Annotated in this window: 52 protein-coding genes and 1 pseudogene (2 of these 53 cut by a window edge); 29 read left to right on the forward strand and 24 right to left on the reverse strand. The window is 67.4% G+C overall.

What is annotated here, in order from left to right; all coding sequences use genetic code 11:
* The 3 genes and pseudogenes from gpmI to OVA13_RS14565 form a co-directional block, all read left to right on the forward strand.
* Positions 1 to 1,132 carry the 3' portion of a 2,3-bisphosphoglycerate-independent phosphoglycerate mutase gene (gene gpmI / locus OVA13_RS14555; RefSeq protein WP_267791182.1) on the forward strand. The gene continues 410 nt to the left of window position 1, outside the view, so the window shows 1,132 of its 1,542 coding nt (coding positions 411-1,542); its start codon lies beyond the left edge, outside the window; the stop codon is at positions 1,130 to 1,132.
* Positions 1,132 to 2,379: a murein hydrolase activator EnvC family protein gene (locus OVA13_RS14560; RefSeq protein ID WP_267791183.1), complete on the forward strand. Its 1,248-nt coding sequence runs from the start codon at positions 1,132 to 1,134 to the stop codon at positions 2,377 to 2,379. Before gpmI ends, OVA13_RS14560 begins: the two co-directional genes overlap by 1 nt.
* Before the next feature lie 118 nt (positions 2,380 to 2,497).
* Positions 2,498 to 3,823, forward strand: a pseudogene (locus tag OVA13_RS14565) (S41 family peptidase); the annotation flags it as partial.
* Positions 3,824 to 3,991: 168 nt separating this feature from the next.
* On the opposite strand, the gene OVA13_RS14570 reads toward OVA13_RS14565, so the two are convergent.
* The 3 genes from OVA13_RS14570 to OVA13_RS14580 are packed head-to-tail and all read right to left on the reverse strand — an operon-like array spanning position 3,992 to position 5,411.
* Positions 3,992 to 4,369, reverse strand: a complete 378-nt coding sequence (locus OVA13_RS14570) for a hypothetical protein (RefSeq protein WP_267791184.1) — start codon at positions 4,367 to 4,369, stop codon at positions 3,992 to 3,994.
* Between the two features lie 7 nt (positions 4,370 to 4,376).
* Positions 4,377 to 4,697 (reverse strand): DUF1820 family protein, encoded by a 321-nt coding sequence (locus tag OVA13_RS14575; protein ID WP_267791185.1) that lies wholly within the window; start codon positions 4,695 to 4,697, stop codon positions 4,377 to 4,379.
* A gap of 21 nt (positions 4,698 to 4,718) precedes the next feature.
* Complete coding sequence (locus tag OVA13_RS14580) at positions 4,719 to 5,411, reverse strand: rhomboid family intramembrane serine protease (protein ID WP_267793544.1); 693 nt, start codon at positions 5,409 to 5,411, stop codon at positions 4,719 to 4,721.
* A 225-nt stretch (positions 5,412 to 5,636) separates the two neighbouring features.
* Between OVA13_RS14580 and OVA13_RS14585 the strand changes: the two genes are divergently transcribed.
* Entirely contained in the window at positions 5,637 to 7,028 is a 1,392-nt protein-coding gene (locus OVA13_RS14585; RefSeq protein ID WP_267791186.1) for an OmpP1/FadL family transporter, read from the forward strand.
* Between the two features lie 73 nt (positions 7,029 to 7,101).
* Here the strand turns inward: OVA13_RS14585 and OVA13_RS14590 are convergent, their stop codons facing one another.
* The 3 genes from OVA13_RS14590 to putA all read right to left on the reverse strand — a co-directional run bounded on the left by OVA13_RS14590 (position 7,102) and on the right by putA (position 12,652).
* The gene (locus OVA13_RS14590; RefSeq protein WP_267791187.1) at positions 7,102 to 8,055 is read right to left on the reverse strand and encodes an SMP-30/gluconolactonase/LRE family protein; all 954 of its coding nucleotides are present in this window, start codon (positions 8,053 to 8,055) and stop codon (positions 7,102 to 7,104) included.
* A 13-nt stretch (positions 8,056 to 8,068) separates the two neighbouring features.
* Positions 8,069 to 9,229: a GGDEF domain-containing protein gene (locus tag OVA13_RS14595; protein WP_267791188.1), complete on the reverse strand. Its 1,161-nt coding sequence runs from the start codon at positions 9,227 to 9,229 to the stop codon at positions 8,069 to 8,071.
* A gap of 201 nt (positions 9,230 to 9,430) precedes the next feature.
* A complete protein-coding gene (putA, locus tag OVA13_RS14600; protein ID WP_267791189.1) occupies positions 9,431 to 12,652 on the reverse strand; it encodes a bifunctional proline dehydrogenase/L-glutamate gamma-semialdehyde dehydrogenase PutA in 3,222 nt (1,073 codons plus the stop codon).
* A 135-nt stretch (positions 12,653 to 12,787) separates the two neighbouring features.
* Here putA and OVA13_RS14605 point away from each other — a divergent pair, with 135 nt between their 5' ends.
* Genes OVA13_RS14605 through OVA13_RS14630 form a run of 6 tightly spaced genes read left to right on the forward strand, consistent with a single transcriptional unit; the run spans position 12,788 to position 17,503 of the window.
* On the forward strand, positions 12,788 to 13,264 hold the full coding sequence (locus tag OVA13_RS14605) for a DUF2244 domain-containing protein (RefSeq protein ID WP_267791190.1): 477 nt from the start codon (positions 12,788 to 12,790) through the stop codon (positions 13,262 to 13,264).
* A gap of 18 nt (positions 13,265 to 13,282) precedes the next feature.
* Positions 13,283 to 14,221 (forward strand): cytochrome c oxidase subunit II, encoded by a 939-nt coding sequence (coxB, locus tag OVA13_RS14610; protein WP_267791191.1) that lies wholly within the window; start codon positions 13,283 to 13,285, stop codon positions 14,219 to 14,221.
* A 35-nt stretch (positions 14,222 to 14,256) separates the two neighbouring features.
* Positions 14,257 to 15,870 (forward strand): cytochrome c oxidase subunit I, encoded by a 1,614-nt coding sequence (gene ctaD / locus OVA13_RS14615; RefSeq protein WP_267791192.1) that lies wholly within the window; start codon positions 14,257 to 14,259, stop codon positions 15,868 to 15,870.
* Between the two features lie 19 nt (positions 15,871 to 15,889).
* A complete protein-coding gene (locus OVA13_RS14620; RefSeq protein ID WP_267791193.1) occupies positions 15,890 to 16,024 on the forward strand; it encodes a hypothetical protein in 135 nt (44 codons plus the stop codon).
* A complete protein-coding gene (locus tag OVA13_RS14625) occupies positions 16,021 to 16,596 on the forward strand; it encodes a cytochrome c oxidase assembly protein (protein WP_267791194.1) in 576 nt (191 codons plus the stop codon). Before OVA13_RS14620 ends, OVA13_RS14625 begins: the two co-directional genes overlap by 4 nt.
* Positions 16,597 to 16,624: 28 nt before the next feature.
* The gene (locus tag OVA13_RS14630; protein WP_267791195.1) at positions 16,625 to 17,503 is read left to right on the forward strand and encodes a cytochrome c oxidase subunit 3; all 879 of its coding nucleotides are present in this window, start codon (positions 16,625 to 16,627) and stop codon (positions 17,501 to 17,503) included.
* 105 nt (positions 17,504 to 17,608) lie between these two features.
* Here the strand turns inward: OVA13_RS14630 and OVA13_RS14635 are convergent, their stop codons facing one another.
* A complete protein-coding gene (locus tag OVA13_RS14635; protein ID WP_267791196.1) occupies positions 17,609 to 17,830 on the reverse strand; it encodes a twin transmembrane helix small protein in 222 nt (73 codons plus the stop codon).
* Between the two features lie 93 nt (positions 17,831 to 17,923).
* On the opposite strand from OVA13_RS14635, the gene OVA13_RS14640 reads away from it, so the two are divergent.
* Genes OVA13_RS14640 through cyoE form a run of 4 tightly spaced genes read left to right on the forward strand, consistent with a single transcriptional unit; the run spans position 17,924 to position 21,384 of the window.
* On the forward strand, positions 17,924 to 18,661 hold the full coding sequence (locus tag OVA13_RS14640) for an SURF1 family protein (protein ID WP_267791197.1): 738 nt from the start codon (positions 17,924 to 17,926) through the stop codon (positions 18,659 to 18,661).
* 26 nt (positions 18,662 to 18,687) lie between these two features.
* Positions 18,688 to 19,260: a redox-active disulfide-containing membrane protein gene (locus OVA13_RS14645; RefSeq protein ID WP_267791198.1), complete on the forward strand. Its 573-nt coding sequence runs from the start codon at positions 18,688 to 18,690 to the stop codon at positions 19,258 to 19,260.
* A 22-nt stretch (positions 19,261 to 19,282) separates the two neighbouring features.
* The gene (locus OVA13_RS14650; protein ID WP_267791199.1) at positions 19,283 to 20,443 is read left to right on the forward strand and encodes a COX15/CtaA family protein; all 1,161 of its coding nucleotides are present in this window, start codon (positions 19,283 to 19,285) and stop codon (positions 20,441 to 20,443) included.
* Positions 20,444 to 20,445: 2 nt separating this feature from the next.
* The gene (gene cyoE / locus OVA13_RS14655; protein ID WP_267791200.1) at positions 20,446 to 21,384 is read left to right on the forward strand and encodes a heme o synthase; all 939 of its coding nucleotides are present in this window, start codon (positions 20,446 to 20,448) and stop codon (positions 21,382 to 21,384) included.
* Between the two features lie 144 nt (positions 21,385 to 21,528).
* On the opposite strand, the gene OVA13_RS14660 is transcribed toward cyoE, so the two are convergent.
* The 6 genes from OVA13_RS14660 to rpsU all read right to left on the reverse strand — a co-directional run bounded on the left by OVA13_RS14660 (position 21,529) and on the right by rpsU (position 26,063).
* Positions 21,529 to 22,029, reverse strand: coding sequence for a protein tyrosine phosphatase family protein (locus OVA13_RS14660; protein ID WP_267791201.1), 501 nt, complete (start codon positions 22,027 to 22,029; stop codon positions 21,529 to 21,531).
* Positions 22,030 to 22,040: 11 nt separating this feature from the next.
* The gene (dnaG, locus tag OVA13_RS14665; RefSeq protein ID WP_267791202.1) at positions 22,041 to 23,774 is read right to left on the reverse strand and encodes a DNA primase; all 1,734 of its coding nucleotides are present in this window, start codon (positions 23,772 to 23,774) and stop codon (positions 22,041 to 22,043) included.
* A 30-nt stretch (positions 23,775 to 23,804) separates the two neighbouring features.
* The gene (locus tag OVA13_RS14670; protein WP_267791203.1) at positions 23,805 to 24,698 is read right to left on the reverse strand and encodes a YihY/virulence factor BrkB family protein; all 894 of its coding nucleotides are present in this window, start codon (positions 24,696 to 24,698) and stop codon (positions 23,805 to 23,807) included.
* 58 nt (positions 24,699 to 24,756) lie between these two features.
* On the reverse strand, positions 24,757 to 25,251 hold the full coding sequence (locus OVA13_RS14675) for a GNAT family N-acetyltransferase (protein ID WP_267791204.1): 495 nt from the start codon (positions 25,249 to 25,251) through the stop codon (positions 24,757 to 24,759).
* A gap of 64 nt (positions 25,252 to 25,315) precedes the next feature.
* A complete protein-coding gene (locus OVA13_RS14680) occupies positions 25,316 to 25,762 on the reverse strand; it encodes a GatB/YqeY domain-containing protein (protein WP_267791205.1) in 447 nt (148 codons plus the stop codon).
* An 85-nt stretch (positions 25,763 to 25,847) separates the two neighbouring features.
* Entirely contained in the window at positions 25,848 to 26,063 is a 216-nt protein-coding gene (gene rpsU / locus OVA13_RS14685; RefSeq protein WP_002808376.1) for a 30S ribosomal protein S21, read from the reverse strand.
* A 119-nt stretch (positions 26,064 to 26,182) separates the two neighbouring features.
* On the opposite strand from rpsU, the gene tsaD reads away from it, so the two are divergent.
* From tsaD to OVA13_RS14700, 3 genes are all read left to right on the forward strand, one after another.
* Positions 26,183 to 27,220, forward strand: coding sequence for a tRNA (adenosine(37)-N6)-threonylcarbamoyltransferase complex transferase subunit TsaD (gene tsaD / locus OVA13_RS14690; RefSeq protein WP_267791207.1), 1,038 nt, complete (start codon positions 26,183 to 26,185; stop codon positions 27,218 to 27,220).
* 87 nt (positions 27,221 to 27,307) lie between these two features.
* A complete protein-coding gene (gene folB / locus OVA13_RS14695) occupies positions 27,308 to 27,664 on the forward strand; it encodes a dihydroneopterin aldolase (protein WP_267791208.1) in 357 nt (118 codons plus the stop codon).
* 55 nt (positions 27,665 to 27,719) lie between these two features.
* Entirely contained in the window at positions 27,720 to 28,106 is a 387-nt protein-coding gene (locus tag OVA13_RS14700) for a 2-amino-4-hydroxy-6-hydroxymethyldihydropteridine diphosphokinase (protein ID WP_267791209.1), read from the forward strand.
* A 46-nt stretch (positions 28,107 to 28,152) separates the two neighbouring features.
* Here the strand turns inward: OVA13_RS14700 and OVA13_RS14705 are convergent, their stop codons facing one another.
* Positions 28,153 to 28,893, reverse strand: coding sequence for a pteridine reductase (locus OVA13_RS14705; protein WP_267791210.1), 741 nt, complete (start codon positions 28,891 to 28,893; stop codon positions 28,153 to 28,155).
* 186 nt (positions 28,894 to 29,079) lie between these two features.
* On the opposite strand from OVA13_RS14705, the gene OVA13_RS14710 reads away from it, so the two are divergent.
* The gene (locus tag OVA13_RS14710; protein ID WP_267791211.1) at positions 29,080 to 30,540 is read left to right on the forward strand and encodes a circularly permuted type 2 ATP-grasp protein; all 1,461 of its coding nucleotides are present in this window, start codon (positions 29,080 to 29,082) and stop codon (positions 30,538 to 30,540) included.
* Positions 30,540 to 31,481, forward strand: coding sequence for an alpha-E domain-containing protein (locus OVA13_RS14715; protein ID WP_267791212.1), 942 nt, complete (start codon positions 30,540 to 30,542; stop codon positions 31,479 to 31,481). Before OVA13_RS14710 ends, OVA13_RS14715 begins: the two co-directional genes overlap by 1 nt.
* A 21-nt stretch (positions 31,482 to 31,502) precedes the next feature.
* Here OVA13_RS14715 and OVA13_RS14720 read toward each other — a convergent pair whose 3' ends face one another.
* Both OVA13_RS14720 and OVA13_RS14725 read right to left on the reverse strand, forming a co-directional pair.
* Complete coding sequence (locus OVA13_RS14720; protein WP_267791213.1) at positions 31,503 to 31,694, reverse strand: hypothetical protein; 192 nt, start codon at positions 31,692 to 31,694, stop codon at positions 31,503 to 31,505.
* 35 nt (positions 31,695 to 31,729) lie between these two features.
* Positions 31,730 to 32,560: a proteasome-type protease gene (locus OVA13_RS14725; protein ID WP_267791214.1), complete on the reverse strand. Its 831-nt coding sequence runs from the start codon at positions 32,558 to 32,560 to the stop codon at positions 31,730 to 31,732.
* A 121-nt stretch (positions 32,561 to 32,681) separates the two neighbouring features.
* Here OVA13_RS14725 and OVA13_RS14730 point away from each other — a divergent pair, with 121 nt between their 5' ends.
* Both OVA13_RS14730 and OVA13_RS14735 read left to right on the forward strand, forming a co-directional pair.
* Positions 32,682 to 33,866, forward strand: coding sequence for a class I SAM-dependent methyltransferase (locus OVA13_RS14730; protein ID WP_324288291.1), 1,185 nt, complete (start codon positions 32,682 to 32,684; stop codon positions 33,864 to 33,866).
* Positions 33,863 to 34,276 carry a VanZ family protein gene (locus OVA13_RS14735; RefSeq protein ID WP_267791216.1) on the forward strand — a complete coding sequence of 138 codons (414 nt, stop codon included), beginning with the start codon at positions 33,863 to 33,865 and terminating at the stop codon, positions 34,274 to 34,276. Before OVA13_RS14730 ends, OVA13_RS14735 begins: the two co-directional genes overlap by 4 nt.
* Positions 34,277 to 34,329: 53 nt before the next feature.
* On the opposite strand, the gene OVA13_RS14740 is transcribed toward OVA13_RS14735, so the two are convergent.
* The 3 genes from OVA13_RS14740 to OVA13_RS14750 form a co-directional block, all read right to left on the reverse strand.
* Positions 34,330 to 36,672: a beta-N-acetylhexosaminidase gene (locus tag OVA13_RS14740; protein WP_267791217.1), complete on the reverse strand. Its 2,343-nt coding sequence runs from the start codon at positions 36,670 to 36,672 to the stop codon at positions 34,330 to 34,332.
* Positions 36,673 to 36,770: 98 nt separating this feature from the next.
* Entirely contained in the window at positions 36,771 to 39,470 is a 2,700-nt protein-coding gene (locus OVA13_RS14745) for a TonB-dependent receptor (RefSeq protein ID WP_267791218.1), read from the reverse strand.
* 140 nt (positions 39,471 to 39,610) lie between these two features.
* On the reverse strand, positions 39,611 to 40,606 hold the full coding sequence (locus tag OVA13_RS14750) for a glucokinase family protein (protein WP_267791219.1): 996 nt from the start codon (positions 40,604 to 40,606) through the stop codon (positions 39,611 to 39,613).
* A gap of 446 nt (positions 40,607 to 41,052) precedes the next feature.
* Between OVA13_RS14750 and OVA13_RS14755 the strand changes: the two genes are divergently transcribed.
* The 6 genes from OVA13_RS14755 to OVA13_RS14780 all read left to right on the forward strand — a co-directional run bounded on the left by OVA13_RS14755 (position 41,053) and on the right by OVA13_RS14780 (position 48,155).
* Positions 41,053 to 42,357 (forward strand): sugar MFS transporter, encoded by a 1,305-nt coding sequence (locus OVA13_RS14755; protein WP_267791220.1) that lies wholly within the window; start codon positions 41,053 to 41,055, stop codon positions 42,355 to 42,357.
* A gap of 56 nt (positions 42,358 to 42,413) precedes the next feature.
* Positions 42,414 to 43,484 (forward strand): LacI family DNA-binding transcriptional regulator, encoded by a 1,071-nt coding sequence (locus OVA13_RS14760; RefSeq protein WP_267791221.1) that lies wholly within the window; start codon positions 42,414 to 42,416, stop codon positions 43,482 to 43,484.
* Positions 43,477 to 44,541, forward strand: a complete 1,065-nt coding sequence (locus OVA13_RS14765) for an SIS domain-containing protein (protein ID WP_267791222.1) — start codon at positions 43,477 to 43,479, stop codon at positions 44,539 to 44,541. The genes OVA13_RS14760 and OVA13_RS14765 overlap by 8 nt, the downstream gene beginning before the upstream one ends.
* Entirely contained in the window at positions 44,538 to 45,674 is a 1,137-nt protein-coding gene (gene nagA, locus OVA13_RS14770) for an N-acetylglucosamine-6-phosphate deacetylase (RefSeq protein WP_267791223.1), read from the forward strand. Before OVA13_RS14765 ends, nagA begins: the two co-directional genes overlap by 4 nt.
* Before the next feature lie 19 nt (positions 45,675 to 45,693).
* Positions 45,694 to 46,764 carry an acyltransferase family protein gene (locus OVA13_RS14775; protein WP_267791224.1) on the forward strand — a complete coding sequence of 357 codons (1,071 nt, stop codon included), beginning with the start codon at positions 45,694 to 45,696 and terminating at the stop codon, positions 46,762 to 46,764.
* 311 nt (positions 46,765 to 47,075) lie between these two features.
* Entirely contained in the window at positions 47,076 to 48,155 is a 1,080-nt protein-coding gene (locus OVA13_RS14780; protein ID WP_267793545.1) for a PQQ-dependent sugar dehydrogenase, read from the forward strand.
* Between the two features lie 2 nt (positions 48,156 to 48,157).
* On the opposite strand, the gene OVA13_RS14785 is transcribed toward OVA13_RS14780, so the two are convergent.
* The 5 genes from OVA13_RS14785 to OVA13_RS14805 form a co-directional block, all read right to left on the reverse strand.
* Complete coding sequence (locus OVA13_RS14785) at positions 48,158 to 48,526, reverse strand: lipid-A-disaccharide synthase N-terminal domain-containing protein (RefSeq protein ID WP_267791225.1); 369 nt, start codon at positions 48,524 to 48,526, stop codon at positions 48,158 to 48,160.
* The gene (locus tag OVA13_RS14790; RefSeq protein WP_267791226.1) at positions 48,523 to 49,257 is read right to left on the reverse strand and encodes a glycosyltransferase family 2 protein; all 735 of its coding nucleotides are present in this window, start codon (positions 49,255 to 49,257) and stop codon (positions 48,523 to 48,525) included. The genes OVA13_RS14785 and OVA13_RS14790 overlap by 4 nt, the downstream gene beginning before the upstream one ends.
* On the reverse strand, positions 49,254 to 50,951 hold the full coding sequence (locus OVA13_RS14795; RefSeq protein WP_267791227.1) for a phosphoethanolamine transferase: 1,698 nt from the start codon (positions 50,949 to 50,951) through the stop codon (positions 49,254 to 49,256). Before OVA13_RS14795 ends, OVA13_RS14790 begins: the two co-directional genes overlap by 4 nt.
* Positions 50,951 to 51,613, reverse strand: coding sequence for a phosphatase PAP2 family protein (locus OVA13_RS14800; protein ID WP_267791228.1), 663 nt, complete (start codon positions 51,611 to 51,613; stop codon positions 50,951 to 50,953). Before OVA13_RS14800 ends, OVA13_RS14795 begins: the two co-directional genes overlap by 1 nt.
* Positions 51,614 to 51,825: 212 nt before the next feature.
* Positions 51,826 to 53,556 (reverse strand): ArnT family glycosyltransferase, encoded by a 1,731-nt coding sequence (locus OVA13_RS14805; protein WP_267791229.1) that lies wholly within the window; start codon positions 53,554 to 53,556, stop codon positions 51,826 to 51,828.
* 145 nt (positions 53,557 to 53,701) lie between these two features.
* Here OVA13_RS14805 and OVA13_RS14810 point away from each other — a divergent pair, with 145 nt between their 5' ends.
* The gene (locus OVA13_RS14810) at positions 53,702 to 54,400 is read left to right on the forward strand and encodes a response regulator transcription factor (protein ID WP_267791230.1); all 699 of its coding nucleotides are present in this window, start codon (positions 53,702 to 53,704) and stop codon (positions 54,398 to 54,400) included.
* Positions 54,390 to 54,945, forward strand: partial view of an ATP-binding protein gene (locus tag OVA13_RS14815; RefSeq protein WP_267791231.1) — the start only. It continues 713 nt past the right edge of the window; only the first 556 of its 1,269 coding nucleotides appear in the window; the start codon lies at positions 54,390 to 54,392; the stop codon falls past the right edge of the window. The genes OVA13_RS14810 and OVA13_RS14815 overlap by 11 nt, the downstream gene beginning before the upstream one ends.

Consider the following 54,945-nt stretch of genomic DNA (forward strand, 5'->3'; position numbering starts at 1 on the left):
CAAGCGCCAGGGCGTGCCACGCGTCGCCGTGCATGCCTTCCTGGACGGCCGCGACACGCCGCCGAAGTCGGCCGAGCCCAGCCTGCGCGCGCTGCAGGACCTGTGCACGAAGCTCGGCAACGCGCACATCGTCTCGGTCAGCGGCCGCTACTACGCCATGGACCGCGACAAGCGCTGGGACCGCCTGCGCCTGGCGTGGGACGCGATGGTGGAGGCACGCAGCGACCACCATGCCGTCAGCGGCGTGGCCGCGCTGGAAGCCGCGTACGCGCGCGGCGAGAACGACGAGTTCGTGCTGCCGACCGTGATCGATGGCGCGCAGGCGATGGCCGATGGCGACGCGGTGGTGTTCATGAACTTCCGTGCCGACCGCGCGCGCCAGCTGACGGCGGCGTTCGTGTCGCCCGCGTTCGACGGCTTCGACGCACGCAGGCCGGCGCTGGCCCGCTTCGTCTGCCTGACCGAATACGACGCCAGGCTGCCGGCGCCGGTGGCGTTCGCGCCGGACGACCTGCGCGAGACCTTCGGCGAGCTGTTGGCGGAGCATGGCCTGACCCAGCTGCGCATCGCCGAGACGGAGAAGTACGCGCACGTGACGTTCTTCTTCAGCGGCGGCCGCGAGGACGTGTTCGCCGGCGAGGAACGCATCCTGATCCCCAGCCCGAAGGTCGCCACCTACGACCTGCAGCCGGAAATGAGCTGCCCCGAACTGACGGCGAAGCTGGTGGACGCTATCGGCTCGGGCCGTTTCGACGCGATCATCTGCAACATCGCCAATCCCGACATGGTCGGCCACAGCGGCGACCTGCAGGCCGCCATCCTCGCCGCACAGGCGGTCGACGTGGCCATCGGCGCGGTGGATGCCGCGGTGCGCGCGGCCGGTGGCGCCCTCATCATCACCGCCGACCACGGCAACCTGGAGATGATGCGCGATCCGGACACCGGGCAACCGCACACCGCGCACACGGTCGGGCCGGTGCCGCTGGTCCTCGTGCTGCCCGACAGCGCCGGCGAACGTGCGGCCACGCTGCGCAGCGGCGGTGCATTGCGCGATGTCGCACCGACGCTGCTCGACCTGCTGGGCCTGCCCCAGCCGGCCGACATGACCGGCCGCAGCCTGATCGACGCCTGATGTCGAACCGCCGGCGCGCCGCGTTCACCGCGATCCTCATCGCCGGGTTGTCCGTCATCGCGGCGGTGCCAGCGCAGAATTCGCGCGAGACCGAACGCAAGCTGGAGCGCGTGCGCGGCGAACTGAAATCGATCGCGCAGGAGCGCCGCCGCTTGGAAGGCGAACGCGGTGCCGCTTCGCGCAAGCTGCGCGAGGCCGACGAGCAGGTCGGCCGCACCACGCGCTCGCTGGCAGAAACCGAAGCCGCGCTCCGTCGCGAGGAAGCCGCGCTGGCCGACCTGCAGGGCAAGCGCGATGCGATGCGCGCCCAGCTCGGCACGCAGCGCCGGCAGCTGTCGGGCCTGGTGCGTGCGGCGTACCTGCTCGGCGACGATGCGCCGCTGAAGGTATTGCTGTCGCAGGACCATGTGGCCGATGCCAACCGGCTGCTGGCATACCACCGCTACGTGCAGCGCGACCAGGCGCGGCGCATCGACATGCTGTCGACCGAACTGGCCACGCTGGACCAGGTGGAACAGGACATCGCCGCGCGGCGCGCGCAGCTGGATGCCGCGCGCCAGCAGCAGCGCTCGCAGGTCGCGCAGCTGGAGAAGGATCGCCGGGCGCGCGCGGGGCTGGTTGCCGACCTGGACGAGCGCTACCAGGACCGCGCCGCCAAGGAAAAAGCACTGGGCCAGGATGCGCGTTCGCTGGAGCGCCTGCTGGCCAGCCTGCGTGCGGCCGCCGCGCGCGCCGAGGCCGAACGCCGCGCTGCCGCGCAACGCGAAGCCGCCGCCAGGAAGCGCGAAGCACAGGGCGCCACGGCCAACCGGCCGGTGCGCAATGCACCCCCGCGCCCGAGCGTCGCATCCGCGCCGGCGCTGAAGGTGGGCGGCCTGGGCTGGCCGGTGTCCGGCAGCCTGCTGGCGCGCTACGGCGGACGCCTGCCGGATGGCCGCGCAAGCACGGGCGTGCTGATCGGTGCACCGGCCGGTACCCCGGTCACCGCGGTGGCCGACGGCACCGTGGTGTTCTCCGAGTGGATGACGGGGTATGGCCTGATCCTGATCGTCGACCACGGCAACGGCTACATGAGCCTGTACGCGCACAACGACAGCCTGCTGAAGGACAGCGGCGACCGGGTGAAGCGCGGCGACAACGTCGCGCGCGTCGGCACCTCCGGCGGCCAGGGCACGCCGGCGCTGTACTTCGAACTGCGCCGCAACGGCCAGCCAGTCGATCCCTCGTCGTGGCTGCAGCGCCGATGAACGGTCGTGCCGGCCGTAACCCGGCTTGAACAAACGGCTTTCACCGCTTCGCGCATAATCCGGTGAACTCCGCGCCCGTGCGTGGAGTCCCTACAGTGGTTCCCCACGGAGTTCCTGCATGCGTTCGCGTCTTTTCCTGGCCTTGACCTTCGCCCTGCTGGGCACGCCCGCGCTGGCCCAGCAGCAGGCGCCTACGCCTGCGCAGGATGGGCCGCCGGTGGTGGCGCCCAGCGACGATCCGGATGCCGCCGAGACAGCGCCAGCCAAGGTGCCGCTGGACGAGATCCGCCGCTACGTGGCGGTGTTCAATGCGGTGAAGGATGCGTACGTCGAGCCGGTGGAGGACCGTAAGCTGATGCAGTCCGCCATCCGCGGGCTGCTGCTGGACCTGGACCCGCACAGCACCTACTTCAACAAGGAAGACGCCGACGCCTTCGACGAACAGGCCAACGGTGCCTACGAGGGCATCGGTGTGGAACTGCTGCAGCAACCGGACAACACGCTGCGCGTCATCGCGCCGATCGACGACACGCCCGCGGCGAAGGCGGGCATCAGGTCCGGCGACATCATCACCGCGATCGATGGCAAGCCGATCAGTGCGGAAGACGGCATGGAACCGCTGCGCGGCCTGCCCGGCAGCAAGATCACGCTGACCCTCCTGCGCGAAGGCACGCCCAAGGCCTTCGACGTGACCCTGGTGCGCGACACCATCCGCATCACCAGCGTGCGCAGCCGCGTGCTGGAACCGGGCTACGGCTATCTGCGCATCAGCGCCTTCCAGACCGATACCGCCGCCGATTTCCAGAAGCAGTTGGAACAGCTGCAGGCCAAGGGTCCGTTGCGCGGCATCGTGCTGGATCTGCGCAGCAACCCGGGTGGCCTGCTGCTGGCCGCCGTGCAGGTGGCCGACGAACTGCTGGACAGCGGCAACATCGTCAGCACGCGCGGGCGCCTGTCGATCAGCGATTCCAAGTTCGACGCCACGCCCGGTGATCGCCTGAACGGTGCGCCGGTCGTGGTGCTGGTGGATGCGGGCTCGGCCAGTGCGTCCGAAGTGCTGGCCGGCGCGTTGCGCGACAACAATCGCGCGCGGGTGGTGGGCAGCCGTACGTTCGGCAAGGGCTCGGTGCAGACCGTGCTGCCGCTGGACAATGGCGATTCGGTCAAGCTGACCACGGCGCGCTATTACACGCCCAGCGGCAAGTCGATCCAGGCCAGCGGCATCGTGCCGGATGTCGTGGTGAAGCCCGAGCCCGGCGCGGGCGCTATCGGCTCGGTCGTCGAGAAGGACGGCCAGCTGTACATCACCGAGGCCACGCTGCCCGGCCACCTGGTCGGCGACGACGAGGGCAAGGTGCCCTACCAGCCGGGCGACGTCCTGGAAGGCGACAAGCCGATCACCGCCGCACTGGCGGAACTGAAGAAGAGCGTCACCGCCGCGCGCACCGCCTCCACCGGCAAGCAGGTGCGCTGAGTCGCGGTCTGGTGCGTGTGGGAGCGACGTGAGTCGCGACACCTCATCGGTGCTCGAAGGCGTACCGCTTCCACAAGACGATGTGCCTCGATGCCGGATCCAGGCTGGTCCTTGAAGTGACGTCGGCTTGACGAACTGCTAGATCGCCAACCCAAGCGACCACGCGACCACGGCCAGTATCACCAACGCGATGGCACCGAGCCAGCGTGGGTGGAAGGCCAAGGTTCGCGAGGTTGGCTCCGGAACGATCCCCCGCTCCAGGCTGGCGATGATCTCGTCCAGCGCATCATCCTGATCCTTGCGATAGGCCGGATCTTTGACCCGGATGTCAGCTTCGTGCAGGTAGAACATGACCTGGGGAGGGAGCTGCACTTCCGGGAACGTGGCGTGTTGCCAGCTGACGAACCGCCGCCCAGCCGCGTACCAGCTGTCCAGACCGTCGCGTGAATCCGGCGAGGAGTGCTGCAGTCGCCGCAGCGCTTGGGCAATCTCTCCGAGTTGCGACGGATCTGCCATCAACGGCTCAACGCGGCTTCGCCGGCAACGGGAACGGCGTGACGACCTTCTCGCCGGTCGCCGCGTCGCGGATCGCCGACTGGCCTTTGCGCTCGACTTCCTCGATGCGGATGATGCTCTGCATGGGCAGGTGCAGCACCTGCGTGCCGCCGAACTCGTCGCGCAGCCGTTCCTCGGTCGGATCGACGACCAGTCCCTCGTGCACGTCGAACACCAGCTCGGCGACCTCGGTGAACCCCCACAGGCCGCTGGCCGCGACCTTGCGCGCGTACAGCTCGTAGACCTTGCTGTGGTTGAGGAAGGTGATCTTGTAGAGCTTGTTCTTCATGGCGCGGATTATAGGCGCGCGTCAGTAGCCCTGGCGCTTGCGCATGCGCCGCGCGATGGCGGCGCGCACGAACAGGGCGAACACCACGCCGAACAGGAAACCGGCGATGTGCGCCGACCACGCCACCGCGCCGAAGGCGGGGCCGATGTAGGCGAACACCACCTGCAGCAGTGCCCAGATGCCGATCAGCACCGACGCGGGCGCCTTCACGAATTCCAGGAACAGGCCCAGCGGCACCACCACGCCCAGCTTGGCAGTCGGGAACAGCGCCAGGTACGCGCCGATCACCGCCGACACCGCACCGCTTGCGCCGATGATCACGCGGTCGGGCGTGCCGATGGTCAGCACGGCCGCCACGTTGGCCACGGCGCCACCCAGCAGGAACAGCAGCAGGAATCGCCACGGCCCCATCGCCCGTTCCGCCGGCAGCCCGAAGATCAGCAGGAACACCAGGTTGCCCAGCAGGTGGGCCCAGTCCGCATGCAGGAACAGCGCGGTGAACAGCCGCAGCACGGTGCCGCGCTGCAGCGACGCCAGCCAGACCTCGGGCGCCATCATTCCGCCCGTCAGCGCGCCCCATTCCGTCACCAGGCTGCGGTGGGCCGCGTCACCCAGCGTCAGCACCCAGCAGAACGCCGCCGACAGCAGCACCACCAGGACCGGCGTGGCCCAGCGCAGCGGCGACTTCTTGCGCGAGGGAATGGAGACGAACATGCAGCGGAAGGGTAGCCGGTCCATGCGGCACTGCCCATGGTGCGATGCAACGAAACTGAATAGGGGCAATGACTTACGACGGATTGTTAGAGTTTAGTTAGCAGGTATACTGCATACGGCGTCGTATGTCGGGAGGGGCTTCCGGCAGGCCGAACGGGTGGACAACACACCCGCGGTCGTTCGCGGCGCCGGCGGTTTTTACCCACGTCTCCGGAGAGATCATTCATGGAATTTGCTAAGAACATCACCCGCGTTTCTGCGCTGGCCCTCGGTATCGCAGGCGTGCTGGCGTACGGCGACGTGCATGCCGCCGCCTTCCAGCTGAAGGAAAACAGCGTCAAGGCCCAGGGCCGTGCGATGGCCGGTGCGGCCTCCGCCAAGGGCGACGCCTCGGTCGTGGTCAACAACCCGGCCGTCATGTCCACCTTCACCGAGCGCACCCTGCAGGCCGACGTCACCGCGATCGACCTGTCCTACGAATTCGAAGGCAGCGGCACCGCCGCGACCGGCACCCCGTTCCAGCAGCCGCTGACCGGCGGCAACGGTGGCGACGCCGGTGACGTGGCCGCCGTGCCGGCCGCGTCCTTCATCCTGCCGCTGAGCGGCGATTTCGAATACCTGACGCTGGGCATGATGATCAGCGCGCCGTTCGGCCTGAAGACCGAATACGACGATGGCTGGAAGGGCCGTTACCACGCGCTGGAATCCGACGTGAAGATCGTCGACCTGACGCTGGCCGCCTCGCTGGAACTGAGCGACCGCTTCTCGGTCGGTGCCGGTTTCATCTACGAGCACGCCGACGTCACCCTGTCCAACGCCGTCGACTTCGGCACCATCATCTGCAGCCAGAACCCGGCCGCCTGCGTCACCCCGAGCCCGGCCGCCGCGCCGTTCGGCCCGCAGCGCAACGACGGTTTCGCCAGCATCAACGGCACCAGCAACAGCTTCGGCTGGATCGTCGGCCTGAACTGGCGCCCGACCGACAAGCTGTCGCTGGGCTACTCGCACCGCTCCGAGATCGACCATGAACTCGAGGGCGATTCGGTGTTCGTCGTGCCGGGCAACGTGCGTGCCGCCTTCGATGCCAATCCGCTCACGCGTCCGCTGTTCCGCAATGGCGGCGGCGGTGCCGACCTGACCACCCCGGCCATCGATGCCTTCAGCGCCACCTACTACGCCACCGACCGCTTCACCGTCATGGCCGAAGTGACGCGCACCGACTGGTCGTCGCTGCAGGAAATCCGCATCGAGTTCGACAACCCGGCGCAGCCTGATTCGGCCGAGGAGTACAACTGGGACGAGAACTTCTTCTACTCGCTCGGTGGCGAGTACAAGTTCAGCGATGCCTTCACCTTCCGCGCCGGCGTGGCCCGCGACGACTCCCCGGTGAGCCGTCCGTACCGCACCCCGCGCCTGCCCGACCAGGACCGCATGTGGTACTCGCTGGGCCTGACCTGGACGGTGTCCGAGCACTTCGAACTGAGCGCCAGCTACGTGAAGATCGACATCGTCGATACGCCCGAAGTGGACCTGACCACCAGCACCCGCGCACGCCTGGTGGGTGACTTCGAAGGCGGCGCCGACCTGTTCGGCGTGTCGATGCAGTACACGTTCTGATCGCAGCGCGAGACGAACAGGAAAACCCCGCCTCGGCGGGGTTTTCTTTTTTGTGGGGTCCGTCCGTTCCGGATCAGTAAGGCAGGCCGGCCACCGGCAGTTCGATCGACCACAGGCTGGCCGCGCCGGTCAGGAACAGCGTGCGCCGCGCGGGGCCGCCGAACGCCGCATTGGTGATGTTGGCATCAACACGGATCGTCGCCAGCACCTCGCCCGCCGGCGAGAACACGCGCAGGCGCTGTTCGCCATGCTCGGTGACGTAGACATTGCCGAGGCAGTCCACGGCCATGCCGTCGCCGCCCGAGACGCGTGCCAGATCCTTTCCCGGCCCGGGCACGCCATCGACCAGCGCATAGGCGCGCAGCACGTCGCCGTCCGCGGTGCCGCCCACCACGTAAAGCGTGTCGCCATCGGGCGAGAGCGCGATGCCGTTGGGATTGCGCAGGCCCGCCTCGACCACCGTCGTCGTGCCGCCGTGGTGGCGGTAGACGCGCGTCTGCGACTGGCCGCCCGGTGCGGCCTTGCGCTGATAGTCCGGGTCGGTGAAGTAGAGGCTGCCGTCGGCGGCCATCACCAGGTCATTGGGCGAATTGAAGGGCTGGCCTTCGAAGCGGGACACCAGCGGTGTGCGTTCACCGGTCGGCAGGTCGATGCGCGCCACCTGCTTGCGGTCGTGCGTGGCGGCGATCAGGTTGCCCTTGGTGTCCAGGCCCAGTCCGTTGCTGCCGCTGTCCGCGACCACGGTCTCCCACCGGTCGGGCGGGGTGAAGCGGCGGATGCGCGAAGGAAAGCGACCGGTGTGCACGAAGTCCGACAGGTACAGCGCGTCGTCGCGCCACACCGGGCCCTCGTAGAGACGGTCCTGGTCGTCGTCGACCCGTGCGGCCTCCACGCGCTGGGCGACCAGTTCGCCGCTGGGCGCGATGCCGGGATCGGCGGGACAGACCTTCTGCCAGGCCGAGGCATGCGCCATCGGGCTGGCGCACAGCGCGAGCAGGGCAAGGGACAGGCGGTGGTGACGCAGCATGGCGATCCTCGGGTCAGGCGGGCAGCCAGCGTACCTCGATCCGGTTGCGTCCCTTGTGCTTGGCCTCATACAACGCCTCATCGGCCAGGCGCATCAGCGTGCTGTATTGCGCATGGCGGTTGGCGGTGAACGACATGCCCAGGCTGACGGTGATGCGGAACGAAGCCCCGACCGGGCTGAATTCCAGCCCCATCACCTGCTGGCGGATGCGTTCGGCCAGCGCCTGTGCGGTTTCCGCGTGCGTGTCCCGCAGCACCAGCATGAACTCCTCGCCGCCCAGCCGCGCGAACAGGTCATCGCTGCGGATGCAGCCGCGCACCACGTCGGAGAAGCGCTGCAGCACCTCGTCGCCGGCATCGTGCCCGTGGTGGTCGTTGACCGTCTTGAAATGGTCCAGGTCCAGCGCGATCACCGCCAGCCCGTGTTCGGCCGAGGCCCACGGGCTGCGTGCCTGCAGTTCGCTGTTCAGGCCGCGCCGGTTGAGCGCGCCGGTCAGGGGGTCGAACAGGGCGCTCTGCCGCAACGGCTCGGCGGCGCGGAAACTGGTCAGCATCAGCATGCAGAAATTCAGCAGGAACCAGATCGACAGGTCCATGTTCACCCAGATGGGATTGGGCCCGTAGCTTCCCGTCAGCGCCGCCAGCAGATCATTGCCGTACAGCCACAGCAGCACGATGCAGCCTGCGATCATCAACCGGGCCGGCACGTGGTCCGGCGCGCTGCGCAGCGCCAGCAGGTGGCGGGCCACCAGCACCAGCACGATGACTTCGGTCGCGCTCATCGCCGCGCCCTGCGCATCCACGGTGCCGGCGAACAGCCAGCCGGCCATCGAGAAACCCATGCACAGCGGCAGCAGCGCGACTTCCCAGCGCCGCAGCGCGCGCTGCTGGACGAACTGGATCATCGACCAGGCAAGCCCCACCAGGCCGGCGCACGCCAGCAGGCCGCCGATGCCGGCGATGCTTTCGGCCAGGGTGGCGTCACCGGCGCGCGACAGCACCTGCGAGGTGCCGTCCAGCATGGCCGCACCCAGCGAGTAGAGGAAATGCGCCACGCCCCACGTGGCGATGCCGCGCACGCCGCGCGACACCTTGCCCACGTACCAGAAGAGCACCAGCAGCACTGCCGCAAGCACGCAGTCGCTGAGCAGCAGGTTGTAGAAATCCGTCGTCATCCGCACCGGGCCGTCTGGCCATCAAGCTTCCTGTCGCCGGTTGAACGCAAAAAACAGGCTGGACCGGCAGGAACGCCGCGGACATGCTGCGTCATCGCCAGTGAAGGTTCAGCGACGCGGTTCGCGGAACGCGGAAAGGAAAAACCCCGCCATGGGCGGGGTCTTCCGGTGCAGCGTGAGGATGCGCGCGTGCGCGCGGCGTCAGTCGCCCAGCGTCAGCAGCGAGGCGTTGCCGCCGGCGGCCGTCGTGTTGACGGTGACCGTCTTCTCGGTGGCGAAGCGCGGCAGGTAGTGCGGACCGCCGGCCTTCGGTCCGGTGCCCGACAGGCCCTGGCCACCGAACGGCTGCACGCCGACCACCGCACCGATCTGGTTGCGGTTGACGTACACGTTGCCCACCTTCACGCGCGAGGCGATGCGGTCGATGGTCTCGTCGATGCGCGAATGCACGCCCAGCGTCAGGCCGTAGCCGGTGGCGTTGATGGCGTCGATGACCTTGTCCAGGTCGTCGGCCTTCCAGCGCACGACATGCAGGGCCGGCCCGAAGATTTCCTTGTCCAGCTGCCCGAGCGACTTGAGTTCCCACGCACGCGGCGCGAAGAAGGTGCCGTGCGCGGTGTCATCGCCTGCGTTGGCCTGCTTGATGAGACGCGCTTCGTTCGCCATGCGCGCGGCGTGGTCGTCGAGGATCTTCAGTGCATCGGCGTCGATCACCGGGCCGACATCGGTCGACAGCAGGCCGGGGTCGCCGACCTTCAGCTCGTCCATCGCACCGGCCAGCATCGTCATCACCTTGTCGGCGATGTCGTCCTGCACGAACAGCACGCGCGCGGCCGAGCAGCGCTGGCCCGCAGAGGTGAAGGCGGAGCCCATCGCGTCCTTCACCAGCTGTTCCGGCAGCGCCGAGGAGTCGGCGATGAAGGCGTTCTGTCCGCCGGTTTCGGCGATCAGGGTGGCGATCGGGCCTGCCTCACGGCCGGCGAGCGCGCGGTTGATGGCGCGCGCGGTGTCGGTGGAACCGGTGAAGGCCACGCCGGCCACGCGCGGGTCCTTGGTCAGCGCGGCGCCGACGGTGGCGCCGTCGCCGGGCAGGAACTGCAGCACGGCTTCCGGAATGCCGGCCTCATGCAGCAGCTTCACCGCCGCATGGCCGATCAGGTTGGTCTGTTCGGCCGGCTTGGCGATCACGCTGTTGCCGGCGGCCAGCGCAGCGCTCACCTGGCCCAGGAAGATCGCCAGCGGGAAATTCCACGGGCTGATGCAGACGAACACGCCGCGGCCCTGCAACTGCAGCTGGTTGGATTCGCCGGTAGGGCCGGGCAGGTGCTCGGGCGCGCCGAACTGCGCGCGTGCCTGGGCGGCGTAGTAGCGCAGGAAGTCCACGGCTTCGCGCACTTCGGCGACGCTGTCGGGGATGGTCTTGCCGGCTTCCTTCACGCACAGCGCGATGTAGTCGGGCAGGCGCTGCTCCAGCAGGTTCGCGGCGTGCTCGAGGATGGCGGCGCGGCTGGCGGCCGGCGTGCGGTCCCAGGCGGGCTGCGCGGCGACGGCGTTCGCCAGCGCCTTCTCGACGGTGCCGCTGTCGGCCGGCTGCCATTCGCCGACGGTCTGGCGGCGGTCGGCCGGATTGGTCACCGGCAACGCCGTGCTGGTGACGACGGCGCCCGGCACCAGCGGCGCGGCGCGCCAAGGCTTGACGGCGGCGTTGATGCGCTCGGCCAGTGCGCGCAGGTCGTTGTCGTTGGCGAGGTTGGCGCCCATGGAGTTGTTCCTGTCTGAATTCTGGATGGGAGCCGGCTGGCTCCGGAAAAGATCGACCGGCAGCGGGATGCGCGGGTGGGGAATCGTGTCGAACCCGGACACGGTCTGCACCGGGTCGCGGATCAGGTCCTCGATGGCCACGTTCTCGTCGGTGATGCGGTTGACGAAGCTGCTGTTGGCGCCGTTTTCCAGCAGGCGGCGCACCAGGTACGGCAGCAGGTCCTCGTGCGAACCGACCGGCGCGTAGACGCGGCAGGGGATGTCGAGGCGGTCCTTCGGCACCACTTCGGCATACAGGTCGTCGCCCATGCCGTGCAGCTTCTGGTGCTCGTATGCGCGTCCCTGTGCGATGCCACGGATGGCCGCGATGGTCTGCGCGTTGTGGGTGGCGAACATCGGGTACAGCGCGTCGCCGTGGTCGAACATGCGGCGCGCGTTGGCCAGGTACGACACGTCGGTGTTCGGCTTGCGCGTGAACACCGGGTAGCCCGGGTGGCCGTCGATCTGCGCGCGCTTGATCTCCGCGTCCCAGTACGCGCCCTTGACCAGGCGCACCGGCATGCGGCGGCCGGTGCGGCGGGCCAGGTCGGCCAGGAAGTCGATCACGTAGGGCGTGCGCTTCTGGTAGGCCTGCACGGCCAGGCCGTAGCCTTCCCAGCCGTCCAGCGACGGGTCGGAAAAAGTGGTTTCGATCAGGTCCAGCGACAGTTCCAGCCGGTCGGCTTCCTCGGCGTCGATGGTGAAGCCGATGCCGTAGGACTTGGCCAGCTGCGCCAGTTCCAGGATGCCCGGGGCCAGTTCCTTCATCACGCGGGCGCGCTTGGCGTGCTCGTAGCGCGGGTGCAGGGCGGACAGCTTGATCGAGATGCTCGGCGCGGCGAAGACATCATCGAAAGGCCCCGTCCGGCCGATCGCATGGATGGCCTTGCGATAGGCCTCCAGGTAGCGCGCCGCGTCCTTTGCGGTCAGCGCGCCCTCGCCGAGCATGTCGAACGAGTAGCGGTAGTCGGCGTTGTCGCCCTTGCGGCTGCGCGACAGTGCCTCGTCGATGGTCCGCCCCATCACGAACTGGTGGCCCATGATGCGCATGGCCTGGCGCACGGCCAGGCGGATCACCGGCTCGCCCACGCGTCCGACCAGGCGCTTGAAGGCGCCGGGCACGTCGGCGCGGGTCAGGTCGTTCAGGTTGACCAGCCGGCCGGTCAGCATCAGGCCCCAGGTGGAGGCGTTGACCAGCACCGAGTCGCTCTGCCCGAGGTGTTTTTCCCAGTCGGCATCGCCCAGCTTGTCGCGGATCAGCTTGTCGGCGGTCTCCTGGTCGGGGATGCGCAGCAGCGCCTCGGCCACGCACATCAGCAGCACGCCCTCCTCGCTGCCCAGGTCGTACTGGCGCATGAAGGCTTCGATGGCGCCCTGGTCCTGGGCGCGGGCGCGGACCCGCTTGACCAGGTCGGAGGCCAGCTTCTGGGCGCGGATCTGCTCCTCGGACGGCAGGCGGGCCTGGGCCAGCAGTTCGCGCACATGTTCAGTTTCGTCGCGCAGCCAGGCCGCCGTGATCGCGGCGCGCAGTGCGCCGGGTTCCGGCGGCAGTTCGGCCGCGATGATGCGGCCCGGGAGATGCCCCGGAGCCTGATCTGCAAGGGGTTGCGGGTGATTCGTCATGGCTGCCAATCGGCCAGGGGAAGCCCGATAGTGTAGGCCTTCGCACCGTTGCCGAGAACGCATGAAGCTTGCCGCAATGCGGTGCGGGGGCTACCATTTAGCGGTTTTCCGCGGCCTCTGCGTGTGGCTGGCGACATGATCGAAGTGGTTCCGTCATCGTGGGGCGGACAGGGCGGGCGGCTCAGGCTGCGGCCGCCCAGGGCGCTGACGCGCCGCCAGTTCGTGATGCTGTTCGCCGCACTGTCGGGGGCGATGTGGGTCGTCGCGATGCTGGGCTGGTGGGGAGGCAATGCCTTCGCCCCGGTGTTCGCATTGCTGCACTCGGGCATCGTGGCGGCTGCGCTCAGGGCACTGTGGCGCAGCGGCGAACGTGGTGAGGACATCAGCATCGGTCCGGAGGCGGTGGAAGTGAGCACCCCCCAGGCCGGACAGGTGTTCCGGGCGCATCCTTACTGGGTACGCCTGCGTATCGAGCAAGGTGGCGAAAGGATTTCGCTGGCGTCCAGCGGCAGGCAGGTCCAGGTGGGCAACTTCCTGGGACCGGCCGAGCGGCAGGAGCTGGCGGGCAAGTTGCAGGATTTACTGGCGGCCGCGAATGGCCGCAACCGATGACGCATTGGGGTCTAGGCAATGACGCAAGTGAATGGTTACTGGAAGCGTTTGACGATGGCGTGCATGGTGCTGGCGATGCCGGCACTGGCGTGGGCGCAGTCGGCGGACCCGAAGCCGTGGCAGCTGAACATGGGCAAGGGCGTGACCGAATCGGCCCGCCACGCCTATGACGCGCACATGATCGCGCTGTGGGTCTGCATCGTGATCGGCGTCATCGTGTTCGGCGCGATGGGCTATGCGATGTTCAAGTTCCGCAAGTCCAAGGGTGCGGTGGCGGCGCAGTTCAGCCACAACACCACGGCCGAGATCATCTGGACCGTCATCCCGGTACTGATCCTGGTGGTCATGGCCTGGCCGGCGACCGCCAAGCTGATCGCCATGTACGACACCCGCGATTCCGAAATGACCGTCAAGGTCACCGGCTACCAGTGGATGTGGAAGTACGAGTACCTGGGCGAGGACGTGTCGTTCACCAGCCGCCTGGACCGTGAATCCGACCGCATCCGCCAGAGCGGCGAGCAGCCCGACCTGGCCAAGAACCCGCACTACCTGCTGGACGTCGACAACCAGCTGGTGCTGCCCACCAACACCAAGATCCGCTTCGTCATCACCGCCGACGACGTGATCCACGCATGGTGGGTGCCGGCGCTGGGCTGGAAGCAGGACGCCATCCCGGGCATCGTCAACGAGGCCTGGACCGACATCAAGGAACCCGGCATCTACCGTGGCCAGTGCGCCGAACTGTGCGGCAAGGACCATGGCTTCATGCCCATCGTGGTGAAGGCCGTGCCGAAGGCCGAGTTCGACCAGTGGCTGGCCTCGAAGAAGCCCGCCCCGGCCGCCGCACCCGCTCCGGCCGCGCCGGTGGAAGAGGCCGCACCGGCCGACGCCACGACGGCCCCGGCCGTTGAAGCCGCCCCCACCGCCGAGACGCCCGCGCCGACCGCGCAGGGCTGATCGACCGTCCGCATCAGCTGCAAGAGATTACGCACATGGCCAACACCGCTGTCGATCATCATGACGATCACCACGGTCACCAGCAGGGTTTCATCGAACGGTGGTTCTTCTCCACGAACCACAAGGACATCGGTACCCTCTACCTGATCTTCAGCTTCATCATGTTCATCATCGGCGCCGCCATGTCGGTGGTCATCCGTGCGGAACTGATGGTGCCCGGCCTGCAACTGGTCAGCCCCGAGTTCTTCAACCAGATGACCACCGTGCACGCGCTGGTCATGATCTTCGGTGGCGTGATGCCGGCGTTCGTCGGCCTGGCCAACTGGATGATTCCGCTGCAGGTGGGCGCGCCGGACATGGCGCTGCCGCGCATGAACAACTGGTCCTTCTGGATCATGCCGTTCGCCTTCACCCTGCTGCTGAGCTCGCTGTTCCTGCCGGGCGGTGCGCCGGCCGGTGGCTGGACGCTGTACCCGCCGCTGTCGCTGCAGGGCGGCTTCAACGTGGCGTTCACCATCTTCGCCATCCACATGATGGGCATCAGCTCCATCATGGGCGCGATCAACATCATCGCAACCGTGCTGAACATGCGCGCGCCGGGCATCGACCTGCTGAAGATGCCGATCTTCTGCTGGACCTGGCTGATCACCGCGTTCCTGCTGATCGCCGTCATGCCGGTGCTGGCCGGCGCGGTGACCATGCTGCTGACCGACAAGTTCTTCGGCACCAGCTTCTTCAATGCCGCCGGCGGCGGCGACCCGGTGATGTACCAGCACATCTTCTGGTTCTTCGGTCACCCCGAGGTCTACATCATGATCCTGCCGGCGTTCGGCGTGGTGTCGGAAATCATCCCGACCTTCAGCCGCAAGCCGCTGTTCGGCTACCAGGCCATGGTGTACGCGACCGCCTCGATCGCGTTCCTGTCGTTCATCGTGTGGGCGCACCACATGTTCACGGTGGGCATGCCGCTGGGTGGCGAGATCTACTTCATGTTCGCCACCATGCTGATCGCCATCCCGACCGGCGTGAAGGTGTTCAACTGGGTCAGCACGATGTGGAAGGGCTCGCTGAGCTTCGAGACGCCGATGCTGTGGGCGGTGGGCTTCGTCATCCTGTTCACCATCGGCGGTTTCTCCGGCCTGATGCTGGCCATCGTGCCGGCGGACTTCCAGTACCACGACACCTATTTCGTGGTGGCGCACTTCCACTACGTGCTGGTGACCGGCGCGCTGTTCTCCATCATCGCCGCCACCTACTACTGGTGGCCGAAGTGGACCGGCCGCATGTACAACGAGTTCTGGGGCAAGTTCCATTTCTGGTGGACCATCGTGTTCGTCAACCTGTTGTTCTTCCCGCAGCACTTCCTGGGCCTGGCCGGCATGCCGCGCCGCATCCCGGACTACAACCCGGTGTTCGCGGACTGGAACCTGATCAGCTCGATCGGCGCGTTCGGCATGTTCGCCACGCCGTTCATGATGGCCGCCATCCTGTGGGCCTCGCTGCGCAACGGTGCCAAGGCCGAGGCACGCGCCTGGGAAAACGCCAAGGGCCTGGAGTGGACCGTGCCGTCGCCGGCCCCGCACCACACGTTCACCACGCCGCCGGTCATCAAGGATGGCGACCTGGCGCACGGCGACGTGACGCACTGAGACCGTTGAGCCGTACCGCATGAACACCCCCGCGCTCAGCCCCGAGGAACTCGCACGCCGCCGCAAGGCGGTGCTGCGCACGGCGTGGGTGATCGGCGGCATCGCGTTCGCGATCTTCGCGGCGTTCATCGGCCGGGCGGTGCTGAGCGCATGACCGCCGCGCGATCCAACTCGGCGGGCCTGTTCAAGCTGCTCGGCGTGGCGCTGGCGGTGTTCGTGCTGACGTTCTCGCTGGTGCCGCTGTACCGCATCGCCTGCGAGAAGGTCTTCGGCATCCGCCTGGAGCAGGGCCCGGGCCAGGCCGCGGTGAATGCCGCCAAGGCCAAGCGTACGGTCACCGTGCAGTTCGACGGTGGCGTGAACTCCAAGCTGCCGTGGGCGTTCCATCCGGAACAGCTGACCATGCAGGTCGTGCCCGGCGAGCTGTACGAGGCGAAGTATTTCGCCCGCAACGACAGCACGCGCGCCATCGTCGGCAGTGCGGTGCCGTCGGTGGCCCCGGCGCAGGCGTCGGGCTACTTCACCAAGACCGAGTGCTTCTGCTTCACCGCCCAGACCCTGCAGGCCGGCGAGAGCCGCGACATGCCGGTGCGTTTCATCGTGGACGCGGACCTGCCGGAGGAAGTGAAGATCATCACCCTGTCGTATACCTTCTTCAAGAACGATGCACTGACCGCGCAGATCGGCACGGGCAATGCATCGACCTCGCCGCTCGCGGCACCCTGATCACGCCTTAGCAAACGGAAACAACGCCATGGCAAATGCCCCTACGCCGGACGCCAACGTCTACTTCGTTCCCCACAGCAGCAAGTGGCCGTTCGTGGGCTCCATCGCCATGTTCGTGACCATGGTCGGCGTGGCCAGCTGGCTCAATGACGTTTCGTGGGGCATGTGGACCTTCTACGCCGGCGTGGTGATGCTGTGCGCGACGTTGTTCATGTGGTTCGGCGACGTGATCCGCGAGTCGGTGAGCGGCCACTACAACCGCCAGGTGGACGTGTCGTTCCGCATGGGCATGGTGTGGTTCATCTTCTCGGAAGTGATGTTCTTCGCCGCCTTCTTCGGTGCGCTGTTCTATGCCCGCACGCTGGCGTTGCCGTGGCTGGGTGGTGAAGGCGACGGCGTGATGACCAACAGCCTGCTGTGGGAAGGCTTCAGCGCCGCATGGCCGAGCGCGGGCCCGGGCCAGGTGGGCGGCCAGTTCCAGACCATCCCCGCGTGGGGCCTGCCGCTGCTCAACACGTTGATCCTGTTGACCTCGGGCGTCACCATCACCATCGCGCACCACGCGCTGAAGGCGGGCAACCGCAAGCAGCTGCTGATCTGGCTGGGCGCCACGGTGCTGCTGGGCTGCGTGTTCCTGTTCTACCAGGCGGAGGAATACGTCCACGCCTACAAGGAGCTGAACCTGACGCTGGGTTCGGGCATCTACGGTTCGACCTTCTTCATGCTGACCGGCTTCCACGGCCTGCACGTGACGCTGGGCACCATCATGCTGGCGATCATCTGGTTCCGTTGCGCCAAGGGCCACTTCACCAAGGACAACCACTTTGGCTTCGAAGCCGTGGCGTGGTACTGGCACTTCGTGGACGTGGTGTGGCTGGGCCTGTTCCTGTTCGTCTACGTGCTGTAAGCGCGCGACAGAAAGACAAAGAAAGGGCCGGCAATGCCGGCCCTTTCTTTTTGCCTGCGGCGAGCCACCGCGGTTGGCCCGGGCGGCTGCGGGGGCGACAATGCGTCAGCCGGGATTGACGCCGTGCGGCTGGATCCACCCCATCTTGATCGACAGCGCGATGATCAGGATCAGCAGCACGGACAGTGCGATCCGGCGCGTCAGTGCATTCACCGTGCGCTTGCTTTCGCCCTTGTCCACCAACAGGTAGTACAGGCCGGCCCCCAGGTTCCACAGGATCAGAACGAGGAAAGCGATGACCAGCAGTGTTTTGAGCGAATCGTTCATGGCGTCCTCGGTGGGGCCTGGCGGTGATGCAGTGCCGCCATTATCGCAGCGTCGCCGTGAGGACGTGCCCGGTGCGACAAAAGGACGCAGGGCATGAGCCGCCGGCGTATGCCGCTGGCGCTGGGGTGGACGCTGGCGGTCCTGGCCATGGTGCTGTTCTGCAGCCTGGGCACGTGGCAGTGGGGCCGGGCCAAGCAGAAGGAAGCGATGCTGGCCGCCACCCGCCAGGTGTTGGACCAGCGCAATCCGGTGCCGCTGGCGGCCGCGGCTGATACGGCGCGCGCGCGCGACTATGACTGGGCGGCCGGCGATGGCGAATTCCTCGCCGGCCCCGCCGTGCTGCTGGACAACCAGACCCGCGAACGGCGTTCCGGCGTCCGCGTCTATCGCGTATTCCGGCCCGCCGCGGGCGGGACGCCGTTGCTGGTGGAGCTCGGTTGGCTGCCCCTGCCGGGCGACCGGCGCCTGCCTGCCATCGCGACGCCGGCGGGAACGCAGCGCGTCGCCGGCCTGCTGGTGCCGCCACCTGCGGGCGGCATCGCAGGTCCCGGCATCGCGCCGCAGCCCAACGGCGACCTGCTCGTGATCGGCATGCAGGCCGAGACGCTGGGCGAAGCGCTGGCCTTGCCGGTGTTGGCGCCGCGCGTCCTCAAGCTGGATCCGGCACTGCCGCTGGGGTATCCGCGCGATCTGGACATCCTGCCCAACACGCTCCCGCCCGAGCGCCACGTCGGGTACGCGGTGCAATGGTTCGCGCTGGCCCTGGCGATGCTGGTGATGGCGCTGGTGCTGACCTGGCATTCGCGCCGGAAGACACGACAGGGGCATTGAACGCCCAGCCGTGAGAAAATGACGGCATGGACCCAAAATCTTTCGATCCCGCCCAGCGGCGTCGCGGGCGGTGGATGCTGGTCGGCTTGTTCGCCCTGTTCTTCGGCACCGTCTTCGGCGCCGGCGTTCTGCGCTTCGCCGGCTGGCAGCCTGCCGCCCACAAGAACCATGGCGTGATGCTGCAACCGCCCGCGGATGCGCGCGCCATCGTGCCGCAACTGGAAGACGGCAGCCCGTATGCCTGGAATCCCGGCGAACGCACTTGGCGCATCGTGGTGGCGCCGCCAGCCGGCTGCGCCACGCCCTGCCTGAAGATGGCGCAGGACCTGGACAAGGTCTGGCAGTTGTTCGGCCACAACGCCGACAAGGTCGAGATCCTCTGGATCGGGCCCTATCCCGATGGCGCTCCGCGTCCGGCGTCGCTGCGCCTCGTGCGCGCCGATTCGCCGTTGCGCGCGGCGTTGCCGCAGCTGGACGATCCCGCCGGCATGCCGGTGTACGTGGTCGATCCGCACGGTTTCGTGATCCTGCGCTACGCCCCGGGTTTCGACCTGGGTGGCCTGCGCACGGACGTATCCAAACTCCTGAAGCTCATCTGAGCTTCCCGCCCGACATGACGCAATGAATGCCACTGCCCGCTCCGTGAATTCCCGCCCTGCCGTCCACAGGCACTTCCATCGAATCGCCTGGCTGGCTGTCGCGTTGACGTTGTGCGTGGTGGTGTTCGGCGCATTCGTGCGCCTGTCCGATGCCGGGCTGAGCTGCCCGGACTGGCCGACCTGCTACGGGCGTGCGGCGTGGCCCAAGGCGATGGACGAAGCGGCCGCGCACGTGGCCAGCGACATCCGTCCGTTTGAAACGCACAAGGCGTGGCGCGAACAGGTGCACCGCCACATCGCGGCCGCGCTGGGCGTGCTGGTGCTGGTGCTGGCCCTGCTCGCCGCGCGCCGGCGCCGCTGGGGCATCGCACAGATCCTGGTGGCGGCGGGGCTGGTCGCCGCGGCGATACCGCTGTACATGCAGGGGCAGCACGTCGCGGCGTCGCTGCTCGCGATCCTGGGCGAAGCGGTGCTGTTGTTCGCAGCCCTGCGCTGGTCGAACCTGGATCTTGCCCGCGCGGCTGCATTGACGCTGGCGGTGATCATCTTCCAGGCGTTGCTGGGCATGTGGACCGTGACGTGGCTGCTGAAGCCCATCGTGGTGATGGGCCACCTGGTGGGCGGCCTGACGACGTTCTCGTTGCTGGTATGGATGGCGTGGCGTGCCACCGACCGACCCATCACGCTGGCAGACGCGATCACGTTGCGTCGCTGGCTGATCGGCGGCCTGGTGTTGCTGGGCGCGCAGATCGCGCTGGGCGGTTGGGTCAGCGCGAACTATGCGGCGCTCGCCTGCGGGCTGGATTTCCCCAAGTGCGTGGGGCAGTGGTGGCCGCCCGCGGACTTCCGCGAAGGCTTCGTGCTGTGGCGCGGCATCGGCGTGGACTATGAGGGTGGCGTGCTGGACGGCGCCTCGCGCATCGCCATCCAGATGACCCACCGCATCGTCGCGGTGGTGCTGGCGCTGTACCTGCTGGCGCTGGCGCTGCGGCTGTTCCGCACGCCGGGCATGCGCAGCTGGGCGGTGACGCTGGTGGTGCTGGTGTCGGCGCAGGTCACGCTGGGCATCCTCAACGTCAAGCTCAACCTGCCGTTGCCGGTGGCCGTGGGCCACAACGCGGGTGCCGTGCTGCTGCTCTTCACCGTGGTCTCGTTGCTGGCGCGCCTGCGCCGACCGGACTGACCATGTCGCTCGCGATCCGGCAGTACTGGGACCTGACCAAGCCGCGCGTGGTGGCGCTGATCGTGTTCACCGCGATCGTCGGCATGTTCCTCGCCATCGACGGGCTGCCCGATGCCACGCAGCTGGTGCGCGGCGCGCTGGGCTTCCTGGGCATCTGGCTGGCCGCCTCCAGCGCTGCCGCCATCAACCAGCTGCTGGATTCTCGCATCGACGCGAAGATGGCGCGCACGTCGTGGCGTCCGCTGGTGCAGGGGCAGCTGAAGCCATGGCAGGCGCTGGTGTTCGCGCTGGTGCTGGCGGCCATCTCGATGGCGGTGCTGGTGCTGTGGGTCAATACCATCACCGCTGTCCTGACGTTCGCCTCGCTGATCGGCTATGCGGTGATCTACACCGTGTTCCTCAAGCGCGCCACGCCGCAGAACATCGTCATCGGCGGCATCGCCGGCGCCGCACCGCCACTGCTGGGCTGGGCCACGATGACCGGCATGCAGGGCGAGTGGGACTGGCCGCATGCATTGCTGCTGGTGCTGATCATCTTCGTGTGGACGCCGCCGCACTTCTGGGCGCTGGCGATCTTCCGCCGCGAGGACTATGCGCGCGCGCTGGTGCCCATGCTGCCGGTGACGCACGGCGTGACCTACACGCGCTGGCAGATCCTGTTCTACACGGTGCTGCTGGTGGAAGTGACGGTGTTGCCGGTGGTGTTCGGCATGAGCGGGCTGTTCTACCTGGGCGGCGCGCTGGTGCTGGGGGCGGTGTTCCTCTGGTATGCATGGCGCCTGCTGGACCCGCCGGACGAATTCTTCGCCATGCGCGTGTTCAACTACTCCATCGTCTACCTGATGGCGTTGTTCGCCTTCCTGCTGGTGGATCACTGGGTGATGCCGCTGTTGCGGCCCGTGGCGTCGGCTGCCGGTATTGAATTTGTGCCAGCGGGGTGATCCCGCTGTTGTAGGAGCGACGTCAGTCGCGACCGTGTGCCACCGACATGCATTGCAGCGGCGACGTGCATTGTCTCGCAGCGTCCGTCGGTAGGGTATGGGTTACACGCGACTCTGTTTGCGCGGTCGCGACCCACGTCGCTCCTACAACGGCTTGGCTGCGTCCGGCCCGCCCAACTTCTCCACCACGACGGGCTCCAGCGTTTTCAGTCCTGCCTTGCGACCTATTTCCAGCGCTTCCTCGCGAGGGACCCCGCGCGCTGCGGCATCCATCGCCAGCAACGCACCGACGCGGTTGCCCGACGCGCAGTGCAGCAGCACGTCGCCCTGCTGTGCCTCCAGCAGGTCGCCCAGCGCTTTCGCATTCGCCGGCGTGATGTCGTCCTTGCCGGCGATCGGCAGCGCGATGTAGTTCATGCCCAGGCGGTGCGCTTCGGTCGCTTCGTCGTAGCCGCGTTCTTCCTGCGCGCCGCGCAGATCGATGACCGTACGCACGCCCTGCCCCTGCAGTCGTGCAAGGTCTTCCAGCGAGGGCTGGCCACCGGTATGCAGACTGGTGCGGGGCTGGCTGAATTCCGCCGCGAAGAGGGTGATGGGCGTGCTGCACAGCAGTAGGGTGAACAGACAACGCAGGATCGACTTCATGATGGCGCTCCTCAGTGGCGACCGATGCGGGCCTGCAGCAGGGCACGCAGTTCGTACTTGTCCGCTTCGTCCAGGCCGATGCTGCGCTGCTTGGCCTGCAGTTCGTCCAGCCTCTGCTGCAGCGTCTGTTTTTCCAGCTGCACGGCGGCATCCAGCAGCTCCGTGCGCCAGCTTTCCTCGTCGCCTGGAATGTCCTGCATCGCGAGCTTCTGCAATGCGTTGACTTCCTCGCGCTCGGCGAAGTGTTCGAGCAGGGCGCCGGTGGTGATGTCCGGCCGTGTCCGCACGATGTCCAGCAGTTCCAGCAACAGATCCATGCCGGGGTGGCGCAGTCCGGAGAAGCCGTGTGACGACTCGATCGCCAACGCCAGTGACGGCTTGTGCAGGATGCGCACGATGATGCTGCGCACCAGGCTGGGCTTGTTGCCACTGCCGCTGGCGGGGCGGCGCGGCGTGCTGGCGGCGGTCGGCGCGGCGTTGGCGTTGCCGCCCGCGCCGACGCCGGTGATCTCGGTGAGGCGCTGGCGCATCAGGTCCCCGAAGGCACCGTCCGGTATCTGCGCCAGCAGCGGGCGCGCGCGCTCGGCCAGGCGCGCCTTGCCGTCCAGGGTGGTCAGCTTGATGTCCTTCGACAGTTCGTCGAAGAAGAACTGCGACAACGGCGTGGCCTGCTGCAGGCGCGCATCGAAGCCCGGCGCGCCTTCCTGCCGCACGATGGTATCGGGATCCTCGCCATCGGGCAGGAACAGGAAGAACGCCTGCCGTCCGTCCTTCATGCGCGGCAGCACCGACTCCAGGGCGCGCCATGCCGCACGCTGGCCGGCGGCATCGCCGTCGAAGCAGAAGTAGACATCCGGCGCGTTGCGGAACAGCAGTTCCGCGTGGTCGGGCGTGGTCGCGGTGCCCAACGTCGCCACGGCCTCTTTCACGCCGTACTGGAACAACGAGACGACGTCCATGTAGCCTTCGACCACGATCAGCCGGGCAATCTTCGTGTTGGCCTGGCGCACCTGCCACAGGCCGTACAGCTCGCGGCCCTTGTGGAACAGCGCCGTCTCTGGCGAGTTGAGGTACTTGGGGCCGTCGTCCTTCTGCAGCACGCGTCCGCCGAAGGCGATCACGCGACCACGGCGATCGTGGATGGGAAACATCACCCGGTCGCGGAACTTGTCGTAGACATGGCCACGGTCGTTCTTGGAGAACAGGCCCGCGCGCTCCAGCAGTTTCATCCGGCGCTCGTCGGTACCCAGCGCGTCTTTCAGCGCGGAGAAGCCATCCGGTGCATAGCCGATCAGGAACTGCGTGCGCGTCGATGCGTCGACGCCGCGGCCATCGAGATAGGTCTTCGCCTTGTCGCTGGTTTCCAGCTGCCGCTGGAAGAAGCGTGCCGCCGCTTCCAGTGCGCCGAACAGGTCGCGGGTATCGTTGTTCTCGTTGCGCTGCTGGGTGTCGCGCGGCACTTCCATGCCGTTCCGGCGCGCCAGCTCTTCCACCGCATCCAGGAATTCCAGCCGGTCGTAGTTGATCAGGAACGACAGCGCGGTACCGTGCGCGCCGCAACCGAAGCAGTGGTAGAACTGCTTGGTCGGCGACACGGTGAACGACGGCGAGCGCTCGTCATGGAACGGGCAGCAGGCCGAGTATTCCTTGCCCTGCCGTTTCAGCGGCACGCGCGCGCTGATCACCTCGACGATATCCGTCCGGGCGAGCAGTTCGTCGATGAAGGCGTCGGGGATGCGGGCCATGGCCGACTAGGATGCCATGCCGGCGCAGTCTCAGGGCGGCGCGGGGGCGGCGGCCCGCGCACGGTGGCGCTGGCGTTCGTCGATCACGGCCGTCAACAGGGCGCCGACGAAAAACACCACGCTGGCGTAGTAGATCCAGACCAGCAGCAGTACCAGCGCACCCATCGAGCCGTACGCACTGTCCGGCGCCGCTTCCGCCAGGTACAGGCCGATCAGGTAGCGGCCCGCGCCGAACAGCGCCGCGGTGATCGCACCGCCCAGGAAGGCCTGCCGCCATGCCACGCGGCGGTCCGGCAGGTAGTGGTAGAAGAAGGCGAATGCCAGCGTGTACAGCAGCAGCGTGGTGGCATAGCCGATCGCCGGCAGCAGCGAGGGCAGGCGGGCGAAGACCACCTGCAACGCGGTGGTGGCGATCATCGATACCACCAGCAGGAAGCCGATCGCCAGCACCACGCCCAGCGAGAACACGCGCTTCTTCACCCACGCCAGCGGGCCGTTGAGGCGCTGCGCATCGGTGCGGAAGATCAGGTTCAGCGCGCCCTGCAGCTGCGCGAACACGACCGTGGCGCCGATGAACAGCAGCGCCGTGCTCCACCATCCCGCCAGCGAACCGACATCCGGGCGCTCGCTGGCGTTGCGGATCACCGTCTCCGCCACGGTGGCGGCGCTGCTCCCCGCCAGCTGCTGGATCTGGTCGACCAGCGACTGCTGCGCCGGCGGATAGAGCGAGGCGGTCAGCCACAACAGCAGCAACAGCAGGGGCGCCAGCGACAGCAGCGCGTAGAACGACAGCGAGGCCGCCTGTGTCATCAGGTCGGTCTCGATGAAGCGTCGCACCAGCGCGGCCGGCAGGCTCTGCTCGACGAGGTCGCCCCAGCGTTTCAGGCGGGACGGCAGGGCGGGAAGGCGGGGGGCATCGGTCACGCGGGCAGCATCGCGCACGCGCCGTCACGGCCGTGTCAGCGGGCGACCCGCATGGCGCTCAGGGTGTCGCGGCCGCGAGCGCGCGCAGGGCATCGCCGCTGACGCGCTGCACGGTCCATTCCTCCATGCCGACCGCCCCCAGGCCGCGATAGAACCGGATCGCCGGCGCGTTCCAGTCCAGCACGGACCATTCGAACCGGCCACAGCCGCGTGCCACGGCGAGTTGCGCCAGATGCACCATCAGGCGCCTGCCCAGCCCCAGTCCGCGATAGGGGGGGAGCACGAACAGGTCTTCCAGATAGAGACCCGGCTGGCCGAGGAAGGTGGAGAAATTGTGGAAGAACAGGGCGAAGCCGGCCGGCTGGCCGTCGACGTGCGCAATCACCACCTCGGCGGCGGGGCGTGGGCCGAACAGGTGCTGTTCCAGCAAGCCGGGCGTGGCGACGGCCTCGTGCGCGAGCTTTTCGTACTCGGCCAGGCCGGCGATGAAATCCAGGATCTGCGGGATGTCGGCGCGGGTGGCCGGGCGCAGGGTGATGGCGGGGCTGTCCATGCCCGCGATTCTAGTCCCGCCGTGGCGGGCGAGTGCGGAGCCGGCAGGCCGGCTCCGCAGGGGATCAGCCGGCGAGCTTCTTCTTGATCAGCGCGGAGACTTGGCCCATGTCGGCCTGGCCGGCCAGACGCGGCTTCAGCACGCCCATCAGCTTGCCCATGTCGGCCGGGCCGGTAGCGCCGGTTTCGGCGATGGCGGCTTCGATGGCGGCCAGGATCTCGGCCTCGCCGAGCTTGGCGGGCAGGTAGCGTTCGATCACCACGATCTCGGCGCGCTCGATGGCGGCCAGGTCTTCGCGGCTGGCAGCCTCGAACTGGTTCACCGAATCCTTGCGCTGCTTGACCATCTTCTCCAGCACGGCCAGCACCGCAGCGTCGTCCAGCTCGATGCGCTCGTCCACTTCGCGCTGCTTGATGGCGGCGTTGATCAGGCGGATGACGGCCAGGCGGTCTTTCTCGCCGGCTTTCATGGCGGCCTTCATGTCATCGGTAAGCTGTTGTTTCAGGGACATGGGCGTTTCTCCGGATGGGCGGGGCCAAAAAACACAAAAAGCCGGCGACGCTTGCGCGTGCCGGCTTCTGGCGAAGCGACGCGGCTCAGTACAGGCGCTGGCGCTTGGTGACGTCGCGCGAGCTGCGGCGCAGCTGACGCTTCACCGCGGCGGCGGCCTTGCGCTTGCGTTCCTGGGTCGGCTTCTCGTAGAACTCGCGCTTGCGGGTTTCGGCCAGAACACCGGCCTTTTCGCAGGTACGCTTGAAGCGACGCAGAGCAAACTCAAAAGGCTCGTTTTCGCGGACTTTGACGCTGGGCATGGAATCTCCGGTACACATGATGACCGGGATCGGCCCGGCGAGCCGCGTATTATAGCGGCTCGGCAGGACGCTGCAACCCACCCCTTGTCCCGCCTTATCCGGAGCCCCAGATTCCCGCCATGCGCGTCCTCGGCATCGAAACCAGTTGTGACGAAACCGGCGTGGCCGTGTACGACACGGGCCTGTCCGGTGCGGCCGGGCTGCGCGCCCACGCGGTATACAGCCAGATCGCCCTGCATGCCGAGTACGGCGGCGTGGTGCCCGAGCTGGCCAGCCGCGACCATGTCCGCAAGCTGCTTCCGCTGGTCCGGCAGACCCTGGCCGAAGCCGGCCTGGGCATGCAGGACCTGGATGGCGTGGCCTATACCGCCGGCCCGGGCCTGGTCGGGGCCCTGCTGGTGGGGGCGGGCGTGGCCCGTTCGCTGGCCTGGGCGCTGGACGTCCCGGCCGTCGGGGTACATCACATGGAAGGCCACCTGCTGGCCCCGCTGATGGAAGACGACCCGCCGGAACCACCTTTCGTCGCCCTACTGGTCTCCGGCGGCCACACCCAGCTGGTGGCCGTGGATGCCATCGGCCGTTACCGCCTGCTGGGCGAAACGCTGGACGACGCCGCCGGTGAAGCCTTCGACAAGACCGCCAAGCTGATGGGCCTGCCCTATCCCGGTGGCCCGCAGCTCGCGGCGCTGGCCGAACAGGGGCGTCCGGGCGCTTACCGGTTTTCCCGGCCGATGACCGACCGGCCCGGGCTGGATTTCAGCTTTTCCGGCCTGAAGACCCAGGTGCTGCTGGCCTGGCGCGATAGCGACCAGAGCGCGCAGACGCGTGCGGACATCGCGCGCGGGTTCGAGGATGCGGTGGTGGAAACGCTGGCGATCAAGTGCCAGCGTGCACTGGATGCTGCCGGCAGCGACGTGATCGTCATCGCCGGTGGCGTGGGCGCGAACAAGCGCCTGCGCGCGCGCCTCCAGGAAATCGCCGCCAAGCGCGGCGGCCGCGCCTGCTTCCCGCGCCCGGCGCTGTGCACCGACAACGGGGCGATGATCGCCTTCGCCGGTGCCCTGCGCCTGCAGGCAGGCCAGCATGAAACCGCCGAAGTGAAGGTCACGCCACGCTGGGACATGGCGACGTTGCCGGCACTGGTGGCCATGACGTGATGGGTGATGGGTGATTCGCGAGAGCCAGGTTCTGCCGTTGCCGCTACCATTCCAATCACCCATTACCCATCATCCATCACGGTCACCATGGACAAGGTTTTCATCGAAGGTCTCGAAGCGGATGCGGTGATCGGCATCCACGACTGGGAACGCCGCATCCGGCAGACGTTGCGCTTCGACATCGAGCTGGGGTTTGACAACCGCATTCCGGCCGCGACCGACGATGTGGCGGATACGCTGGACTACGATGCCATCAGCCAACGCGTTACCGCGTATGTGCAGGCGTCCGAGTTCGGACTGGTGGAAACGCTGGCCGAGCGCTGCGTGTCGCTGGTGATGGAAGAGTTCGGCGTGGCGTGGATGCGGCTCAGGCTGAGCAAGCCCGGCGCGGTGCGCAATGCCATCGCCGTGGGCGTGATCATCGAACGCGGCCGCGCCGACTGACGTGCCCGGGGCGCTTCTGCCATCATGGCGGCCCCGTCCCATCGCCGGCCCTGACGTGAATCCGCATCGCTACCTGTTGTTGCTGGGCACCGCCACCGACGAGGAAGGCCGTCTGCGCCAGGCGCGTGATGGCCTGAAGCGCCATGGTCGCATCCTCGCCCGCAGTGGCGTGGTCCACGGCCCCAGCGTGGTGGAAGGCGACGCGACGCGCTATGCCAACCAGGCGTTGCTGCTCGCCAGCGAACTGCCGCGCAGCGAATTCGCCGACTGGCTGAAGTCGCTCGAGCGCCACCTGGGGCGCCGCCCCGAACAGGCCACCTGCGTCATCGACATCGACCTGGTCGGCGAATGCGATGCCAATGGCGCGATGACATGGCAGAACGATGCCAAGCTCGATGCCCCGCTGTTCCAGGAACTGGTGGCGAAAGTACTGCGCCGCTGAGGCGCGGGAAGCGCAGGCCGCTTCCTTCCTGCAGTCGCGTCGTGCTTCAGATGAAGACCGATCGCCCGCCATCGATGGCGATCACCTGCCCGGTGATGTAGCGGTTGCCGGCCAGCAGCCAGCGGACGGCATCGGCGATGTCCTCGGGTGAACCCTGGCGCTGCAGCGCGGTGCGTTCGCGTACAAGATCCAATGTTTCCGCCTTCACCGGATTCTCCGACCACAGGACGTTGCCGGGTGCGACGGCATTGACGCGTATCTCCGGGCCCAGCTCGCGCGCCAGCGACTGCGTCATCATCACCAGCGCGGCCTTGGCCATGCAGTAGACGGTGTGATGCTTCAGGGGGCGCTGGGCGTAGATGTCGGCCAGGTTGACGATGGCGCCGCCGCTGGCTTTCAGATGGGGCGCCGCCGCCTGCGACAGGAAGAACGGTGCGCGCGCGTTGGACGCGAACAATTCATCCCATTGCGACGGTGTCACCGTGCCGATGGGCGTGGCGTAGTAGGCAGAGGCGTTGTTGACCAGCGCATCCAGGCGGCCGAAGCGACCCACTGCCTGCGCCACCAGTTCCGGCAGCCGGTCGAAAGCCGCCAGGTCCGCCTGGACCGCCAGCGTACTGCCCGCGCGCTGCGCTTCCAGCGCATCCACCAGCGCCTGCATGTCGGCGCCGGAGCTGCGGTAATGCAGCACCACGTCGTAACCGTCCGCATGCAGTTGCCGTGCGATGACGGCGCCCACCCGCTTGGCGGCACCGGTGACGAGGGCGACGGGGCGGGCGTCGGACATGGCGTGCTCCTGCGGGACTGGCCGGCATTGTCGCCGGTTTGCGCGGCCATGCGGACCGGTGGTGCCGGCCGGCCAGTGTGAGGCGAGATACGTGGCGTGCGGCTTGACGGCCCGCATGCTTGCAGGCATGTTGCGATGCATCACCCCTCACCGGGTCTTTCCGGTGCCGGGCAGCGGAAAGGGCGAATGGACTGGGCGAAGTACCGCACCACCACCTTTGATGAACTGATCCAGGCCGATGGCCGGCCGCGCCCGGCTGCGCGACGGGTCGTCGAATACCTGGCCGGGTTGTCCGGCCGCGAAATCGCCGAACGCCAGGTCGCCGCCGACGTCGCAGCGCGGGTCATGGGCATCACCTTCACCGTGTATTCCGATGGCCGCAACGTCGACCGCACGCTGCCGTTCGACCTGATCCCGCGCATCATCCCGTTGAAGGAGTGGCAACGCACCGAAGCCGGCCTGAAGCAGCGCATGCGCGCGCTGAACCTCTTCATCGGCGACATCTACGGCAGGCAGCAGATCGTCAAGGACAAGGTGTTCCCGGCGATGCTGCTGAAGGATTCGGTGAACTTCCGGCCGCACTGCGTTGGCGTGAAGCCGCCGCTCGGCGTCTGGGCGCACATCTGCGGTTCCGATCTGGTGCGCGATGCCGACGGCACGCTGTACGCGCTGGAAGACAACCTGCGCATTCCCTCCGGCGTCAGCTACATGCTGGAAAACCGCATGGTGGCCAAGCGCGTCTTCCCGGAACTGTTCGAGACCAGTTCGATCCTGCCGGTGGACGAATACCCGTCTCAGCTCTATGACACATTGGCGGCGCTGTCGCCGCGCCCGGGCAACACGCCGGTGATCGCGCTGCTGACGCCGGGCGTGTTCAACAGCGCGTACTTCGAGCATGCGTACCTGGCGCAGGCAATGGGCATCGAGCTGGTCGAAGGCAGCGACCTGTTCGTCGCCGACGACGACTGCACCTACATGCGCACGGTGTACGGCCCGCAGCGCGTGGACGTGATCTACCGTCGCGTGGACGACCTGTTCATCGATCCGGAAGTCTTCCATCCCGATTCCGTCCTCGGCGCGCCGGGGCTGATCCGCAGCTGGCGCGCCGGCAAGGTGGCGCTGGCCAATGCGCCGGGCGCGGGCGTGGCGGACGACAAGGTCGTGTTCGCCTACGTGCCGAAGATGATCAAGTACTACCTGGACGAGGATCCCATCCTGCCCAACGTGCCCAGCTACCTGTGCCACAACGCCAAGGAGCGGAAGTACGTGCTGGACAACATCGAGAAGCTGGTGGTCAAGCCAGCCAATGAGTCCGGCGGTTACGGCATGCTGATCGGTCCGCGTTCCACCAAGCGCCAGCGCGAGAAGTTCAAGGCGCTGATCCAGCAGGACCCGCGCAACTACATGGCGCAGCCCACGCTGTCGCTGTCCACCGCCCCCATCGTGACCAAGCAGGGCCCGTCGCCGCGGCACCTGGATCTGCGGCCGTTCGTGCTGTCGCGCAGCGACATCTACGTGACCACCGGCGGCCTGACCCGCGTGGCCATGGAGAAAGGTTCGCTGGTGGTGAATTCCTCGCAGGGGGGCGGCGCCAAGGACACCTGGGTGGTCGACCTGTCCGACGAGCCGGATGGAGGCCACGCCTGATGCTGTCGCGCGTGGCCGAGAATCTCTACTGGTTCAGTCGTTACGTGCGGCGAGCGGAAAACACCGCGCGGCTGGTGGGCGTCGGCAGCCAGTTGCAGCTGGACCTGCCGCGGTCGGTGGGCTTCGCATGGCGCCCGTTGATCGAGACCGTCGGTACCGGCCAGCAGTTCGTGGATTGCTTTCCCGATGCGGGCGACGATGTGGGGGATGTCGAAGTCATCCGGTTCCTGCTGCTCGACGAACGCAACCCTTCATCGTTGCGTACCTCGGTCGATTCGGCGCGCGAGATCCTGCGCAGCATCCGCGACAGCCTGCCGCAGGACGTATGGGAAGCCGTCAACGACCTGCATCTCTACATCGGTGCGCACGGCGAGCGCAGCCTCAGTCGTCGATACCGGGTGGAGTTCCTCAACCGCATCATCGATGGCTGCCTGAAGGTGTCGGGCCTGCTCAGCGCGAATGTCAGCCGGGACATCGGCTACCAGTTCCTGCGCCTGGGCACCGCGCTGGAACAGGCGGACATGACCACGCGCATCATCGATGCCGGTGCGTCCGGGCTGGTCACGCCGCGCAACGAGGAAGACCGGGAAGGGTTCCAGAACATGCAGTGGATGAGCGTGCTGCGTTCGCTGGCGGCCTACCAGATGTTCCGCCGCCACATGCGCCAGCGCGTCACCGCCGAACTGGCGTTGCGCTTCCTGCTGCAGAACAACGAGTTCCCGCGCAGCGTGCAGTTCTGCCTGGCGCGGGCGCTGAGCGTGCTGCCGACCATGCCGGCACGGCCGGGGGTGGACCGCCATCTCAATCGCGTCATCGGCCTGACCCGCAATGCGGACCCCGCATTCCTCGCCGCGCGTAACCCGGCGGTGTTCATGGACGAGATACAGGTGCATCTGGGCGCGTTGCACACTGCCCTGGCAGAAGGCTACTTCCGCGGCTGACACGCAGCTTGCGGTGAAGATTCAGCGCGACCCACCACGACGCTCGCGGTGCCATGCCAGCGCCACGGCCACCAGTTTGCTGGCCACCACGCCCCACCCCAGCAGCAGCGGCCACGTCCACCCATGCCAGCGCGGGGGCAACCAGAAGAGCGCCGCCGCCCCCGCGCAGAACACGATGACGAACAGTGCGATGGCGTGGAGAAACGTCCTCACGGCAGGCGACCGGCAGGGAGCCTGGGATCGCCGCGCTACTGCTGGCCCTGCGAATCGCCGGGATCCTGCCGCGACGGTACGCGCCGCGGTGGCATCACCGGCAGTGGGCCCGCGGGCGCTTCCTGCACCGTCTGCGGTTCCCACGGGAACCGAGGCAGGCTGTGCACGGCGGCTTCCAGCTTGCGTGACCAGGTATCGTGGATCTCCGCATACAGCGGCGTGTCGGCTTCCATGCGCATCTTCTGGGTCAGCTTCAGGTCGCCCGCACGCAGCAGCGCCACGTCCACCGGCATGCCGACGGACAGATTGGAGCGGATGGTGGAATCCAGCGACACCAGTGCGCAGCGGGCGGCGTCCTCCAGCGATGTCTCCGGTCGCACGATGCGGTCCAGGATCGGCTTGCCGTACTTGGATTCGCCGATCTGCAGGTAAGGCGTCTCCGGCGAGGTGGCGATGCAGTTGCCCAGCGGGTAGACCATGTACAGGCCGGGGCGCTCGCCGGCGATCTGGCCGCCGAAGATCAGCGTGGACTGCACGTTGACGCCACTCTGCTGCGCCTCGTCGACCACGCGCGCCTGGCTGGCGACCAGCGTTTCGCCGACATACTCGGCCACTTCGTACAGGTGCGAGAACGAGCGCAGGCTGCGCGGCGCCTTCGGATCGTCCGCGTCGCGCTGCAACTTCGACAGGGTGAGCTGCGTGGTGGCCAGGTTGCCGGCGGACATGATGACGAACACGCGCTCACCCGGCCACTCGAACACGTGCAGCTTGCGGTACACGCGCACATCGTCGAACGAGGCGCTGGTGCGGGTATCCGCCGCGAAGACCAGGCCTTCGTTGACTTCGATGCCGACACAATAGGTCATGACGTGTCCGTTGCTGCTGTGCACCACGATTCTATGCGTGGGCTTCCGGCATTGCCAGCATTTGGCCGAGGGATTGCAGGCACCACGTACAATGGCACTACATCTCACTTTCCGGTGCCGCATGCAGGCCGACCTGCCCCTCCCCGACGACGACGCGCTCGCCCACAGCGGGCGACTGGCCGGATTGATCCGTGCCGAGATCGCCGGCAATGGCGGTCATCTCCCTTTTTCGCGCTTCATGGAGCGCTGCCTGTACGCCCCGGGACTTGGCTACTACAGCGCGGGCAGCACCAAGTTCGGCGAAGCCGGTGACTTCACCACCGCGCCCGAACTGGGTCCGCTGTTCGCCAGTTGCGTCGCGCAGGCGGTGGCACCGGTGCTGCAGCAGGTCGGGCCGCAGGCGGAGTTCGTCGAAATCGGCGGCGGCAGCGGTGCATTCGCCGAGGTCGTGTTGAAGCGGTTGCTGGCGCTGGATGCGCTGCCTGCACGCTATGCCATCCTGGAACCGAGCGCCGACCTGCGCGAACGCCAGCGCGAACGCCTGGCGCAGCGGTTGATCCCGCCGGTGTTCGACCTAGTCGAATGGCTGGACGCGCCGCCGTCGGAAACGTGGCATGGCGTGCTGTTCGCCAACGAAGTGATCGATGCATTGCCGACACCGCGCTTCACGCTGCGGGATGGCGAGGTGTTCGAGGAAGCGGTGGCGCTGGACGACGAAGGCCGTTTCGTGCGAACCGATCGCCCGGCCGATGCATTGCTTGCCGCGGCCGTCCGCCACGTCGAGCGCTACCTCGAGCAGCCGTTCCCCGACGGTTACCGTTCCGAGCTGCTGCCGCAGCTGCCGTACTGGATCCAGGCGGTGATGGGTGGGCTGGACACCGGCGCGATGCTGTTCGCCGACTACGGCTATCCGCGCCGCGAGTACTACCTGCCCGACCGCGACCAGGGCACGCTGCGTGCGTTCTACCGCCACCGCACGCATGCCGATGCGTACCTGTGGCCGGGCCTGCAGGACCTGACCGCCTCGGTGGATTTCACCGCACTGGCCGAGGCCGGTACCAACGCAGGGTTCGATCTGGCCGGTTACACCACGCAGGCGAATTTCCTGCTGGGCAATGGATTGCAGGAGCGCCTGGACGAGGCCGAAGCACGTGCGGACGCCGCCACGTTATTGCGGTTGCGCAACGAGGCCAAGCGGCTGACGCTGCCCAGCGAGATGGGCGAGCGCTTCCAGCTGATGGGCTTTTCGCGCGACGTGGAGTTCGGCACTGCGTTCCTGATGAACGACCTGAGCTGGCGGCTGTGAGCGGCTTCCTCGCTCTCAAGCCGTTCCATCGGCCCCGCGTATGGCTGGGCCTGTGGCTGGTGGCCGTGGCGGCGGTGGTCGTGCTGTCGCTGGTGAACCTGAGCGGCTTGCCGCCGGTGCCGGAGGGCGGCGACAAGGTCGAGCATTTCCTCGCCTATGCGCTGCTGTCGGCGGCCGCCGTGCAGATCTTCCGCGACCGCGGCACCTGCGTCGCCGTGGCCGTCGCCCTGGTCGGCCTGGGGATCGGGCTGGAATTCGCACAGGGCATGCTCACGACCACGCGCATGGGCGATCCACGCGACGCGCTGGCCAATACCCTCGGCGCGATGGCGGGCCTGGCCACCGTGCTGACACCGGCGCGGCACCTGCTGCAGGCGATGGAAGCGCGCCTGTTGCCGGCCCGCGCCTGAGCAAGAAAAAAGCCGGGACATGCCCGGCTTTCTTCCCGCAATCGCGGCAGCGCTCAGCGCGGCTGCAGCGTGATGCGGTCCAGTACCCACATCTGCGGACGCGTATCGCCGGTGAAGCGCACGCACAGGTCCTGCCTGCCGCTCGTGCCCGCGGGCAGGGCGGCGTCCAGGTTGATGAAACCGTCGGCGTCCGGTGCCGCCGGCAACGGCACGGTGGCCAGTGTGCGTCCCTTGCAGCCGCCGCCCAGGATCTCCAGTTCGCCCAGCGGTGACTTCGCCGCTTCGAACGTGCGGTGCGGTTCGTCGTGGGCCAGCTGGAAGTAGTACGGAATGCGTCCGGCGCGCACCTTGATCGAGGCGATGCCGTCCAGGTCCGCCTGGTTCCACTGCCAGCACGGGTAGAAGATGGTGGCGTTGAAGATCGCGCGTTCGCCATCGGCCGGGCCATCGTCTTCCAGGCGCAGCAGCAGGCGGCCGGCATCCGGACATACGGCCATCGCTTCATCCGTGCGCGTCAGCAGGGAGGCGGGCGTCAGCTCGAACGTGGACGCGGGCGCCAGGGCGCGCCCGTCGGCGAACGCCGCCGCGCGCACGGTGGTGGGCAGCTTCGCGGCGATGGGGGCTGCGTACGTTGCCGACTGCGGCGTGGGCGCGCTGCCATCGGTCGTGTAGTGCACCGGGTAGCCCAGCGGATTGGACAGCGTGACCTGCGCCGTGCCGGTCTTGCGATCCTCCTCCACCGCGATGGCCACTTCGAACGGCGTCTTCGCGTAACCCAGCCCGATGGCATCGTAGCGCTTCAACAATGCGGGCAGGCGCGCGGTGAAATCCGCGAAGTCCTTCTTCGCGGCGGGTGACCAGCCGGTTTCGGCGACGGCCGCCAGGCGCGGGAATGCATTGTGCTGCAGCCGTTCGAACGTGCGGGTGTGTTCGGTCCACAGGTTGGCCTGCAGGCCGAGGATGTGGTGGCGCTGGCTTTCTTCCAGTTCCGGCGGCACCGGTTCGAACGCGTAGACATCCTGCAGCGTGATCAGCGCGGGGCGCCCGGGCGGTTCGTTTGGCGATGCGGTCTGCAGGTAGTCCAGGTAGGTCTTGTTCGACGGCGACATCACCACGTCGTGGCCCTGTCGCGCGGCCTTCAGGCCGCCCTCGATGCCGCGCCACGACATGACGGTGGCTTCCGGCGGCAGCTTGGCCTCGAGGATCTCGTCCCAGCCGATCAAGCGCTTGCCATGCCCGGCCAGGTATTTCTCCAGGCGCTCGACCAGATAACCCTGCAGGTCCATCTCGGTCTTCGCGCCGAGCTGGCGCATGCGGGCCTGCTCGCGCGCGGAGGCTTCCCACTGGTCCTTGACCGCTTCGTCGCCGCCGATGTGCACGTAGGTGCCGGGGAACAGCGTGACCACTTCGCCCAGCACGTTCTCGAAGAACGTGATCGTCGGTTCTTCCACGTTGACCAGGTTGGGGAACACGCCCCACTCGTTCGACGGCACCAGCGGTGTGTTGATCGAGCCCAGCTCCGGATACGCGGCAATGGCGGCCGTGGCATGGCCGGGCACGTTGATCTCGGGTACCACGGTGATGTGGCGCTCGGCGGCGTACTTCACCACGTCGCGGATCTGGTCCTGCGTGTAGAAACCGCAGTAGGGGCGCGGTTCGCCCGTCTTCGGGTCTTTGCCGCCATCACCGGCGGGAATGCGGCAGCCGCCGATCTCGGTGAGCTTCGGGTATTGCTTGATTTCGATACGCCAGCCCTGGTCGTCGGTCAGGTGCCAATGCAGGGTGTTGAGCTTGTGCAGGGCCATCGCGTCGATGACCTTCTCGACCTCGTCCACGCTCTGGAAGTGGCGCGCGGGGTCCAGCATGAAGCCGCGCCAGCCGAAGCGGGGGGCGTCCTCGATGTGCAAGGCGGGCAACACCGCGCTGGCGCCATCGCCCTGCGTGATCAGCTGCCACAGCGTCACGGCGCCGTAGAACAGGCCACGCTCATCGGCAGCCTTCACGGTAATGCCGTCGGCGGTGACGTCCAACACGTAGGCCTCCGGCGATGGCGCTTTTGCCGTCGCATCGATGACCAAGCGGATGCCGCCGGTGTTCCCGGTGCCCGCTGGCACGGCCTTGCCCGCCTTGCCCAGGAAGCCGGCGAACTGCGCGGCGACGCGCTGCGCGGCTTCGCCTTCCGCGTGGATCGGCGTGCCCGCGTCCACGGTGAACTGTCCCTGTTTCAGGTCGAGCAGCGCGGGCGCGGGGATCAGGGCCGGGGTGATGACGGCTCCGGTGGCCTGCGCTGCGGGCGCATCATCGGTGCCGGTGCGCGGGCTGCAGGCGGTGGTCGCCAGCAGGGGAACGGTGAAGGCCGCCAAGGCCAGGGCGTGGTACCAGGAGGATCGTTTCATCGTGGCTCTCGGAGTGCGTCGTGGGCAGAGTGCCCAAAAAAAGCGGGCCCGGACAAGTCCAGGCCCGCAGAGGGAGAGAGTCCCTTACATCACCATCATCAGAACTTGAAGCGGAAGTTCAGGTAGTACTGGCGACCGTTGCTGTAGAAGGCATGCGGCAGGTAGCCCGGAACGGCATCGTTCTCGGTGTAGTACTTCAGCTTCGGATCGTTGAGGTTGAGGCCGTCCAGGCTGATCGTCAGCCAGTCGGTCGCCTTGAAGCCGAGCGAGGCCGAAACCGTGTCGAAGTCGTCCTGGTAGAAGTTGTCGGCGCGACTGACGCCGGCATAGAACGAGCTGCGATAGCTGTAGTTCACGCGGGCGTTGAAACGGTCATTCTCGTACCAAGCCGACAGGTTGTACGTGTTCTCGGACGTTCCGTTGAGCGGCTTGCCGCCATCGGCTTCGCCATCCACGTAGGTGTAGTTGGCGTTGATGCCGAAGTTCTCGCCGATCGGCTGCTCGTAAGTCAGCTCCAGCCCCCGGGCCTTGCCGTTCGAATTGACCGGGATCGACACCAGGTAGTCGCTGTAGACGTCGGTGCCGGCGGCCTGGCTGGCCTGCTGGTCCTTGTACTGGACGATGACATTGCCGAAATCGACGTAGCCGTCCAGATCCATCGAGAACACGCTGGCGGCCAGCAGGGCGCGCGGTGCGAAATACCACTCCAGCGAAGCATCGAAGTTGGTCGACACCAGCGGATCAAGGTTCGGATTGCCGCCGCTGCCTTCGTGCGTCAGGTCGTTCAGCGTGAGCGAACCGGCCAGCGCGGAGAAGTCCGGGCGGGTCATCGTCTTGCTGCCCGACACGCGTGCGACCAGGTCGTCGGTCAGTTCGAACTTGAAGTTCACGCTGGGCAACAGCTCGTTGTAGTCGTTGTTGACCAGGACCGGCAGGTAGTCGCCGAATGCCGAACCGGTGATCGCGCCGGGGATGCCGGAATTGACGGCGAGCGCCTGGTTGTAATGGACGTCCGTCGTCGTGCGCACGTAGCGCAGGCCGGCGTTGCCGCTCCAGCGGTCGCCACCGAAGTTCAGCTGTGCGTACACCGCGTTGATGTCTTCCTCCACGCCGTACACGTCGGAGAAGTAGAAGCGCTCGGGGTTGTTCCGGTTGGCGAACTCGGCGTTGATCTGCGCCAGCTGCCCGGGCGTGTAGTACCAGATGCCCGACGGCACGTTGCCGCCGACGCCGCTGCCGAAATCACCCGGGTAGGCGCCGCCTGCAGCAGGATAGGCATTGATGTCGGTCCAGTTGCTGGCCCAGTTCGGGCCCTGGGCGATAGAGAAGTCATTGCTGCGTTCGTGCGTGGCGTAGCGATAGCCGAAGTCCAGCGTGGACAGCACGCCGTCGTCGAAGAAGAACTTGCCGTCCGCCGAGGCCCAGTCCTCCTTGTCCAGCACGTCGATGCCCTGCGCGCCGAAGATCCAGCCGTTCTGTGGCAGGTGGTTGGAGGCCGTGTTGGTGCCGCCCAGCGACCAGTCGATGGGATTACCCACGCCGTTCATGCTCCAGCTTGCGCCGGCATTGCCGGCCACCCCGGTTTCCAGGACATCCTGGGTCGGGCTGGAGCCGGTGCCCTTGGTGGTACCCAGCTGGAAGACGAACTCCAGTGCATCGCTGGCCTTCCATTCGGCGTCGAGCGCGATGTACTTCGAGGTGGAGACCGCGCCGGGACGGGAGATCATGTCGTACACGCCGTAGGGCGTGATCGTGGTGGAGGTCACCGGATCGTAGGTGGCGCTGGTCAGCACGCCGTTCTGCACCGTATAGCTGCTGGGCGTCTGCGAGTTGACGAACTGGCTGGCCCACATCATGTAGTTGCGGTTGTAGTTGTCCGCTTCCAGCTTCGAGTAGAACGCATTGACGTTCAGGGTCAGGTTGTCGGTGACCTTGGCTTCGATGTTGGCGACGCCGCCCTTGCGCTTGCGCACCTGCTCGAAGTAGGCGGCGCCGATCAGGTTGGGATACAGCACGCCATTCAGTTCGGGATTGGTCGACGTGATGGTGCCGTAGCCGCCGACCACTTCCTGGCCATCACGGCGCAGGCTGCGCTCCTCGTTGAACACCTGCACCATGAAGCCCGCGGTGCGCTCTTCATTGCGCCAGTTCAGCAGCGCGTCGAGCTGCGGCTTCGTGTCGCCCGGCAGGTCGGAATGCACCGCGCCGATGGAGCCCTGGATGGTGAGCGGCTCGGCGAACTGCAGCGGACGGCGGGTGATGATGTTCACCGAGCCGGCAGTGCCGCCCTCGACCAGCTTCGCTTCGGAGGTCTTGTGGACGACCACGCGGTCCACGATCTCGGACGGATACAGCGAGTAGCTCACGCTGCGGCCGACGTTGCCCACCTGGCTGAGCACGAACCAGTCACCCGTGCCGATGGTGTGGCCATTGACCAGGGTCTGGGTCAGGCTGGGGTTGGTGCCGCGCAGACTGACGCGGTCGGCTTCGTCGAAGCCGCCTTCGCTGGCGCTGGACGAGGCGATGTTGACGCCGGGCAGCTGGCGCAGGGTGTCGGCCACGTTCTTGGCCGGCAGCTTGCCGATGTCCTCGGCCGTGACGACTTCGACGTGGGTCGCCGCGTCGCGCTTCGCGTCGAGGGCTTTCTCGATGCTGCCACGGATGCCGGTCACCACCACGGTGTCCAGGTCGGTAGCCTGCTGTGCGGGTGCCGGCGTGGATTCCTGCGCGCTGACCTGCAGCGAGAACGCGAGTCCTACCGCGATGGAGGCCGAAAGGATCGATTTGCGGTGCTTCATGATGTCTCTCCCATCATTGTTTTGAGTTTCGGCAACATCTGCTTTCGCTTTCGCCGCCGTGCCTGGTGCTGTGCTGCAAGAAGTGCTGTGCGGATGGCCGCGCACCACGGGTGACGCCTGCGCCTGTCCCGGCGCCTCACTCAATCGCCGTTACGCTGGTCCAGATACCACCGGGCTGCCCCAATCACGCCCAGTTGTCCGTGTTCGACCAGCTTCACGGGAATTCGCTCCAACGCTTCGCGCATCGATCCCTTGTTGAGGAACCGCGGCACGAAGCTGCTGCCAATCAGGAAGTCGCGGATCTTCGGCAGGATCCCGCCCGCCAGGTACACGCCGCCCTGCACGCCGTACAGCAGCGCCATGTCGCCCACCACGCTGCCCAGCAGGCCGCAGAACACGTCCAGGCTTTCGCGGGCGAGCGGATCGCTGCCGTCCAATGCGGCCGCGGTGATCTCGCCCGGCGTGGTGTGGGGATTGGCCTGCCCGCGCACCGCGCAGAGCGTGGCATGCAGGTTCATCAGGCCGGGGCCCGACAACGCGTATTCGACCGGCACGTGCGCGCGGGTCTTCAGCATTTCCGTCAGCAGCGCCATTTCCAGCGCGTTGCCCGCGGTCAGCGCGGCCTGGCCGGCTTCGGTGGCCAGGACCACGGCGCGCTTGCCGGTGGGGATCCACACGGCCGCACCGAGTCCGGTGCCCGGGCCCAGGATCAACGTCGGACCGCGCGCAGGCGCGGCCGAGGGGCCCGTGAGCTGCAGCACCTGGCTGGCATCGACCTGCGCCGAGGCATGCGCCACGGCTTCGAAGTCGTTGACCAGGCGGAAGTCGTCGAAGCCGAGCTGCTCGCGGATCTGCGCGGGTGAGAGCCGCCAGGGCAGGTTGTTGGTGATGACGGTGCCGTCTTCCAGCGGATAACCGGCACTGGCGATCACGCCGCGCGTGATGCGGGCGCCGCCGAGGTGCGACAGGAAGTCCTGCAGGATGTCAGCCAGGGCGGGGTAATCCGCACATGCGTACTTGCGGTAGTCGAGCACGCTGACCGGCGCGGCCGGATCGGCGCTGCCACGCACCAGGCCGATGCGCACATGCGTGCCACCGACGTCGGCGGCGATGAAGGCATCGCCCGCGTGGGTCATGGCATCCGTCGGCAATGGATTGGCGATTGCGACCACACGTCTCCCCACATGTTCGCTGAGCCGGGTTGGCAGGCAACCCTGATGCGGCCGGAGTGTGTGAGGCATTTGACAACGTTGTCAACACTCTGTCATGAAATAGGGGTGGGCACGGTGGTGGATTGGCCTATGGGAAGAACGATCACCGTGTTCAGCTTGTTATTGCCTGCATATCTGGATTTGAAGGTTCATTTTCAGAAGGTTATGAGGCAAGTCCGTACGGACTTTGTGTTGCGCCGCAACAGGATCTGCTGTGACACAAAGGCTGTTTCAGCGGCTGATCCAGGGGGTCCTGGTAGTCCGTCAGGCAATTTTGTGACAACGTTGTTCCCAGTCATTGCCGAGCTCCCGGCCTGCGTCGCAGGCACGCGGTGCCCACGGCCCAGCCATCGCAGGGGAGTTCCGCAGACATGACCGCCGTTCCCGGCCAGCTCCATACGACATCGCGTGCCGCCCCGCGGCATGCCACCTCCATCGCCATCATCGGCATGTTGTTCTTCATCATCGGTTTCTTCACCTGGATCAACGGTCCGTTGATCACCTTCGTGAAGCTGGCCTTCGACCTGGACGAAGTGAATGCCTTCCTCGTGCTGATGGTGTTCTACCTGTCCTACTTCTTCCTGGCCTTGCCGGCGGCCGCCCTGCACAAGCGCACCGGCATGAAGAAGGGCCTGGCGATCAGCCTGTTCGTGATGGCCGTGGGTGCCGCGCTGTTCGGGGAGTTCTCGACGCAGCGCTGGTATCCGGGCGCGCTGTCCGGGCTGTTCGTCATCGGTGGCGGCCTGGCCCTGCTGCAGACGGCGGTGAATCCGTACATCAGTATCCTGGGGCCGATCGAGAGCGCCGCGCAGCGCATCGCGCTGATGGGCATCTGCAACAAGGTCGCCGGCATGCTGGCGCCGCTGGTGATCGGCACGCTGGTGCTGCAGGGCATCGGCGACCTCTCCACCCAGGTGGAAGCGGCGGACGCCGCGACCCGGGCGGTGCTGCTGGACCGGTTCGCCGCCAAGATCCACGCGCCCTACCTGGTGATGGCCGGCGTGCTGGTGGTGGTGGCCATCGCCATCCTGTTCTCGCCGTTGCCGGAGGTGAAATCCTCCGAAGCCAACGCAGAAGCCGCCGGTACCGCGGGCGACGGCGGCCGTCGCAGCATCCTGCAGTTCCCGCACCTGTGGCTGGGCGTGCTGTGCCTGTTCGTCTACGTGGGCGTGGAAGTGCTGGCCGGCGACGCCATCGGCACCTACGGCAATGGCTTCGGCCTGCCGCTGGACCGCACCAAGCTGTTCACCTCGTACACGCTGTTCGCGATGCTGATCGGCTACGTGGTCGGCCTGCTGGCGATTCCGCGGCTGATCTCGCAGGAACGCTACCTCAGTGTGTCGGCGGTGCTGGGCGTGCTGTTCGCGGTGGGCGCCTTCCTGACCGAAGGCTACGTCTCGGTGGGCTTCGTGGCCGCGCTGGGCTTCGCCAACGCGATGATGTGGCCGGCGATCTTCCCGCTGGCCATCAAGGGCCTGGGCCGCTTCACCGAAACCGGGTCCGCGCTCCTGATCATGGGCATCGCCGGCGGCGCGCTGATCCCGCAGCTGTTCGCGGTGCTGAAGCAGCACCACGATTTCCAGCTGGTGTTCCTGGCGTTGGCGGTGCCGTGCTACCTGTACATCCTGTATTTCGCCCTGCATGGCCACCGCGTCGGCCAGGCGCGGTCGGGCTGAACGGCAGGACGGAATCCGGGCATCATTGCGGACTCATGACCATGACAGATTCCAGCATGCGCAGACCCACCATCAAGGATGTCGCCGAGCGCGCCAAGGTGTCGTTGAAGACCGTTTCGCGGGTCATCAACAACGAGCCCTCGGTGATGCAGGGCACCCGCGCGCGCGTGCTGCACGCGATCGCCGAGCTGGACTACGAACCGGACCAGTCCGCGCGCAACCTGCGCAGCGGCACGCCGTTCGTGGTCGGGCTGGTGTACGACAACCCCAATCCTTACCACATCATCGGCGTGCAGAACGGGGTGCTGGCGGCGTGCAAGGAAACCGGCTTCGGCCTGCAGATCCATCCGGTGGATTCCACGTCGCCGCTGCTGGCGGAGGAGCTGGTGGAATTCGTGCAGCGCTCGCGCCTGGCCGGTCTGGTGCTGACCGCACCGATGTCGGAGCGCGCCGATCTGGTCGGTACGCTGGCCGCGCGCGGCGTCAAGCTGGTACGCATCATCGCCGCGACCGAGGATCCCGAAGACGGCCATGCCTGCGTCTACGTGGACGATCGCGATGCCGCCTACGAGATCACCGAACACCTGATCCAGCTTGGCCACCAGCGCATCGGCTTCCTGTGGGGCGGGCTGGCGCACCGGTCCAGCACCGAGCGTTATGCCGGCTACGAGAAGGCACTGAAGGACTACGGCATCACCCTGGACAAGCACCTGGTGGTGCCGGGCGATTACACCTTCGACGATGGCTTCCGCGGCGCGCGCCGGTTGCTGGCGCTGCGCGAACCACCAACCGCCATCTTCGGTTCCAACGACGAGATCGCCGCCGGCGTGCTGGCCGCCGCGAAATCCGCCGGCATGAACGTGCCCTATGACCTGTCCATCGCCGGCTTTGAGGACAGCCCGTTCTCCAAGCAGTCGTGGCCGCCGCTGACCACCGCCAAGCAGGCCACCGAAGACATCGCCAAGCAGGCCGCGCGCCTGCTGATCGCCGGACTGCGCCAGGACGCGTACGACGACCAACCCACCGCCGTGCACAACCAGGGCTTCGTGCCGCAGCTGGTGGTGCGTGGTTCCACTGCGCCGGTCCGCCCGCGCACCGACCGACCCGAACCGCCGACCCATGACTGATTCCGCTCCGCTGCCCAACCCCGCGCAGACCCTGATGCACCAGGAGGCGGCCCAGGCTGCCGACGTCATCGCCGCGCAGTACGCGCGCAATGAAGCCACCGTGCAGAAACTCGCCGCCGACCTGCGCCGCGATCCGCCGCCGTTCGTGGTGACCTGTGCGCGCGGCAGTTCCGACCACGCCGCCACGTACGCGAAGTACCTATTCGAGACGCAGCTGGGGCTGGTGACCGCTTCCGCATCGCCTTCGGTCGGTTCCGTGTACGAAGCGAAGCAGAAGCTGGACGGCGCGCTGTACGTGGTGGTGTCGCAGTCGGGCAAGAGCCCCGACCTGCTGCGCAATGCGTCGGCGGCCGCCGATGCCGGTGCGCGCGTGGTCGCCCTGGTCAACGTGGAGGACTCGCCGCTGGCGGCGCTGGCCGACACGGTATTGCCGCTGCATGCAGGGCCGGAGCGCAGCGTGGCGGCCACCAAGAGTTACCTGGCCTCGCTGGCCGCGATCCTGCAGCTGGCGGCGTACTGGAAGGACGAAGCGCCGCTGCGCGACGCACTGACGCAGTTGCCCGATGCGTTGCGCGCCGCCTGGCAGGCCGACTGGTCGTCGGTGACCGATGGCCTGGTCGATGCGCACAACCTGTTCGTGCTGGGCCGCGGCCTGGGACTGGCGGCGGCGCAGGAAGCCGCGCTGAAGTTCAAGGAAACCTGCGGCCTGCACGCGGAAGCCTACAGTTCGGCCGAAGTGAAGCACGGGCCGATGGCGCTGGTGGGTCCGGGATTCCCGGTGCTCTGCTTCGCGCAGCCGGATGAAACCGAAGCCGGCACGCTGGCGCTGGCGCGCGAGTTCCGCGGGCGTGGCGCCCAGGTGTGGGTCGCCGCGCAGCATGGCGACGCGGGTGCCGCGCGCGAGGACATCCTGCCGCTGGTGCACGGCCCCCATCCGGCCTGTGCCCCACTGTTGACCATCCAGAGCTTCTATCGCGCGATCAATGCGCTCGCGCTGCGGCGTGGCCATAATCCGGACGTGCCGCCGCACCTCAACAAGGTCACCGAAACCGTATGAGTGGTCCCGTTGCCCTGCTCAATGCGCGCGTACTGACCAGCGAAGGCTTCGTCACCGGCCTGGCCGTGGTGATGCAGGAGGGCAGGATCGCGGACCTGGTGGCCAACGACGCCATTCCCGGCGACGCGGCGCGGCGCGATCTGCACGGCGCCTGGCTGCTGCCGGGATTCATCGACGCGCAGGTCAACGGCGGCGGCGGCGTACTGTTCAACAACACGACCACGGTGGATGCGATCCGCACCATCGCGCAGGCGCACCGCCGCTTCGGTACCACCGGCCTGCTGCCCACGCTGATCAGCGACGATGCCAGCGTCATGCAGCGCGCCATCGACGCGACGCATGACGCGATCGCACAGGGCGTGCCCGGCGTGCTGGGCATCCATCTGGAAGGTCCGTACCTCGCGCCCGCGCGCAAGGGCACGCACGACGCCGGCAAGTTCCGCGTGCCGGGCGCCGACGAAGTACGGATGGCGACGTCGCTGGAGAATGGCGTGACACTGCTGACGCTGGCGCCCGAGCAGGTCCCCGCGGACACCATCCGGTCGATGGTGGAACGCGGCGCGATCGTCGTAGCCGGCCACACCGCGGCGACGTATGAGCAGGTCCGCGCCGGCATCGAAGCCGGCATCACCGGCTTCACCCATCTCTACAACGCCATGTCCCCATTGCAGGGGCGCGAGCCCGGCGCGGTGGGCGCGGCGCTGGAGGATGACGGCAGCTGGTGTGGCGTCATCGTCGACGGCGTGCATGTGCATCCGGCCAGCCTGCGCGTGGCACTGGCGGCCAAGCCGCGCGGCAAGGTCTTCCTGGTGACGGATGCGATGCCGATGGTCGGTTCGGACGATCCGTCGTTCGATCTCTATGGCGAGACCATCACCGCCATCGACGGCGTGGTTCGCAATGCAGCCGGTGCGCTGGCCGGCTCCGCGCTGGACATGGGCACCGCCGTGCGCAACAGCGTGCGCCTGCTGGGACTGACATTGGACGAGGCGGCGCGCATGGCTTCGACCTACCCGGCGGAGTTCCTCGGCCTGGGCGCATCGCATGGCCGCATCGCGCCAGGCTACCGGGCTGACCTGGTGGCGCTGGACGAGGATCTGCGCGTGGTCGATACGTGGATCGCCGGCGCCTGATCCTCTGCGGATGGCGCGCATGACCGTCCCGGCAAGCCGTTTCGCTTCCGTCGATGCGCTGCGCGGCATGACCGTGGCGGCCATGCTGCTGGTCAATACGCCGGGCGACTGGGCGCATGTCTACGCGCCGCTGCTGCATGCGGAATGGCATGGGTGCACGCCGGCCGACCTGGTGTTCCCGTTCTTCCTGTTCGTCGTGGGCGTCTCCATCGCGCTGGGCATCGTACCGAGGGTGGAAGCGGGGGCATCCTCGCCCGCGTTGACGCAGGGCGTGCTGTGGCGCGCCGTCAAGATCATCGCGCTCGGGCTGCTGCTGCACCTGCTGGCGTTCTGGCTGCTCGACAAGCCATGGTTCCGGCCATGGGGCGTGCTGCAGCGGATCGGCGTGTGCTTCGCCGTGGCGGGGGTGCTCGCGATCCATGCCACGCCGCGCGTGCAATGGGCGCTGGTCATCGCGCTGCTGTCGGGATACTGGGCCTTGCTTGCCCCGGGGGGCTACGCGCCGTTCACCAATCTGGCGAGCCGCTTGGACACCGCCTTGTTGGGTCCGATGCTTTACCAGTGGGACGCCACCATGCTGCGTGGCCATGATCCCGAAGGCCTGCTCAGCACGTTGCCGGCGCTCGCCACCACCTTGCTGGGGCTGCGCGCCGGTGCGTGGTTGCGGGCGGGCCGGACGAAGTGGCTGCTGGCCGCGGGCGTGGTCTGCCTGCTGGCGGGCGTGGCATGGGCACCGGTCATGCCGCTCAACAAGAACCTGTGGACGTCTTCCTACACCCTGTTCACCGCGGGCTGCGCGATGCTGGCACTGCTGCTGTGCCATGTCGCCATCGATCGCCGTGACTGGTCGGCATGGGGGCGTCGCTTCGGTGTCAACGCCATTGCGGCCTACGTGGGCTCGGCGGCGATGGTCTATCCGCTGATCGCATTGGGCTGGCTGCAGCCGATCTACCATCACGGCTTCGCCGGCTGGATGACGCCGCGCTTCGGACCGTACCTGCCCTCGCTGGCCTTCGCGCTGGCGTTCGTGTCGTTGTGGTGGGTCATCGTGGCCTGCATGGACCGGCGCGGCTGGTACCTGAAGATCTGACGCACCGATCAGCGCTGGGCGGAAGCCCGTCACGCTTTTCTTCACCTGCCGGGTGTACAACAGCGGCGTCCACCTGCCGGGATCATTCCATGAAAGCCGTGCTGCCTGTTCTCTGCTGCCTCCTGCTCGCGAGCTGCGAAAGCGCCAAGGTCGATGCGGAGGGCGCGGAAGTGGTGCTGGTCAGCAAGGCGGCTGAAACCCGAACGCCGACCCTCCTCGTCAACCCGCCGCGCGACATGGCAGAACCCGTGGCTGCAACACCGGTGACGGCAGCCTCACCGCCGGCGTCGGCGTCCGAAGGACAACGCGTGATGGCAGGGCTGTCGCGGGCGCGACAGGTTCCCGACCCGCCGTTCACCAGTACGCCCGTCCTGACCTTCAACGAACCATGGGCGATGACTTTCCTGCCGGACGGTCGCCTGCTGGTCACGGAGAAATCCGGCAAGCTGCGTCTGGCCAATGTCGCCACCGGCCAGGTCGGCGAAGTCATCGGCGTACCGGCCGTGTCGTATGGCGGGCAGGGCGGTTTCGGCGACGTGGTGCTGCACCCGCGTTTCAGCGAGACGCGCTGGGTCTACATCAGTTACGCGGAAGCCGGCAGCAACGGCACCCGTGGGGCGGCGGTGGCGCGCGCGCAGCTGGTCCTCGACGCGTCCGGCAACGGCGGCAGCCTGTCCAACCTGCAGGTCCTCTGGCGCCAGTTGCCGAAAGTGTCCGGCTCCAACCACTTCGGTCACCGCATGGCGTTCGGTGGCGACGGCAAGTTGTGGATCACGTCCAGCGAGCGCGACCAGCAGACGCCGGCGCAGGATCTGCAATCCTCGTTGGGCAAGATGATCCGCCTGAACGACGACGGTTCGGTGCCGCCCGACAACCCCTTCGCCGCCCAGGGCGGCATCGCAGCCCAGGTGTGGTCGCTGGGCCATCGCAATCTGCTGGGCATCGCGTTCGACGCCAGCGGACGGCTCTGGACCCATGAAATGGGTCCCGCCGGTGGCGACGAGCTCAACCTGATCGAACGCGGTGCCAACTATGGCTGGCCCGTCGTCTCCAACGGCGACCACTACGACGGCAGGACCATTCCGGATCATCCCACGCGCCCCGAATTCAACGCGCCCGAGGCGTGGTGGACCCCGGTGATCGCGCCGGCGGGCTTCGTGATCTATTCCGGCAACCAGTTCCCGTGGTTCCGCGGACAGGGATTCATTGGTGGCCTGGCGTCGCAGGCACTGATCCAGATCGAGTTCAATGGCAACCAGGCACGGGAAGTCCGGCGCTACCCGATGGGCCGCCGCATCCGCGAAGTGGAGCAGGGCCCTGACGGCAACCTGTGGCTGCTGGAGGACGGCGGCAGTGGACGCCTGCTGAAACTCACGCCCAACCGCAGCTGAGGTTACTTCGCCTGCGAGTGCGGCAATGGCATGTCGGCGGGCCCGCCAGGCGTCGCGGATGGCTCGCGATGGCGGATATCCAGGTAAAGGCTGTAGGCGGCGGTGAATGCCGGCAGCAGGTTCTGCAGCACGCCGACCGCATCCTGCTTCGACGAGAACAGGAAGTAGCTCAGCGCCATCACGCTGCCGCACAGGCTCATGTACCAGAACAGGCGCGGGATGACCGGTCGCCGCGCACGACGCGAGGCGGTGAACTGCACCAGCCATCGCCCGCCGAACATCGCCGCGCCGGTCAGGCCGATCAGTTTCCAGGGCGTCATGTGCAGGCCGGTCCATCCCAGCCAGAGGATTTCCTGATCCATGGCGCTCATGGCACGCGACCATGGTTGAGTTCGCTGACCGGCGTCACGTGGCTGCGGCGTATCAGCCACACCACGCCGCGCAGGTCGCGGATGCCTACCAGCGCGCGCCCCAGGTTGTTGTACTTGGACGTACCCGAGACGCGCGGACGATGCGATACAGGCACGCTCACCGTCTTCCAGCCCGCGCGTTGCATCAGGGCCGGCAGGTAGCGGTGCATGTGGTCGAAGTAGGGCAGCTCGAGGAACGCCGCGCGCTCGAACAGCTTGATGCCGCAGCCGGTATCCGGCGTGTCGTCGTGCAGCAGTGCCTGCCGGATGCGGTTGGCCCAGCGCGATGCCCAGCGCTTGCTGGTGGAATCCTGGCGATTCACGCGCCAGCCGGCGAAGAGTTTCGTCTGCGCGCCGGCCTGCTCGCGTGCCGCCAGCAGCTTCGGTATGTCGGCGGGGTCGTTCTGGCCATCGCCGTCCAGGGTGACGATCCAGGGCGACAGCGCGTGCTTCACGCCGGTACGGATGGCGGTGCTCTGGCCGCAGCGACGGTGGTGCAGCAGCACGCGAAGTTCAGGCACTTCCTCCTTCAACGCGGCGAGCACCGTGCGGGTGTCGTCGTCCGAGTGGTCATCCACGCAGAGCACATCGAAAGGCACGACGCCGCGCAGATGCTGGGTGACCTCCCGCACCAGTCCACCGATGTTGCCGCTTTCGTTGAAGACGGGGATGACGACCGAGATCGGGCTCATGGCGAACCTCCTGATACCGGTCCGGCATTATCCGCACGGCAGGTCAGGAAAATGTCGTGGTCCGGGCGATACAGGGCGGTCTTCACGTCGGTGAGGCCCAGGACCGTGTGGAACAGGTTGTCGTGGGTGAACTGCCCGCTGCCGGCATGCTGGCGCGCGCAGCCTTGGTCCAGCCGTGTCGCGCGCTGCCAGCCTTCCGAGAACCACGCCACCATCGGCACGTCCAGCTGCTCGCGCGGCGCCAGCGCGCGCGGCATGCCGTGCAGGTACAGGCCCTTTTCGCCAAGCGATTCGCCATGATCCGACACGTACAGCATCGCCGTGTCGTAGCCGGGTACGGTCTTCAGCTGGTCGATGGCACCCGCCAGCACATGGTCCGTGTAGAGCAGGGCATTGTCGTAGGCGTTGACGATCTGTTCGCGGCTGCACCGGCCCAGGTCCGAGGTCTCGCAGACCGGCAGGTACCTGCGGAAGGCGGGCGGGTAGCGTTCGAAGTAGTTGGGGCCGTGGTTGCCCAGCATGTGGAGCACGATCACCTGGTCCCCACGTTGCTTCGCCACCACCGCGGGCAAGCCCTGCAGCAGTACTTCGTCGAAGCAGCGACGTTCCGTGCACGTCCCGGCATCTCCCCGTGCGCGCAGGTCTTCCTGCGGCAGGCCGCTGCAGACACCTTTGCAGCCGGACTGGTTGTCGCGCCACAGCGTGGCGACACCCGCGCGTTGCAGCACGTGAAGCAGCGACTGCTGGCCGCGGATTGCCTTCTCATCGTAATGCTCGCGTCCCAGCACCGAGAACATGCAAGGCAGCGAGACTTCCGTGCTGCTGCCGCAGGCGGTGACGTGCGGGAAGTTGATCACGCCACGCATGGCAAGCTCCGGCGTGGTCTGGCGCGCATATCCGTTGAGCCCCCAGTTGGCCGCGCGTGCGGTTTCACCGACCACGAGGACCAGCAGCCGTGGCCGGCGCCGCCCTGCCGCGGGGGATTGCAGCGCGTCCTCGCCTATCGGTGTCTGGACCCGCGCCTTGCCGGGGGGCTCTTCGCTGACGACTTTCGCGAGCGAGACCAGCACGTTCGCCGGCGTCACCAGATAGCGGACCTCGCGCTGGTTGCGCAGGAACGCGGTAAGTCGCTGCGTGGAGGAGGCCGCGCCTGCGGCGGCCATCAACACCAGGCTGGCCAGCAGTGCGACCCTCGCCAGCACGGCCGGCTTCCATGACCGTCTCTGCACCTTTACCCGCCATGCCAGCATGATCGCCGGCAGTGACGGCAGCAGGGACAGCACGCTATCCATGCCCGCCAGTTCACTGGCTTCGCGCCAGTCGGTGTGCAGCACGTTGCGGATCATGTCCGCATCGATGTAGATGCCGTAGGCCGCCATGTAGTGCCCCGCGAGCGCGGAAACCAGCAGCAGCGCCGTCAGCACGATGCGTGCCGTGCGCTCCCACACCAGGACCGACAGCCAGACCCCATGCACCGCCGTCACCAGCAGGAACAGCGAGGCCGCCCATAGCCACTGGCTTGGCAACGCCGGCGCCGCCGATCTCCAGAACATCGCATTGCTGAACAGGCTGAAGTAGACGGAACCGGCAATGATCAGGCCTTCGCTGCTCATCACGGGGCGCACTTTCGCCAGCGCCCAGGTGCGTTCGCACCAGCGCGGAAGGGAGTGCCACGGCAGGATGGAGGTGCTCATCACGCGGGCTTCCCGGTATTGCCGGCGTGCGCCGCCATGATCCGGTCGACGAGCAGCGTGATGCCCCAGCACAGCGTCAGACTGGCGATGTCGTGCGAGAGGAAGTGCGCGCCGCGCAGTTGCTGCGCGATTCCGAACAGCATGCCGGCCGCCATGCCGGTTGCCAGCCCCAGCCATCGCCAGGACGGCCGCACCTGTGCAAGAAAGAAATAGAGCGCCACCCACGCGTAGCCAGTGGCGGCATGCGCTGCGGGAAAGCAGGCGGGGTCTCCCAGGCCCGCCGGGCGCGCGGCGAACAGCGGAATGAAAGGACGCGCTCCGCCGAATGCCAGCAGATCCCACGGACAGTCCATCTGCGTGATGGACTTCAGCCATGCGACCAGGACACTCGACAGCAGCGTGGCGAGGAGCAGACCTGCTGCCGGACGTGTCCACCGCGCCGCGTCACTCTTGCGCCAGTGCCATGCGGTGGCGGCGAGCAGCGACAGCCAGACGCTGAGGCTGGCCGCGCGTCCGCCACGGTGCATGGCGATCTCCAGCCATGCGTTCTGCCTGAGCGCCCAATGGCCACCTTCCGATGCGTAGACAAGATGCGCCAGCACCATGTCCAGCTGCCGCGACAGCAGCCAGGCCGAGGCTAGAACCGGAATGGACCAGCGCATCCACCGCGGTGATGCGCGGCGATACGCGGAAATGCCTTGCAGGGGAGCGATTGGGAGTGGATGTGGTGAGGCAGCAGACATGCGATGGGGTGGGCGGAGGAGAGTCCGCGCATGCTCGCCGTGGCGGTGTCGTAGTGCGGTCGGAGTGCCGTCGGAGCAGTGTTAATCCGCGTGCGAATGCTTCTCGCACGCAGGCGGCGTTGGCATGCGATTCAGTCTTCGCTGACGTTCGCCGACCAGTCCGCGGGCACCTCGCAGTCCGCCATCCATGCATCGCCCGGTGCCAGGACCCATGCGCGGCGATTGGACGCGCCGATGTCGATGACCCTGGCGGGATCGAGGCAGGGACCGATCGCCTCCTTGCGCAGGAACAGCCAGCGGGTGCGCGGCGCCTCCCGTAGCCACGCGTGCGCGTGCTGCCACTGCGCCGCCCACGGCTGCTTGAAACCGAAGTCGACCGTGGGCCGGTCGGCCTGCAGCAGATGCTGTTCGCGCCAGCCCAGCATGGCCAGTTCGGCATCCGGTCCGATCCGCGCGCCGACGCGCTGCATCAGCGCCTGTGCCGAGCTGTCGGGGCTGAGGGCCGGCATCAGCCCCACGCCGTACGTCGTCCACAGGGCCGCGCTGACAAGCACCACTGCCACGCCGGGCCTGCGCCGCGGCGCGCACCACGCAACGGCCATCACCATCAGTGCGAACGCGCCGAACGCCAGCAACCACATGGCGAGCGTTGCGAGCGTGTCCAGCTCCAGGCCACGCCCTTCGATGATCGCCTGCAGCCGCGCCGGCGGTGCCGCCAGCAACCACGCGCCCATGCCTAGTGCCGCCAGCGACAACATGCCCACGTAGCCCCACAGCACGGCACGTACGCCCGTGCGTTGCAGCAACGCCGGCAGCAGTGGCGCTGCGGCCACGCACAACGCAGGCAGCATCGGGAAGATGTAGACCTCGCGCTTGCCCGGGCTGGCGGAGAAGAACAGCAGCACCAGCAACGACCAACCCAGCAACAGCACCCAGCGTGCATCCGCGCGCCTGATGCGCCGCCACCACGCGGGCAGCAGCCAAGGCGCCAGCAGCACGCCCGGCAGCCACAAGGTGGCCATCACCTGCAGGTAGTACCAGAACGGCCTCACGTGATGCCACGCGTTGGCATAGCGGGTGCCGGTCTGCTTGAAGAGCATGTCGCGCGTGTACTGGTGCAGCGCCGGGTCCGCTGAGGAAAGTGCCGCCAACAGCATCGGCGCCAGCCATACGCCAACCCCCAGCAGGAAGCCCGCCATGCCGGCCCACGCATGCACGCCGCGCACCCGGGCAAGCGCGTGTGGCGATCGCGTTCGCACCCAAAGCCATGGCAGGAACACCAGCAAGGGCAGGAAGCCCACGCCCTTTGTCACCGTACCCAAGCCGGCGGCAAAGGTGCCCAGCGCCAGCAGGCGCGGATCGGCCCGGCCGGAAGCGGGGCGTTCCAGCAGGTAACGCAGCAGTGCCCACAGCGACAGCGTGGTCATGCCCACCAGCACCATGTCGATCTGAGCGCGCTTGGCCTGCAGCCCGAATTGCAGGCAGGCGAATAGGGCAAGCACGGCATACGGCCTCGCCCATCGACCCCACAGGCGTCGTGCCAGGTCGCCGCTCAGCCACAGCACCAGCAGTGCCGACAGCAGCGACGGCAGCAGGAATGCCACCTGCCAGCTGCGTACCGCCAGGTAGCCGGTCGCCTGCAACCACATGAACATCGGTGGCTTCTCGGCGTAGAGCTCGCTGCCGCGATGCGGGAAAAGCCATTGGCCCGATTCCACCATCTGCCGCGCCGCCAGCACGAAGCGCGGCTCGTCCGGCGGCATCGGCTCGCGCATGCCCAGCCCGGCCAGCAGCGACAACGCGACGCACAGCAGCAGCACCGTCACGCCCACGCGCGGGCGGATTTGTGGAACAGTAGGCATCAGGCGCCGTGCCGGAGACGAGGACAGGGCGCCATGCTGGCGTGACCGGCGTGGGAGAACCGTCGGAATGCTTCCGACAGCTTTTCGACGGCGCCGCTGGCACGCTGCCGTTTCTCCCCTTGCCTCCCACGGACGAGTTCCCACCATGCGGCTGCTGGTGATCGAAGACAACCGAAGCCTGGTGGCGAACCTCTTCGACTATTTCGAGGCGCGGGGGCATACCCTGGATGCCGCCCCCGACGGCATCACCGGCCTGCACCTGGCCACTACCCAGGGTTACGACGCCATCGTGCTGGACTGGATGCTGCCGCGGCTGGAGGGGCCCGAAGTGCTGCGCCGGCTGCGGGACGAACACGGGTCCGGCGTGCCGGTCATCATGTTGACCGCGCGCGACGAACTGCCCGACAAGATCGTCGGCTTCCGCGCCGGCGCCGACGACTACCTGACCAAACCGTTCGCGCTGCCCGAGCTGGAAGTACGGCTGGAAGCACTGATGGCGCGCGCGCACGGCCGCCAGCGTCGCAAGGTGCTGGAAGTGCACGACCTGAAACTCGACCTGGCCACGCTGGAAGCTACCCGTGCTGGCCAGCCGCTGCACCTGTACCCCGCCTGCCGCAAGCTGCTGGAAACCCTCATGCAGGCCAGCCCCGCCGCGGTCACGCGCCAGCAGCTGGAGCGCGCGCTGTGGGGCGACAATCCACCGGATGGCGACATGCTGCGCTCGCATGTCTACGAGCTGCGGCGCAGCGTCGACGGCCCCTTCCCGGTGAAGCTTATCCAGACCCTGCCGCGCACCGGTTACCGGATCGCCGTGCCCACCAGGGGACCGGCCGATGAAGCCTAGGCGCAGCCTGCGTTCGCACATCCTGGCCTGGCTGGGCGGTTATGCGTTGCTGCTGACGGCGGCGGTGATGCTGCACGGGTTCCTGGTCAACGAGATCGCCGAGCGGCTGGTATGGGACTCGCTGCTGAAGACGGAACTGGAACACCACCTGCAGCGCAGTGCCGAGGACCCCGGCTACCGCTGGAGCGACACCGACAGCCTGCAGCTCTACACCTCCGCGGAAGCGCGCGCGATGCCTGCCGAAGTGGCGACGCTGCCCGAAGGCATCCACGACGAACTCGTCCTCGGCGACCGCGAAGTCCTGGTGCTGGTGCAGACCGTCGATGGCGTTCGCTACACCCTGGTGCTGGACATCACCGAGCTGGAATCGCAGGAGGACACGCTGACCCTGCTCGTGTTCGGGCTGGCGGTGACGCTGGTGCTGGTGATGGGCACGCTGGTGGCCTGGGGCCTGCGCCGTTCGTTGCGCCCGCTGACGCAACTTGCTGACGACATCGGTGCGCTGGAACCGGACCACACCGGCCAGCGCATCACCGTCGGCGACA

The sequence above is a fragment of the Pseudoxanthomonas sp. SL93 genome, assembly GCF_026625825.1.
In the GTDB taxonomy this organism is placed as follows: Bacteria; Pseudomonadota; Gammaproteobacteria; order Xanthomonadales; family Xanthomonadaceae; genus Pseudoxanthomonas_A.

What these genes read in the sequence shown, in the direction of transcription:
- OVA13_RS14810 (WP_267791230.1), top strand. Translation starts at nt 53,702, where the DNA reads ATGCGGCTGCTGGTGATCGAAGACAACCGAAGCCTGGTGGCGAACCTC.
- OVA13_RS14805 (WP_267791229.1), bottom strand. Translation starts at nt 53,556, where the DNA reads ATGCCTACTGTTCCACAAATCCGCCCGCGCGTGGGCGTGACGGTGCTG.
- nagA (WP_267791223.1), top strand. Translation starts at nt 44,538, where the DNA reads ATGAGTGGTCCCGTTGCCCTGCTCAATGCGCGCGTACTGACCAGCGAA.
- OVA13_RS14595 (WP_267791188.1), bottom strand. Translation starts at nt 9,229, where the DNA reads ATGACGACGGATTTCTACAACCTGCTGCTCAGCGACTGCGTGCTTGCG.
- OVA13_RS14585 (WP_267791186.1), top strand. Translation starts at nt 5,637, where the DNA reads ATGGAATTTGCTAAGAACATCACCCGCGTTTCTGCGCTGGCCCTCGGT.
- OVA13_RS14785 (WP_267791225.1), bottom strand. Translation starts at nt 48,526, where the DNA reads ATGAGCGCCATGGATCAGGAAATCCTCTGGCTGGGATGGACCGGCCTG.
- OVA13_RS14755 (WP_267791220.1), top strand. Translation starts at nt 41,053, where the DNA reads ATGACCGCCGTTCCCGGCCAGCTCCATACGACATCGCGTGCCGCCCCG.
- OVA13_RS14795 (WP_267791227.1), bottom strand. Translation starts at nt 50,951, where the DNA reads ATGAGCACCTCCATCCTGCCGTGGCACTCCCTTCCGCGCTGGTGCGAA.
- OVA13_RS14715 (WP_267791212.1), top strand. Translation starts at nt 30,540, where the DNA reads ATGCTGTCGCGCGTGGCCGAGAATCTCTACTGGTTCAGTCGTTACGTG.
- rpsU (WP_002808376.1), bottom strand. Translation starts at nt 26,063, where the DNA reads ATGCCCAGCGTCAAAGTCCGCGAAAACGAGCCTTTTGAGTTTGCTCTG.
- cyoE (WP_267791200.1), top strand. Translation starts at nt 20,446, where the DNA reads ATGTCGCTCGCGATCCGGCAGTACTGGGACCTGACCAAGCCGCGCGTG.
- OVA13_RS14640 (WP_267791197.1), top strand. Translation starts at nt 17,924, where the DNA reads ATGAGCCGCCGGCGTATGCCGCTGGCGCTGGGGTGGACGCTGGCGGTC.
- OVA13_RS14790 (WP_267791226.1), bottom strand. Translation starts at nt 49,257, where the DNA reads ATGAGCCCGATCTCGGTCGTCATCCCCGTCTTCAACGAAAGCGGCAAC.
- OVA13_RS14590 (WP_267791187.1), bottom strand. Translation starts at nt 8,055, where the DNA reads ATGCTGCGTCACCACCGCCTGTCCCTTGCCCTGCTCGCGCTGTGCGCC.
- OVA13_RS14635 (WP_267791196.1), bottom strand. Translation starts at nt 17,830, where the DNA reads ATGAACGATTCGCTCAAAACACTGCTGGTCATCGCTTTCCTCGTTCTG.
- ctaD (WP_267791192.1), top strand. Translation starts at nt 14,257, where the DNA reads ATGGCCAACACCGCTGTCGATCATCATGACGATCACCACGGTCACCAG.
- OVA13_RS14725 (WP_267791214.1), bottom strand. Translation starts at nt 32,560, where the DNA reads ATGACCTATTGTGTCGGCATCGAAGTCAACGAAGGCCTGGTCTTCGCG.
- OVA13_RS14680 (WP_267791205.1), bottom strand. Translation starts at nt 25,762, where the DNA reads ATGTCCCTGAAACAACAGCTTACCGATGACATGAAGGCCGCCATGAAA.
- OVA13_RS14750 (WP_267791219.1), bottom strand. Translation starts at nt 40,606, where the DNA reads ATGACCCACGCGGGCGATGCCTTCATCGCCGCCGACGTCGGTGGCACG.
- OVA13_RS14765 (WP_267791222.1), top strand. Translation starts at nt 43,477, where the DNA reads ATGACTGATTCCGCTCCGCTGCCCAACCCCGCGCAGACCCTGATGCAC.
- OVA13_RS14760 (WP_267791221.1), top strand. Translation starts at nt 42,414, where the DNA reads ATGCGCAGACCCACCATCAAGGATGTCGCCGAGCGCGCCAAGGTGTCG.
- OVA13_RS14620 (WP_267791193.1), top strand. Translation starts at nt 15,890, where the DNA reads ATGAACACCCCCGCGCTCAGCCCCGAGGAACTCGCACGCCGCCGCAAG.
- OVA13_RS14625 (WP_267791194.1), top strand. Translation starts at nt 16,021, where the DNA reads ATGACCGCCGCGCGATCCAACTCGGCGGGCCTGTTCAAGCTGCTCGGC.
- OVA13_RS14650 (WP_267791199.1), top strand. Translation starts at nt 19,283, where the DNA reads ATGAATGCCACTGCCCGCTCCGTGAATTCCCGCCCTGCCGTCCACAGG.
- OVA13_RS14745 (WP_267791218.1), bottom strand. Translation starts at nt 39,470, where the DNA reads ATGAAGCACCGCAAATCGATCCTTTCGGCCTCCATCGCGGTAGGACTC.
- OVA13_RS14775 (WP_267791224.1), top strand. Translation starts at nt 45,694, where the DNA reads ATGACCGTCCCGGCAAGCCGTTTCGCTTCCGTCGATGCGCTGCGCGGC.
- dnaG (WP_267791202.1), bottom strand. Translation starts at nt 23,774, where the DNA reads ATGGCCCGCATCCCCGACGCCTTCATCGACGAACTGCTCGCCCGGACG.
- coxB (WP_267791191.1), top strand. Translation starts at nt 13,283, where the DNA reads ATGACGCAAGTGAATGGTTACTGGAAGCGTTTGACGATGGCGTGCATG.
- OVA13_RS14645 (WP_267791198.1), top strand. Translation starts at nt 18,688, where the DNA reads ATGGACCCAAAATCTTTCGATCCCGCCCAGCGGCGTCGCGGGCGGTGG.
- OVA13_RS14605 (WP_267791190.1), top strand. Translation starts at nt 12,788, where the DNA reads ATGATCGAAGTGGTTCCGTCATCGTGGGGCGGACAGGGCGGGCGGCTC.
- OVA13_RS14630 (WP_267791195.1), top strand. Translation starts at nt 16,625, where the DNA reads ATGGCAAATGCCCCTACGCCGGACGCCAACGTCTACTTCGTTCCCCAC.
- OVA13_RS14580 (WP_267793544.1), bottom strand. Translation starts at nt 5,411, where the DNA reads ATGTTCGTCTCCATTCCCTCGCGCAAGAAGTCGCCGCTGCGCTGGGCC.
- folB (WP_267791208.1), top strand. Translation starts at nt 27,308, where the DNA reads ATGGACAAGGTTTTCATCGAAGGTCTCGAAGCGGATGCGGTGATCGGC.
- OVA13_RS14660 (WP_267791201.1), bottom strand. Translation starts at nt 22,029, where the DNA reads ATGAAGTCGATCCTGCGTTGTCTGTTCACCCTACTGCTGTGCAGCACG.
- putA (WP_267791189.1), bottom strand. Translation starts at nt 12,652, where the DNA reads ATGACGAATCACCCGCAACCCCTTGCAGATCAGGCTCCGGGGCATCTC.
- OVA13_RS14675 (WP_267791204.1), bottom strand. Translation starts at nt 25,251, where the DNA reads ATGGACAGCCCCGCCATCACCCTGCGCCCGGCCACCCGCGCCGACATC.
- tsaD (WP_267791207.1), top strand. Translation starts at nt 26,183, where the DNA reads ATGCGCGTCCTCGGCATCGAAACCAGTTGTGACGAAACCGGCGTGGCC.
- OVA13_RS14780 (WP_267793545.1), top strand. Translation starts at nt 47,076, where the DNA reads ATGGCAGGGCTGTCGCGGGCGCGACAGGTTCCCGACCCGCCGTTCACC.
- OVA13_RS14800 (WP_267791228.1), bottom strand. Translation starts at nt 51,613, where the DNA reads ATGCGCTGGTCCATTCCGGTTCTAGCCTCGGCCTGGCTGCTGTCGCGG.
- OVA13_RS14575 (WP_267791185.1), bottom strand. Translation starts at nt 4,697, where the DNA reads ATGAAGAACAAGCTCTACAAGATCACCTTCCTCAACCACAGCAAGGTC.
- OVA13_RS14570 (WP_267791184.1), bottom strand. Translation starts at nt 4,369, where the DNA reads ATGGCAGATCCGTCGCAACTCGGAGAGATTGCCCAAGCGCTGCGGCGA.
- OVA13_RS14560 (WP_267791183.1), top strand. Translation starts at nt 1,132, where the DNA reads ATGTCGAACCGCCGGCGCGCCGCGTTCACCGCGATCCTCATCGCCGGG.
- OVA13_RS14710 (WP_267791211.1), top strand. Translation starts at nt 29,080, where the DNA reads ATGGACTGGGCGAAGTACCGCACCACCACCTTTGATGAACTGATCCAG.
- OVA13_RS14730 (WP_324288291.1), top strand. Translation starts at nt 32,682, where the DNA reads ATGCAGGCCGACCTGCCCCTCCCCGACGACGACGCGCTCGCCCACAGC.
- OVA13_RS14740 (WP_267791217.1), bottom strand. Translation starts at nt 36,672, where the DNA reads ATGAAACGATCCTCCTGGTACCACGCCCTGGCCTTGGCGGCCTTCACC.
- OVA13_RS14705 (WP_267791210.1), bottom strand. Translation starts at nt 28,893, where the DNA reads ATGTCCGACGCCCGCCCCGTCGCCCTCGTCACCGGTGCCGCCAAGCGG.